This window comes from Halomonas sp. GFAJ-1 (assembly GCF_000236625.2).
GTDB lineage: Bacteria > Pseudomonadota > Gammaproteobacteria > Pseudomonadales > Halomonadaceae > Vreelandella.
Genome location: NZ_AHBC01000056.1, coordinates 1 through 43131 on the forward strand (window position 1 = coordinate 1; position 43131 = coordinate 43131).

The 43131-nt window shown below is 53.1% G+C and carries 40 protein-coding genes and 4 tRNA genes; 16 read left to right on the forward strand and 28 right to left on the reverse strand.

Features of this window, described 5'->3' with window-relative positions:
- Nucleotides 1-171: 171 nt before the first annotated feature.
- The 3 genes from MOY_RS15215 to MOY_RS15225 all read left to right on the forward strand — a co-directional run bounded on the left by MOY_RS15215 (nt 172) and on the right by MOY_RS15225 (nt 2191).
- Complete coding sequence (locus tag MOY_RS15215; RefSeq protein WP_009101479.1) at nt 172-459, forward strand: CC/Se motif family (seleno)protein; 288 nt, start codon at nt 172-174, stop codon at nt 457-459.
- A gap of 100 nt (nt 460-559) precedes the next feature.
- Complete coding sequence (locus tag MOY_RS15220; protein ID WP_009101480.1) at nt 560-1909, forward strand: permease; 1350 nt, start codon at nt 560-562, stop codon at nt 1907-1909.
- A 48-nt stretch (nt 1910-1957) separates the two neighbouring features.
- Entirely contained in the window at nt 1958-2191 is a 234-nt protein-coding gene (locus MOY_RS15225) for a thioredoxin family protein (protein ID WP_009101481.1), read from the forward strand.
- An 18-nt stretch (nt 2192-2209) separates the two neighbouring features.
- Here MOY_RS15225 and MOY_RS15230 read toward each other — a convergent pair whose 3' ends face one another.
- The 9 genes from MOY_RS15230 to MOY_RS15270 all read right to left on the reverse strand — a co-directional run bounded on the left by MOY_RS15230 (nt 2210) and on the right by MOY_RS15270 (nt 13781).
- Complete coding sequence (locus MOY_RS15230; protein WP_009101482.1) at nt 2210-3364, reverse strand: MFS transporter; 1155 nt, start codon at nt 3362-3364, stop codon at nt 2210-2212.
- On the reverse strand, nt 3361-4572 hold the full coding sequence (gene arsJ, locus MOY_RS15235) for an organoarsenical effux MFS transporter ArsJ (protein WP_009101483.1): 1212 nt from the start codon (nt 4570-4572) through the stop codon (nt 3361-3363). Before arsJ ends, MOY_RS15230 begins: the two co-directional genes overlap by 4 nt.
- A gap of 16 nt (nt 4573-4588) precedes the next feature.
- A complete protein-coding gene (locus MOY_RS15240) occupies nt 4589-5620 on the reverse strand; it encodes an ArsJ-associated glyceraldehyde-3-phosphate dehydrogenase (RefSeq protein WP_009101484.1) in 1032 nt (343 codons plus the stop codon).
- 124 nt (nt 5621-5744) lie between these two features.
- A complete protein-coding gene (pstB, locus tag MOY_RS15245) occupies nt 5745-6509 on the reverse strand; it encodes a phosphate ABC transporter ATP-binding protein PstB (RefSeq protein ID WP_235803723.1) in 765 nt (254 codons plus the stop codon).
- A gap of 103 nt (nt 6510-6612) precedes the next feature.
- Entirely contained in the window at nt 6613-8289 is a 1677-nt protein-coding gene (gene pstA / locus MOY_RS15250; RefSeq protein WP_009101487.1) for a phosphate ABC transporter permease PstA, read from the reverse strand.
- 15 nt (nt 8290-8304) lie between these two features.
- On the reverse strand, nt 8305-10593 hold the full coding sequence (locus MOY_RS15255) for an ABC transporter permease subunit (RefSeq protein ID WP_035540891.1): 2289 nt from the start codon (nt 10591-10593) through the stop codon (nt 8305-8307).
- 149 nt (nt 10594-10742) lie between these two features.
- On the reverse strand, nt 10743-11693 hold the full coding sequence (locus tag MOY_RS15260; RefSeq protein WP_009101492.1) for a PstS family phosphate ABC transporter substrate-binding protein: 951 nt from the start codon (nt 11691-11693) through the stop codon (nt 10743-10745).
- Nucleotides 11694-11843: 150 nt separating this feature from the next.
- On the reverse strand, nt 11844-12575 hold the full coding sequence (locus MOY_RS15265) for a sulfite exporter TauE/SafE family protein (protein ID WP_035540898.1): 732 nt from the start codon (nt 12573-12575) through the stop codon (nt 11844-11846).
- Between the two features lie 12 nt (nt 12576-12587).
- Complete coding sequence (locus MOY_RS15270; RefSeq protein WP_009101496.1) at nt 12588-13781, reverse strand: Bcr/CflA family multidrug efflux MFS transporter; 1194 nt, start codon at nt 13779-13781, stop codon at nt 12588-12590.
- 139 nt (nt 13782-13920) lie between these two features.
- Here MOY_RS15270 and tal point away from each other — a divergent pair, with 139 nt between their 5' ends.
- Complete coding sequence (gene tal / locus MOY_RS15275) at nt 13921-14859, forward strand: transaldolase (protein ID WP_009101499.1); 939 nt, start codon at nt 13921-13923, stop codon at nt 14857-14859.
- 167 nt (nt 14860-15026) lie between these two features.
- Here the strand turns inward: tal and MOY_RS15280 are convergent, their stop codons facing one another.
- The 8 genes from MOY_RS15280 to MOY_RS15315 form a co-directional block, all read right to left on the reverse strand.
- On the reverse strand, nt 15027-15542 hold the full coding sequence (locus MOY_RS15280; protein WP_009101501.1) for an STAS domain-containing protein: 516 nt from the start codon (nt 15540-15542) through the stop codon (nt 15027-15029).
- Nucleotides 15532-16725, reverse strand: coding sequence for a PP2C family protein-serine/threonine phosphatase (locus MOY_RS15285; protein ID WP_009101503.1), 1194 nt, complete (start codon nt 16723-16725; stop codon nt 15532-15534). The genes MOY_RS15280 and MOY_RS15285 overlap by 11 nt, the downstream gene beginning before the upstream one ends.
- An 8-nt stretch (nt 16726-16733) precedes the next feature.
- Entirely contained in the window at nt 16734-17519 is a 786-nt protein-coding gene (locus tag MOY_RS15290) for an MlaA family lipoprotein (RefSeq protein WP_009101505.1), read from the reverse strand.
- 99 nt (nt 17520-17618) lie between these two features.
- Nucleotides 17619-18740 (reverse strand): beta-ketoacyl-ACP synthase III, encoded by a 1122-nt coding sequence (locus MOY_RS15295; protein WP_009101507.1) that lies wholly within the window; start codon nt 18738-18740, stop codon nt 17619-17621.
- 107 nt (nt 18741-18847) lie between these two features.
- Nucleotides 18848-22876 (reverse strand): ATP-dependent RNA helicase HrpA, encoded by a 4029-nt coding sequence (hrpA, locus tag MOY_RS15300; RefSeq protein WP_035540899.1) that lies wholly within the window; start codon nt 22874-22876, stop codon nt 18848-18850.
- 110 nt (nt 22877-22986) lie between these two features.
- Nucleotides 22987-24657: an AMP-binding protein gene (locus MOY_RS15305; RefSeq protein WP_009101510.1), complete on the reverse strand. Its 1671-nt coding sequence runs from the start codon at nt 24655-24657 to the stop codon at nt 22987-22989.
- Between the two features lie 203 nt (nt 24658-24860).
- On the reverse strand, nt 24861-25640 hold the full coding sequence (locus MOY_RS15310) for a class II glutamine amidotransferase (protein WP_009101512.1): 780 nt from the start codon (nt 25638-25640) through the stop codon (nt 24861-24863).
- Nucleotides 25641-25670: 30 nt separating this feature from the next.
- Nucleotides 25671-26096, reverse strand: coding sequence for a hypothetical protein (locus tag MOY_RS15315; protein ID WP_009101514.1), 426 nt, complete (start codon nt 26094-26096; stop codon nt 25671-25673).
- Nucleotides 26097-26158: 62 nt separating this feature from the next.
- On the opposite strand from MOY_RS15315, the gene MOY_RS15320 reads away from it, so the two are divergent.
- Both MOY_RS15320 and MOY_RS17620 read left to right on the forward strand, forming a co-directional pair.
- Nucleotides 26159-28252: a S9 family peptidase gene (locus MOY_RS15320; RefSeq protein WP_009101515.1), complete on the forward strand. Its 2094-nt coding sequence runs from the start codon at nt 26159-26161 to the stop codon at nt 28250-28252.
- A gap of 190 nt (nt 28253-28442) precedes the next feature.
- Nucleotides 28443-28601 (forward strand): hypothetical protein, encoded by a 159-nt coding sequence (locus MOY_RS17620; protein ID WP_168183930.1) that lies wholly within the window; start codon nt 28443-28445, stop codon nt 28599-28601.
- Nucleotides 28602-28656: 55 nt separating this feature from the next.
- Here MOY_RS17620 and MOY_RS15325 read toward each other — a convergent pair whose 3' ends face one another.
- The 8 genes from MOY_RS15325 to grxD form a co-directional block, all read right to left on the reverse strand.
- Complete coding sequence (locus tag MOY_RS15325; RefSeq protein WP_009101519.1) at nt 28657-29112, reverse strand: YcgN family cysteine cluster protein; 456 nt, start codon at nt 29110-29112, stop codon at nt 28657-28659.
- Nucleotides 29113-29142: 30 nt separating this feature from the next.
- Nucleotides 29143-29721, reverse strand: coding sequence for an acyl carrier protein phosphodiesterase (locus tag MOY_RS15330; protein WP_009101521.1), 579 nt, complete (start codon nt 29719-29721; stop codon nt 29143-29145).
- Complete coding sequence (locus MOY_RS15335) at nt 29718-30011, reverse strand: YcgL domain-containing protein (RefSeq protein ID WP_009101523.1); 294 nt, start codon at nt 30009-30011, stop codon at nt 29718-29720. Before MOY_RS15335 ends, MOY_RS15330 begins: the two co-directional genes overlap by 4 nt.
- The gene (gene rnd, locus MOY_RS15340) at nt 30008-31141 is read right to left on the reverse strand and encodes a ribonuclease D (protein ID WP_009101525.1); all 1134 of its coding nucleotides are present in this window, start codon (nt 31139-31141) and stop codon (nt 30008-30010) included. Before rnd ends, MOY_RS15335 begins: the two co-directional genes overlap by 4 nt.
- 51 nt (nt 31142-31192) lie before the next feature.
- Nucleotides 31193-31798, reverse strand: coding sequence for a recombination mediator RecR (recR, locus tag MOY_RS15345; protein WP_009101527.1), 606 nt, complete (start codon nt 31796-31798; stop codon nt 31193-31195).
- Nucleotides 31799-31801: 3 nt separating this feature from the next.
- Nucleotides 31802-32128 (reverse strand): YbaB/EbfC family nucleoid-associated protein, encoded by a 327-nt coding sequence (locus MOY_RS15350; RefSeq protein ID WP_009101528.1) that lies wholly within the window; start codon nt 32126-32128, stop codon nt 31802-31804.
- A gap of 54 nt (nt 32129-32182) precedes the next feature.
- Nucleotides 32183-34102 (reverse strand): DNA polymerase III subunit gamma/tau, encoded by a 1920-nt coding sequence (dnaX, locus tag MOY_RS15355; RefSeq protein WP_009101530.1) that lies wholly within the window; start codon nt 34100-34102, stop codon nt 32183-32185.
- A 107-nt stretch (nt 34103-34209) separates the two neighbouring features.
- Nucleotides 34210-34560, reverse strand: a complete 351-nt coding sequence (gene grxD, locus MOY_RS15360; protein WP_009101532.1) for a Grx4 family monothiol glutaredoxin — start codon at nt 34558-34560, stop codon at nt 34210-34212.
- Nucleotides 34561-34778: 218 nt separating this feature from the next.
- On the opposite strand from grxD, the gene argF reads away from it, so the two are divergent.
- Nucleotides 34779-35699, forward strand: coding sequence for an ornithine carbamoyltransferase (argF, locus tag MOY_RS15365; RefSeq protein ID WP_009101534.1), 921 nt, complete (start codon nt 34779-34781; stop codon nt 35697-35699).
- Nucleotides 35700-35858: 159 nt separating this feature from the next.
- Here argF and MOY_RS15370 read toward each other — a convergent pair.
- Nucleotides 35859-35934: transfer RNA gene (locus MOY_RS15370), tRNA-Ala, on the reverse strand.
- Nucleotides 35935-36109: 175 nt separating this feature from the next.
- Here MOY_RS15370 and uvrY point away from each other — a divergent pair.
- The 7 genes from uvrY to nadB all read left to right on the forward strand — a co-directional run bounded on the left by uvrY (nt 36110) and on the right by nadB (nt 41523).
- The gene (gene uvrY / locus MOY_RS15375) at nt 36110-36760 is read left to right on the forward strand and encodes a UvrY/SirA/GacA family response regulator transcription factor (RefSeq protein ID WP_009101536.1); all 651 of its coding nucleotides are present in this window, start codon (nt 36110-36112) and stop codon (nt 36758-36760) included.
- A 46-nt stretch (nt 36761-36806) separates the two neighbouring features.
- Nucleotides 36807-38621, forward strand: coding sequence for an excinuclease ABC subunit UvrC (gene uvrC, locus MOY_RS15380; protein ID WP_035540893.1), 1815 nt, complete (start codon nt 36807-36809; stop codon nt 38619-38621).
- A gap of 100 nt (nt 38622-38721) precedes the next feature.
- Nucleotides 38722-39270 carry a CDP-diacylglycerol--glycerol-3-phosphate 3-phosphatidyltransferase gene (gene pgsA, locus MOY_RS15385; protein ID WP_035540894.1) on the forward strand — a complete coding sequence of 183 codons (549 nt, stop codon included), beginning with the start codon at nt 38722-38724 and terminating at the stop codon, nt 39268-39270.
- Between the two features lie 84 nt (nt 39271-39354).
- A tRNA-Gly gene (locus MOY_RS15390) sits at nt 39355-39429 on the forward strand.
- A gap of 86 nt (nt 39430-39515) precedes the next feature.
- Nucleotides 39516-39589 (forward strand) — tRNA-Cys (locus tag MOY_RS15395).
- Between the two features lie 37 nt (nt 39590-39626).
- Nucleotides 39627-39713 (forward strand) — tRNA-Leu (locus MOY_RS15400).
- A 190-nt stretch (nt 39714-39903) separates the two neighbouring features.
- Nucleotides 39904-41523, forward strand: coding sequence for an L-aspartate oxidase (nadB, locus tag MOY_RS15405; RefSeq protein ID WP_009101542.1), 1620 nt, complete (start codon nt 39904-39906; stop codon nt 41521-41523).
- Here the strand turns inward: nadB and MOY_RS15410 are convergent.
- Both MOY_RS15410 and MOY_RS15415 read right to left on the reverse strand, forming a co-directional pair.
- Nucleotides 41500-41796 carry a hypothetical protein gene (locus tag MOY_RS15410; protein ID WP_235803722.1) on the reverse strand — a complete coding sequence of 99 codons (297 nt, stop codon included), beginning with the start codon at nt 41794-41796 and terminating at the stop codon, nt 41500-41502. The genes nadB and MOY_RS15410 overlap by 24 nt on opposite strands.
- Before the next feature lie 61 nt (nt 41797-41857).
- Complete coding sequence (locus MOY_RS15415; RefSeq protein ID WP_009101546.1) at nt 41858-42151, reverse strand: FAD assembly factor SdhE; 294 nt, start codon at nt 42149-42151, stop codon at nt 41858-41860.
- 222 nt (nt 42152-42373) lie between these two features.
- On the opposite strand from MOY_RS15415, the gene MOY_RS15420 reads away from it, so the two are divergent.
- Both MOY_RS15420 and MOY_RS15425 read left to right on the forward strand, forming a co-directional pair.
- On the forward strand, nt 42374-42670 hold the full coding sequence (locus MOY_RS15420) for an integration host factor subunit beta (protein ID WP_009101549.1): 297 nt from the start codon (nt 42374-42376) through the stop codon (nt 42668-42670).
- A gap of 109 nt (nt 42671-42779) precedes the next feature.
- Nucleotides 42780-43085, forward strand: coding sequence for a lipopolysaccharide assembly protein LapA domain-containing protein (locus tag MOY_RS15425; RefSeq protein ID WP_009101551.1), 306 nt, complete (start codon nt 42780-42782; stop codon nt 43083-43085).
- Nucleotides 43086-43131 lie beyond the last annotated feature (46 nt).

Below are 43131 nucleotides of genomic sequence, written 5' to 3' on the forward strand. Positions count from 1 at the left end.
TGGGTCTGCCCATGGTTTGAGGAGGAGCCACGATATCTTCGATCTGTGCCCAGCCGTCATCAGAAATCTCGTAACGTCCGACCATTGTTTTCCCCTATGCTGCTTTTGCATAGGTAAAGTTAGCAGATAAGGCTTTTCGTACAAAACCTAAAACAACGTGCGGGGTGAGCCATGAAGGATGTCATTGATATCGATAGCAACGCCGCCGACTTCATCAAACAACAAGGCGGCGTCGTCACCGTCCGCCTTTCCCCTCGCCACGGCTGCTGCGGTGGCCTCGCAAACCTGGCGGTGGCTGAAACGCGGCGGCCAGATGATGTCCATGACTATCAGCACCATACTCAAGATGGTATTTCGATCTATATTGCCCCCGAACTGGCTGCTCAGGGACTGCGCATTGGTGTCGAAGGCTGGTGGAAGTTGCGCCACCTGTATGTGGATGGTGTCGCTATTCAATAAGCTTGCAGCATTACGCTATCAGCCAAACTAATTTGGACAACATATGCACATCCACATATTATTATAAGAATATTCTTTTCAGACCTATGCGAGGTACCACATGCCGGAACCTAGCTCTCCATTACCTTCCTTTGCCGGCCGCCTGCTTTACCTCGCCAAGGAGAACCCCCATCAAGTGCGCTGGCTTGCAGCTGTCGTAGGAATTTTCCTGCTGATCTACTTCCTGCCCGCCGGAACAGCTCGCTTCGATAATGCCGTGCTGGAGGGAGTCCGGCTGACACACTGGTATGCGCAAGAGCACGTCATTCTCTGCCTACTGCCGGCTTTTCTGATCGCTGGTGCAATGGCAGCCTACCTAAGCGAAGGCGCCGTGATGCGCTACCTGGGACCAAACGCCTCCAAACCGGTCGCCTTTGGTATGGCCTCGGTTTCTGGCACGCTACTGGCCGTTTGCTCTTGCACCGTACTGCCGCTTTTTGGGGGTATTTATCGCCGAGGCGCAGGCCTGGGGCCTGCCATTGCTTTTCTCTATTCAGGGCCCGCTATCAACATTATGGCGATTGTCGTGACCGCCAAAGTGCTGGGCTTTGAGCTGGGGTTAGCCAGGGCCATCGGCGCGATTATATTCGCCGTGGTCATTGGCGTCATCATGCACCTTATGTACCGTCGTGAAGAGCAGGCTCGTGTAACCAAAAACAGCCGCGGCTTCAGCGGTGAACTTTCCCGCCCCCTAGGCCAAATCGGCGTATTTTTTGGACTCATGGTGGGCATTTTGGTATTCGCCAACTGGGCTGCAGCCGACAGCGCTGCCTGGATGACCATTTATGCCTACAAGTGGCATATCACTGCCTTACTCTCCGGACTTTTCGCTCTGCTACTGATTCGCCGCTGGAACTGGCCGCTACACCAAGTAGCGGTGTTGGCAAGTGCCGTCGCCGCCGCTGCTTTACTAGTGCCAAGCGTGCCTGAGCTGGCGTTCGTGACCGGTATTATTGGCCTTATGCTGATTGCCACCCTGCGTGACGAAGACCGCGAGTGGGCAGAGCAGAGCTGGGAATTCACCAAACTGATTGTGCCACTGCTGCTGGTTGGGGTATTTGTGGCTGGGCTGTTACTAGGCCGCCCAGGAGAAGAAGGCCTGATTCCCTCAGAATGGGTAGTCCTGGCGGTAGGTGATAACGGCTTACGCTCGACCTTTCTCGCCTCGCTGTTGGGCGGCTTTATGTATTTCTCGACCCTTACAGAAGTACCTATCGTCCAGGGGCTGATCGGGAACGGTATGGGCAAAGGGCCTGCGCTGGCACTGCTGTTGGCAGGACCAGCACTGTCGCTACCCAACATGCTAGTCATTCGAACTATTATAGGCACGCAGAAAACCCTTGTTTACTGTGCACTTGTCGTCGTGATGGCAACATTTTCAGGTTATCTATACGGCCAGTTATGGCCTTGAGAAAAACTAAATCTGTCTTTTTTGTTGTAAACCTAAAGGAGTGATTTTATGAAACTCAAGATATACGGCAGCGGCTGCAAGAAGTGCCAGCAACTTACCGACAACGCAAAGCAAGCCGCCAATGCTCTCGGCCTAACGGTGGAAATCGAGAAAATTACTGATGTGAACGCCATTATTGATGAAGGCATCATGCGCACACCTGCGCTGGGAATCGATGACGAGGTAGTGATCGAAGGTAAAGTAGCCAGCGTCGAGGAGATTCAGAAGCTACTCTCAGCATAAGGCGTCGATGACACAGCCCTATTGGCTAGTCACGCGAATACATAGCAACACCAGCGTCGCGCCCAGCATTAACAGGGCTGTAAGCCACAGCGCACTGGCACCACTTTGCTCTATCAGCAGGCCAAACAGCAGGGGTGCGAGTGCTTGAGACGCACGCGCCGGGGCAATAATCAGCCCTTGCCGACGCCCAAATCCTTTGGGGCCAAATAACGCCAGCGGTAATGTACCAGACGCAATGGTCATCATGCCGTTACCTGCGCCGTGCAGTAACGCAAAACCGGCAGCGGGCATACCAACGGCCGTTAACAATGCTGCGCCTAACGGGTGCAGCGTGGTGGCCACGCGTGCGGCTACCAGCGGGTGCAAATGGCGAAGCAGCGCAAACTCACCCACCCTTGCCGCCACCTGGGCAGGACCCACTAAGGCAGCGGCGGCCACTGCCACCGAAAGCGATACGCCGGTTTCCTGCAAAAGTCTAGGCAGATGAGCCGCCATCGCCGTTGAGACAAACCAGCCCGCGGCAAACACATAGGCTAATAACATCATCGCCAAGCGAGGACGCTCCGGCGACGGTGCCGATTTGTCGTCATCTTGCTGGGCCGCACTATCAGTTGCTTTGGGCAGGCGAGTATTCAGTGGCAGGCCTATTAAGATATGCAGCATGGCCCAGACGCCGCAGGCTGTACGCCAACCGAGTTCATTTTCCAGCCAGGCTGTGAGCGGCCAACCTACCGTGCTGGCAAATCCAGCGACCAACGTGACACCGGTAATCGATGCCCTGGCTTGACGCCCTAATAATCGGCCTAAGGTGGCAAAAGCAGCATCGTATAGCCCCATCGCCATCCCAATCCCCATCACCAGCCAAGCAAGGATTAGCGAGGGCAACCCCTGAGACACGGCCATTATGCCAAGGCCCAGTGCCATTACCCCGTTTGAGGCCATCAACACGCCTCGCCCGCCTTGCCTGTCGATCCATCGACCAACGCTAGGCCCGAGCATCGCTGTTAGCAGCAAAGCCGCTGAGAACGCGCCAAATACCCAGCCGGTTGAGATACCTAACTCTTGTGCTATCGGCACTGCAAGAATGGCGGGCAAATAATAGCTTGAGGCCCAGGAAAGGGTTTGTGCACTGCCTAAGGTGAGCGTTAAACCAAACCTGGGCGAACGAATCATGCGACTTGTCTAGGCAGTGCCAGTGCCATCACTGCACTGGCCGCCACTAAGGCCGCTGATACCCAAAGACAAGCGCTCAATCCGTAAGCCATATACAACCAGCCTGACAGCAAGGTTCCTACCAAACGCCCCATGGCATTGGCCATATAGTAAAAACCGACATCCATTGAGACGCCATCAGCACGGGCGTAGTGAACGATGAGATAGCTATGCCAGCTAGAGTTAATCGCAAATAGCACACCAAACGCTAAAAGCCCAACCACCAGCCAGCCCACCTGCGCCAGCGGCAGCATCGCCAGGGCAATCGCCAACACTGCCAAAGCAGCTGCCCAGCCTGCGGTTAGCGCACGGGCATCCCCTTTAATCAACCGAGTCAGCTTAGGTGCCTGGGTTTGTACGCCGCCATAGCCAATAATCCACGCTGCCAGCAATCCGCCTACCGTCCAGTGGGTCCAGCCATGCTGGTCATATAAAAACACCGGCAACGCTACTACGAACCAGACATCCCTTGAAGCAAACAAGCAAAAGCGCGCCGCCGAAAGCACATTAATGGCACGGGATTTCGAAAAAATCTCCGAAAACTTGGGCTTTACCTTCTGGCGCCCTAAATCTGCCTTTAAGCGCCACAGAGAGATTAATAATACCGCGCCAAGCATCACCGCCATGGCAATGACCGCACCACGGAAACCAATCAGCGTTAACAGCACCCCACCAACGAAAAAGCCGAGGCCTTTCAGTGCGTTTTTAGAGCCGGTCAGCATCGCTACCCAGCGGTAAAGCGCGCTATTGGCGTTGGCGCTCTCTTTAGGTACCAGCACTTTGACGGCACTTTTAGCACTCATTTTGTTTAAGTCTTTGGCGATGCCGGACAGCGCCTGCGCCGCCATCACCCACACCACCGTGAGCATCCCAGCAGGCACCATGAGCATTCCGAGCGCCACGATCTGCAGCCCTAGTCCCACGTTCATCGTGCGATTCAAGCCCAACCGCGCGCCGAGCCAGCCGCCAATAAGGTTAGTCACCACGCCGAAGGCTTCGTAAAATAAAAATAGCATGGCGATTTGCAGCGGCGAGTAACCTAGCTGGTGAAAATACATCACTACCAACATGCGCAGCGCGCCATCGGTAATGGTAAATGCCCAGTAGTTGCCGGTGATCAGCATGTATTGGCGCACCTCGAAAGGTAGCGCCTTAATACGGGCCTGCATATTCAGCAAGGGTGAATCAGCCACGGCTCACCTGCTCAGTGCCGACCATCAGCGCCAGCTCAGCCGTGCGGTTGGCGTAACCCCACTCGTTGTCATACCAAGCGTAAAGCTTAAGCTGAGTACCATTGACCACCATGGTGGAGAGCGCATCGATAATGGAGCTGCGTGGATCGGTGCGATAATCAATCGATACCAGTGGGCGATCTTCGTAACCTAAAACCCCCTTCAGGGCGCCTTCTGCCGCATCTTTCAGCGCTTGGTTCACTTCCTCAACAGTCACGTCCTTTTCTAGCTCAAACACCATATCGGTGAGCGATGCGTTAGCCAGCGGTACGCGAATCGCATGACCATTCAGCTTGCCTTCCAGTTCAGGGAAAATTGCAGTGATCGCTTTCGCGGAGCCCGTTGTTGTTGGTATTAAGCTCATGCCACAGGCGCGGGCACGGCGTAGATCTTTATGCGGGGCGTCTAGAATGGTTTGGGTATTGGTAATGTCGTGTACCGTGGTCATTGAGCCATGGCGAATACCAAAGGTTTCTTGAATCACTTTCACCACGGGCGCCAAGCAATTGGTGGTGCAACTGGCAGCGGTCACAATCTTATGCTGTGCAGGGTCGTAAAGATGGTCATTAACGCCTACTACCACGTTCAGCACACTCGCTTCTTTTATAGGTGCGCTGACCACCACCCGGGCAACGCCTTGATCCAGGTAGGCCTGAAGTTTTTCAGTGGTTTTTATCTTGCCCGAGCACTCAATGACCACATCGCAGCCAGACCAATCGCTGTCGGTAATCCTTGTATTAGCGCTAAAGGCGACAGAGTTACCATCCAAGACAATTCCATCGCTGGAAGCGGTAATCCCTTTGCCTGGCGACCAGTGACCGTGTACTGAGTCAAACTCTAATAAGTGGGCAAACGTTGCCGCATCACCGCCTGGATCATTAATGCGAATCAGCTCAACGGCCCCTGCTTCAACCTCAGCCCACAGGCTGCGCAGCGCCAAGCGTCCAATACGACCAAACCCGTTAATACCGATACGTAATACCATGAATAAACTCTCCTAAACAGGTGCGTTCTAGATTACTTTTTATATGCGATAAATCATATGTGTGCAGTTAAAAAAATACCAACAGGCTTGCCATTGGGTAGGCTAGCCTGTTGGTAATGTATCGCTAGCCGTAACGGCCCGTAATGTAGTCTTCGGTTTGCTTTTTGTCGGGTTCGGTAAAGACTTTATTGGTTTCACCAAACTCGACTAAATCACCCATATACATAAACGCGGTGTAGTCAGAAACACGCGCCGCTTGCTGCATATTGTGAGTAACAATCAATATAGTGTATTTCTCTTTGAGCTCGCTCATAAGCTCTTCAATTTTGAGCGTCGAAATAGGATCCAGTGCAGAAGCAGGCTCATCAAGCAGCAGCACTTCTGGCTCAATGGCAATGGCACGCGCAATTACGAGGCGCTGCTGCTGACCACCTGAAAGGCCAAAAGCGTTATCGTTGAGTCGATCCTTCACCTCATCCCATAACGCTGCGCCTTTAAGCGATTGTTCAACGATGTCATCGAGTACAGAACGATTATTAATGCCCTGCAGCCGCAGCCCGTAAGCGACATTTTCATAGATCGATTTAGGGAAAGGGTTGGGCTTTTGAAATACCATGCCTACCTTGCGACGCAGTTCAGCAACGTCAACGCTACGATCATAAATATCATTGCCGTCTAAAAGAATTTTGCCTTCTATCCGGCAAATATCGACAAGATCGTTCATCCGGTTGAAACAACGCAGCAAGGTAGATTTTCCACAGCCGGAAGGCCCAATAAAGGCGGTTACTTTCTTGTGTAAAATATCCATGTTGACGCCTTTTAGCGCCTGATCTTTGCCATAAAATAAATTGAGATCGCGTACTTTAAACGTAATATCTCGGTTGGTCATGGCGTGATCTTTGGTAGTGGCAATTGCTTCAAGCGTCATCTTAAATCCTCTTTACATCCTTTGGGGTCTAACGCCCAGACGAATAGGGTATTTGGGTGATTATTTAATCTGAAGCCGCACGGAATTTTTCGCGCAGACGGTTCCGGATACTAATAGCGGCCAAGTTCAGCACGATAATAAGTATCACCAGTACCAACGCCGTTGCGTATACCAATGGGCGGGCTGCTTCCACATTGGGGCTTTGGAAACCAACATCATAAATATGGAAACCCAAATGCATAATCTGACGGTCTAAATGTAGGAATGGGAAGCTACCATCAACCGGCAATGTAGGTGCCAACTTCACCACCCCCACCAGCATCAACGGAGCTACTTCGCCAGCTGCGCGGGCAATCGCCAAAATCATGCCCGTCATCATGGCAGGTGTTGCAATAGGGACCACTACCCGCCACAGCGTTTCTGACTTAGTTGCCCCAAGCGCTAACGATCCTTGACGAATATTGACAGGAATTCGCGAAAGCCCCTCTTCAGTCGAGACGATCACGACAGGCAAGGTTAACAGTGCCAAGGTGAGGGACACCCAGATAAGCGCTGGCGAACCAAAGGTTGGACTTGGTAAACGGTCTGAGTAAAACAGCTGATCAATAGACCCGCCAAGTGTGTAGATGAAGAAACCAAGACCAAATACACCGTAAACAATGGACGGAACGCCCGCTAGGTTATATACAGAAATCCGAATTAACCGCAGCAACGGTCCCTGATGAGCGTACTCACGCAAATATATAGCCGCTAGAACACCAAAGGGGCTAACGATCAGCGACATCAATAACACCATCGTCACGGTGCCGAAAATGGCCGGGAAGATCCCTCCAGCGGTGTTAGCTTCACGAGGTTCACCGCTTATAAATTTCCAAAATTCTTGAGCATATTCGACCACTTTTTGCGGGAAAGACAGGCTATTAGGCTGCACTGCATGCACAATATCGCCCAAGCGGATTTGCACTTCCTGCCCGCCTACGACGCTCGCGACCAGCGTATCTCTGTTTAACGCATTGCGCAGCGCGCTTATCTCAACCTGTAAATCCTGAAATGCAGATTGAAGTTCTGCTTGGCGAGCAGAAATATTTTCCAATTCAATCGCTAATGCATCGGCAGCGATATCGGGGTTACGCTGAAGAGCACGCTGTCTAATACGCAGTTGCTCCATTTCCGCACTTATAATACCGACGTCATTTCGCTCAATCTGGCGCAATTCCCGGTAGAGGTTATTGCTCCGGGCAATACGCTCTTGCAGCGCATCCCACAGCCCTTCGCCTTCGGCAATCACTTCGCCATTTTCTAAAACTCTTAGCGGGAAGCCAATGAAATCGCCCCATTCACGGCGCTCAATGCGCATAGCGTCAACCGGTGCTTGCCACTCACTCATTTGCAGCTCGGCGTACCAGGCGAAATCTTGCCCCGTCACATCCCGGTTACCCTGCTTAATCAAATGACGTACTACAATGTCGTCATTTTCCAGCTCAGGAGGAACCGCAATACCTGCATCACGGGCGACCGGAACCGGAATCGATTCAGAGCGAACATGCTCGCCCAGTATCATTTGGCCAATACCAAGCTCCGGGTCGCCTACTTGAAATTCGACTATTTCTGTTGGGTAAAAGTGGCTGAGACCTCGCACTGCAATCAAGCCAATTAACCCCAGCACCATAATCACTGATATAGCGACTGCGCCACCGTTCAACCAAATCCAGGGGGCACCGCTTTTCCACCATGATTTCATCACTGTCTCCTGGAATTAAAGGTTGCCGTAACGCTTACGAAGGCGCTGACGCACCAGTTCAGCTAACGTATTCAAGATAAAAGTCATCGCTAGTAGCGTTAGTGCGGCTAAGAACAGCACCCGGAAGTGGCTTGACCCTACTGCAGATTCCGTCAACTCAACCGCGATGTTGGCAGATAACGTGCGCATGCCTTCAAATATGTTGAAGTTCATTACCGGGCTGTTACCGGTTGCCATTAACACGATCATGGTTTCACCTACCGCGCGCCCAAAGCCCATCATCACAGCGGAGAACATACCGATACTGGCCGTTGGCAACACCACGCCCACCACCGTTTGCCAGCGCGTCGCACCTAGCGCCAACGACCCTTGGGTCAGGTGTTTCGGCACATTGAAGACGGCGTCCTCAGCGATAGAGAAAATCGTTGGTATTACCGCAAAGCCCATCGCGATACCTACTACCAGTGCGTTGCGTTGGTCATAGTTAAAGCCGTTGTCCGTTAACCACTGGCGAAGGCTACCGTCGAAGAAGGCGATTTCCACATAGGGGCTAATAGATACACAGAACCAACCCACTAAAATAATAACGGGCGCTAGCAATACGGCTTCCCAACCATCAGGGATGCGGTTTCTAACATTAGATGGCAGTCGGCTCCATGCGAATGCAAACGCGAGCATGGCAATCGGCATCAGTATAAGAATGCCAAAAACAGCGGGGAGTCTATTTTCGATAAAGGGTGCCAACCAAAGACCTGCCAAAAAGCCCAAAATTACCGTTGGTAATGCTTCCATTACCTCGATGGTTGGTTTTACCTTGCCGCGCAATTTAGGCGACATGAAGTAAGCCGTATAAATAGCCCCCATTAGGCCCAACGGTGTGGCAAACAGCATGGCGTAAAAGGCAGCCTTCAAAGTACCGACGGTTAACGGCATAAGGCTCATCTTTGGCTCAAACTCATCACCACCCGCGGTGGACTGCCATACATAGCGCGGCTCACTACTGCCTTCGTACCACACCTTGCGCCAGAGTGAGGTGAAGGAGATACCTGGGTGACGGTTGCTTACGCTTGCCATCTCTAGCAGATTATTCTCATCGACCAAGAGCGCCGTTGAGTTCACAGGGGATATGGCAATGCGGGTCAGCGGCCCATCCATCTTCGTGCTTTTATACACATCTGCCGACGCGGTGGCGTGATGAATACCTAAGTTACCTGCCTCATCGCCTACCAGAAATCCGCGGCGAGCATATTCAGCCTCGATATAAGTAATAGGTGCGTCGTAGCGAGCGAAGTCGCGTATATGCATTAAATCGTGCTGATTTTGACTATTGCGAACGGGAAAGTATTGGCGCACTTGACCATCGCTGGTACCTGCAATAATGGACACCGTGCCATTCAGATACGCCATTTCCGATACGTAGCCGTCATCTGTGACCTTAACCGCTCCGCGATACTCGGGATTATTGAGATTGCCAATATCGTAGTGGTGTATATAGCCGCTGTTATCTGACACGTAGAGGTGTCGGTAACGGTTGTCGATGAGGATTTGACGCGCCTCACCTTCAATTCCAGGTAGCTCTGCTGATGTCTGCTCAATGGTCACAGCGCCCGTCATTACATTTTCGCGCACATCAAAAGAGGTAACTTGTAATGTTCCGTCCTCTAAAGCTGCTGCGGCATAAATGCCGCGGCTACTCATTTGTAACCCGAGCACGCGAATGCTGCGCTCCTCCTCATCAATGGTGATGGGGTCTTCACCTAGCGGAAATTCAAGCACCGGCTCTATTAAACGCTGATTCTCAGGGTATGAAATATTGTAATCCACCACACCCAAGGTTATCTGGCCGTTATCGTAGCCGTAAGCAAAGCTGCGAGTAGTGGCGAACCCTTTCGCAAAGGTGGTTTGCTCAGCGTTTTCAGGACGGGCCATATCAAAGCTTGTGCGGACTGCGCCATCTTCAAGCTCAAAAAATGTGATTCGGCCCGTATTTGAGAAGCTAGCGCCAAGCTCGTCGTAGCGGTCTACCACTAAGTGCTCTAAGGATTCACCCTCTTCAATACCAGGCGCTTGATAGGTTTGCTGCGTCTCTACTTTTGCAGAGGCAAATAGCGGAAAAACTTCCGAAAAAAGGTAAACAAAAATCATCCCTAAAGCGATAACCACCCCGATACCGGCGGCACCTATGCCGTATCGAGAAAAGCTATCTTTGAACATGCGTCTTCGCCTACGTTTTTCGCGCTCTTCAGGGGTGGGCAAAAGCGAGCCACGTCGTTTCAGCGTCGATAATTGGGAAATGTCATTCATAATGGATTGGCAATTCCGGGCAAGTGGAAAGGTACGCTGAGAGTATCCAGCTAACGTGACAAATTGATGACAAGCACTTCATACGGCGCAGATCCCATAAAAAAACCGGGGGTGCAAAGCACCCCCGGCTATTAGATGGTAATCACTTGTTAATCTAGGCCAAGTTCTGCACGAACACGGCTAGCAATTGTTTCTGGAAGCGGGATATAGCCATCGCGCGCTGTCACTTCCTGTCCTTGCTGTGAAAGCACCATGCGCAGGAACTCAGCTTGCTGCGGCGCTAAATCTTCGTTGGGGTGCTTATTTACATAAACGAACAGCTGACGCGCTAATGGGTACTGTTCTTGATCAACTTCAAAGGCTTCTTCACCTTCGTCGCGAGCAACCGGTATAGCACGCACCTGAGAAGTGATGTAGCCGATACCAGAATAACCAATACCATTGATTGACTCACTCACACCTTGAACAACGGAAGCTGATCCAGGCTGCTCATTGATGGAGTCTTTGAAGTCACCGCCGCACAGTGCGTTTTCAGCAAAGAAACCGTAGGTACCAGAGACAGCGTTACGGCTGTAAAGGGTAAAGTCGCGATTCTCCCAGCTACCATCTAGACCCAGCTGACCCCAGCGAGTGATATCATCTGAGTAGCCACAGCGGCGGGTACTAGAGAAAATGGCATCAATTTGCGGGAGTGTGATGCTTTCAATCGGGTTGTCTTGGTTGACATACATTGCCAAGGCATCGATAGCAACCGGCACCATGGTGGGCGGGTAACCATGACGCTCTTCAAACGCCTGAATTTCATTAGTACGCATTGCACGGCTCATTGGGCCAAACTGCGCAGTTCCTTCGGTCAGTGCAGTCGGCGCTGTACCAGAGCCCGCACCTTGAATCTGGATATTAACGTTGGGATAGAAGTTAGCAAATTCTTCTGCCCACAGGGTCATCAGGTTGTTAAGCGTGTCTGAACCGATACTGCTCATGTTGCCTGTGATACCGCTCACTGCTTCATATTCTGGCAGGTTAGGATCAACTGCTAAAGCATGAGTTGAGATCAGTGACGTACCAATAACAGCAGCGGCTAGAGCTTTAAGTTTCATACGAGTCTCCTGGGGGTCAGTAACAGCTTGTGTACTCGATCTTTGTTTGCCGACCGATGGTTGTCACTATAAAAGCGGCTTATGACACTTCGGTGACATACCCCCAGGTTGTTCATGAAACTTTTATGACTATAAACAGGGCATGAGTCGTCAGATCAGCAGACCCAGGGCGGCTAAGGTACATAGCGCAAGCGAGGCGCCCTGAAGCATACGCTTATCTAAACGATGAGCAATGGCATCCGCTAGAGTATTACCCACTAACACCGCCGGTAGGAAAGTGAGCGCCAACTTAAAATGCCAGACGCTCACCAAACCGGCGAGGGCTAACGTGGTAAGAGTTAAGAACGACGTTAAAATAAAGAAAGCGGCGAGATTTCCGCGCATGCGGTCCGGCGAAAAACCGTGCATCAGCAGTACAATAGGTGGGCCGCCTATGGCGGCAACAGTGCCAAATATGCCGGAGAGCACGCCTGCGATAAACAGTGAAATACGATTAACCGGTAGTTTAAAGCGAAAAAGTGTGACCAGTACGGCAAAGAGTACAATCGCGGCAATCAGCTTTTCCAGCACGACCATTGGCGCAGCTAACAGCAACCAGATCCCTAATGCATTGCCCGGTAAACGGCCAATTAAGGCCACACCTATCGCGTCTAAGCTCACCTCGTGCCAGTAGTGGCGCACCATCATTAAAGAAACGGTCAACCCAAACAGCACCAGTATTACCGGCACTAACCGGGGCTCTAACATCAAAAGTAACGGCGCGCCAACAACCGCTAGGCCAAAACCGGTAGCGCGCTGTACAAATGCGCCAAGCAGCAGCACGGCTGAACAGGCTAGCCATACGCCTAATGGCATTTCGATCCACGGCAGTAAGCTACTCATTTGCACCATGCATCACTGACCACTTTCCATTGCGGGTGTTTTGGTTAATTGTCTAACGCCAATATTACCTAGCAACGCAGCCCCTAGCATGGTGAGTACCATTGGCCACAAGTGCTCTACTTGAAATAGCCCTACCAGCACCCCAGCAAGCGCCCCGCAGCTAAACTGAATACCCCCCAATAGCGCCGTCGCCGTTGCGCTGATATGGCCAAAGTGGTCTAGCAGCGAGGCAATTGCGTTGGGGGTAATTAAGCCGATCATCCCAGTGAACAGCATCACCAGCGGCACAACCACATAAATCGAGGCCACATTCAACGCCGTTGCCGCAACAAGCCCCGCCGCTGCAATAAACTGAATAACGAGACCCAAGCGTAAATTTTGTTGGGGAGTACGTTTGCGCAAAAGATGAATATTTACGCGATTAGATAGCGCGATCATGACGACATTCACACCAAACACTAACGGGTACACCCCCGGCGATAAGCCGAAATACTCTAAATAGAGAAACGGAGACGCGGTGATAAACGCAAATAGCCCGGCAAAGGATGCCGCTACGGCACAGATGTAGCCCATGGCTTCACGATGGCGCAACACGCTCGCATAGTTGCGCACTACTTGGTGGGGCGAAGCTGCGGGTAGGCTGGTGTCGCGGGTCTCGGGTAGCCGGGTGCCTAACAGCCAGAGCAAAAAACCTGCGTACACTGCCAAAAACACGAAGATCAGCCACCAACCAGCAATATAGAGCAGCACGCTGCCCACCGCCGGGGCTATCAACGGCGCCAGCATCATAATCATCGCCATGGTAGACATCACCTTAGCGGCTTCACGCCCGCTAAAGCAGTCCCGCACGATGGCGGCAGAGTTCACCACACAGGCCCCACCCCCCAATGCTTGAATAAACCGCCAAAGCAGCAGCGAACTTAAGCTATCCACCGTGGTGATCATCAAACTGGCGAGCATAAAGACCACTAGTCCGCTAAGCAGTACCGGCTTTCGCCCGTAGCGATCCGACACTGGCCCAAAACAGAGCTGTCCAATCGCAAAACCGAATAAAAACATGCTAATTGAAAGTTCAGTATGGTGAATACTGGCATTAATATTTTCGGCCAGAATGCCCATCGCGGGCAGATACGCATCAATAGCAAAGGGTGCAAGCGCGGTATTGGCTGCAACCAATAGCGCTACCCTGCGTGGATTCAGCTCCATGGTGGTCCTTGGTATAAAACTGCTGCTAGAGAATAAAGATAGGCCGCTAATTATAATCGATTTGAATTGGTTTGTCGGTCTCTGTTCGCCGTGCTCGCCCCTTGCTAAAGTACCTTAACGACAACGCAAGGAGCTACGCATGGCCACTAGCCTACTGACCCAGTTAAAAGAGATGACCACCGTGGTCGCTGATACCGGCGATCTTGAGGCTATTCGCCGTTTTCAGCCGCAGGATGCCACCACTAACCCATCGCTCATTCTCCAAGCAGCGCAACAAGAGGAGCGCCGTGCACGCTTAGCCGAAATAGCCAAAGAGAGTACTGACCTTGATGACGCCGCTGAACGCGTGGCGGTCGATATCGGCAGCGAAATTAGCAAGCTGGTGCCCGGCTATGTCTCCACGGAGGTGAGTGCACGCCTCTCGTTTGACCGGGAAGCCACCATTGCTAAAGCCCACTCGCTGATTGAACGCTATGCCAAGCACGGCGTCGGCGCAGAGCGCATTTTAATTAAGATGGCCTCAACCTGGGAGGGCATTCAGGCAGCGCGTCAGCTTGAGCGCGACGGTATTCGCACTAATCTAACGTTGCTGTTCGGCTTTGCCCAAGCCCAGGCGTGTGCTGATGCCGGCGCCACGCTGATTTCGCCATTCGTAGGTCGCATTCTGGATTGGCACAAAGCGAAAGACCCCAACGCTGATTTCAGCGGGGCCAATGACCCCGGCGTACAGTCGGTTAAGCGTATTTACGAATATTACAAGGGCCACGGCTACCCCACCATTGTGATGGGAGCAAGCTTTCGTAATATAGGTGAAATAGAGGCACTGGCTGGCTGTGACCGGCTGACAATCTCCCCTGCTCTGCTTAATGAACTCGACAAAGCCCAAGGTGAACTGCCCCGTCAATTGACACCTTTGGGCGCCAGCAGCTCATCTAATGAAGCGTTGACGCAGGCAGATTTTCGCTGGGCAATGAATGAAGATGAGATGGCCAGTGACAAACTTGCCGAAGGTATCCGCAAATTTATGGCCGACCAGCGCAAGCTTGAAGAGCTGTTAAGCACCCTGCGCAGCAGCTAATAAACGCGCGCCCAAACGCACCTGTTTACCCCTCGCCTTTATACGAACATCCCCCCTATGAATAGTGATCCATAGGGGGAATGTGTTCGCTTAAGGGAAAAGCGCTTATCAAAATGGCGGTGAGTGGCGTGCCAGAAAACAAACCAACCAACCGTGATTAAGAGACGTTAAAACGCAGCCGTGTCTTGTGCTTCAAGCATTTCCACCAACGGTTGAAATTGCTCACGGTTATGCTCATTCATATGCATAAGAATTCGATGCGCCTCCAAGATTCTATCGCGAAGGCCCTTTTCATCAGCTGGCACTTCGGGTAATTCCTCTAGCACATTGTTTAACGGCGCCTCCGGCTGCAAGGGCGCTTCCATTAATGAAAAAAAACGTGCAAACCCCATCACATCCAGCATTTGGCGAACATCAGGATTGTCGGCAATAATGGTTGGCGGCTGTTCTAAACGCCCTTTCACCGCCATCGCCACTTTGGCAAGAAAGCCCAACGCCGTTGAGTCCACATTAGTGGCTTCACGCAAGTCAATCATTACCGCCTGCAACCCTGGGGTTTCGGCAAGACGCTGTGCTTGAGTATCAAGCGTTGCGCATAGCGTTAGACGCACATCGCCACACAGTTTTAAAACAAAAACACCGGAGTCGAACGCCGCCTTAATACGGCCTTCTTCAATCAGCATGACCAAATCCGCTCACCATCATGATTGTTAGATCATCGGGCAAAGCATCGCGGTCTTGGTTCGCCTCATTGTCTGCATCTCCTTCTAACAGGAGCACATTCATTTGGGCTAGCCGGTCGCGCAACTGCTCAAGCGTGACACTTTCGCTTACTAATTGCTCAAGCTCCTTGAGCCGCGTGTCGAGCGTTTTACCCGGCAAGCATTCCAATATCCCATCTGAACATAGCCATAGCTGAAACTCAGAGGGTAGTGCACAGCTGAGTGAAGGATACTCCACATCAGGGAAAAGACCTACTGGCATCCCCTCCCCGGCTAAGCGCACAAGAGAACCGTTCGTTACCAATAATGGCATAGGCAGCTGCGCCCCGAGCGAATAGTGCAGAGTCTTGTCCTCATGGTCAATAACCCCCACGAATAAGGTCGCGTGCTTGCCGATGTCAGTATCCTGCAATTCCCGGTTCAAGGCCGCCAGCCAGTTAGGGGCCAGCTGCTCAGGCTGCTGCCCATCCCACTCGCTAAGCCACCGATTACACAGGTATTTTAACAACACCGTAACAAACGCAGAGGACGCGCCGTGCCCCGACACATCAGCAAAATAGAAGGTGCTATAGCGTTCGTTGTAGCGCTGGTAATCAAGAAAATCGCCTGACAAATAGAGCGAAGGAGCAAACCAGTAATCGTAATAGACCCCGTTAATTACTTTAGGATGAGTAGGCAAAAGGCGCCGCTGAATATGCCCGCCGCTCTGCTGATCCATGCGGAGTAAGGCCAAATGCGTCTCAAGGCTATCATTGAGCTCTGCTAAACGCTCCCGATCACGGTCGCGCTCTAACGCAAGCTCGTGCAGCTCTATTGCTTTCCGAATCATGCGCCGCAGGAGTTCTGCATGACGCAGTGGATGGACAATATAATCCACTAACCCTACATCAATCGCTTTAATTAGATCGGCATCTTGTCGGGTATCGCTGACCACTAGCGTAGGCAACCGGAGGATTAGTTTCGACCACTGCTGACGCGGCACCGCACGTGCATGCGCCACAATCAGTGAGGTTCCTGCAGGCAAGTACTCGATATTGTCTGCTGCAAACACCGACATACCGTCACAGGTAACCGCTTGTGCCAGCGCGTCGCGTTCTGGCCCTGGCTCATCAATTACCGCGATCAACTGTTTGGAATGATCCATGTTAAGCCTCAATCGGCGAAATCGTCGTCACCAAACTCAAAATCGTCCATGGCGAAAGGGTCATCACCTAATTCGCCATCGTTAATCAAGAATTGACGGCGCTGCAAATAAGCATCGCGAATAAATCGGTAGCGATCTCCACGAATAAGCTCTTCTTGGTCTAATAGACCTGCGCGGATATCCACAATATTAAGCGCCAATAAGCTAACCTCTACAACATCATCCTCTATATACAACAACGGATTAGTCGCTATATCAGCGGGTAGACCTGCAGTGTCCCTTAACGTACTGGGGCCTAACAGCGGCAGCATTAAGTAACGCGAATCTTCCCACCCCCACACCGCCAGCGTTTGGCCGAAGTCTTCTTGATCAGCGGTAATTTGCATGTGAGTTGCGTAATCCAACAAACCACCTACACCAAACGTTGAATTAATCAAAAACCGTGAGGTAGCTAAACCAGCATTAGCGGGCTTGCCCTGTAAGAGACTGTTAATCGCGGTACGCACTTCCCCCAGGTTGGAGAAAAAATTACCTACCCCTGTTTGCACCGGTTCAGGCGTGACATTGCGATAACCTGTCGCCACCGGCTTGAGCGCATAGCGATCCAGCACGTCGTTAAAGGCAAATACACGACGATTAAAGCCTTCCCATGGGTCTTCTGGATGGGCTTCCTCTGCCATAGTTGCGCTGGTACTGGCGCAACCCCCCATGCCTAGCGTGGCTAGCAGCAATATAGGCAGCAATCCCTGTCGCACGCGGCTACCAGGCGCTTGCTTGGCTAACAACCTCAGCATGATAATTCCTCTCTCAACGTTTTAACGCCCCTTTTGTCACCGCTCTTTCTCGAGCCTTTTTACTAACACCTCTACGACGAAGCGTGAGCCTATAGGCGATTACTGGCGGCGAATAACCACGCTACCGGCGCTGTAGCCTGCACCAAACGAACAAATAACGCCAATATCACCGGATGCAAAGTTGTCGCGATGAAGGTGAAAGGCAATGATCGAACCTGCCGAACTGGTATTTGCGTAACGATCCAGAATGATTGGCGCTTGCTCTTCGCTGGGATCCCGACCCAGCACTTTTCGCGCAATGAGGTCGTTCATATGGCGATTAGCCTGATGTAACCACATTCGCGTTAAGTCGCTGCCAGCAAGTTCTAACGAAGCCAGATGATCAGTGATTAACTGCGCCACCATCGGGCAGACCTCTCTGAATACCCGTCGGCCCTCTTGTACAAACAGCTTATCTAGAGCCAATGGGTCACTATCGGTAATGCGGTTCAAAAAGCCAGCGTTGTTACGGATGGCGTTCGAGAACTTGGTTACTAGCCGAGTACCGAGAATTTCATAGCGCAGCTCAGCTACTGCACTTGCACTATGTTCCAGCACCATTGCAGTACACGCATCGCCAAAAATAAAGTGGCTATCACGGTCTGTGAAATTTAGATGCGCTGAGCAAATTTCAGGATTAACCACCAGGGCTCGTTTGACGCTGCCAGAGGCAATTGCATTGGCTGCCATTTCAAGCGCAAACGTAGCTGAGCTGCAGGCGACATTCATATCAAAGCCATAGCCACTCGTGCCTAATGCTTGCTGAACCTCTACCGCCACCGCCGGGTAGGCACGCTCTAGATTAGAGCACGCAACAATGACCAGTTCGATATCACTTGGCGTCACTTGGGCTGCCGCCAATGCTTGGCGCGCTGCATTAGTCGCCATCTCGCACTGAATTGATGACTCGTCATTATTACGTTGAGGCAGTTTAGGCCGCATACGCTCAGGGTCAAGAATACCGGAGGCGTCTAACACATAGCGGCTTTTAATGCCGGATGCTTTTTCAATAAACTCGCTACTGGAGTGGGCTAGCGGCGGCTGCTCCCCACGCGCAATGGCATCAGCATTATGAGTATTCTGGTTATCTACCCAGGCATTAAATGCGGCGACCAGCGCCTCATTATCAATGGCGTGTTCCGGCGTATAAAGCCCTGTACCGGTTATCACCACATTTGTCATGCAACTCTCCTTAAAGCAGCCTGCGATCTCTGGCTGTCGGCGACCGTAAGCGCAAGCTTACTAGTATATTACTGTGTGCGTAAAAAGCGCGCTGTACCAGCCGGGTTCTAAACGCTAGTTATCTCTTCCCAGCGTTTTTCAAGACGCTTTACTGATACCGGTAGTTTAGTGCCCAACTGCTGAGCAAATAACGAGACCCTAAGCTCTTGAATCCACCAGCCAAACGCCACTAGCGCTGGGTCTTCTACGTCGCCCCGGCGCTCGCTTTTGCGACGCGCGTCAAAACGCGCTTCTAGTGCTTGGACATCGTGCATCATCATTTGGTCGCGTCCGCGTTCACGGGCTGCTTTTTCGAGTCGAATTAGCGCAGCTTCCGTATAACGCGGGTACTCTACAAGCCACTCGCCCGAATCACGAATGAAGCCAGGATAAACCAACCGTTGCATCTGAGTGCTAACATCACTGTAGACCAGCGCTAACGCGAAGTTTAGCTTGCCTTTGAGCACTTTACTCACCGCCAGATGGCCCTTTAGAGCAGCCTCCACTGTTTTAAGAAGCGCGCCTGCATGGTCGAGAAGCACTGCGTCAGTCGCGTTTAAACGCTCTTCAAGGGCACTGGCTGAACGGGGCAAGGGGTGCTGCGCCACCACCTGAGTAAAAACCGCCAGCAGTAGATCATCGATTAAGGCTTGCTTGCTACCCACTTTGGCAAATAGCAGTGCGCATTTCTCCACATCCGGCAAGCGCTTAATAGCCTTTACCTGCTCCGGCCGGTTCGCGATTGCCAGCCGGGCAACACCTTCTTGGTGGGCCGCTGCCGCTTTCGCAGGGTGGTCGAAAAGCGCTACCCTGAAGTCCTCATCGGCTGCCACTAATGCTGGATAGGCTTCAACACGAATACCTGCCTGGGTAGTCACTCGTGATTCGGGCAGTGGCTCGTCAGGCAAGCCGTCCAGCGCTGGCGCTTGGCTGGCTTGTTCTGAGAGCGCTTGAGCACCCGCGCTAGCCGCAGCTTCAAAGCGTTTTTCAAGCGCTCGCAGGTCGCGCCCCTGGCCCAACAACTCGCCTGAGTGATCTACCACACGTACATTCATTATTAGGTGTGGCTCAAGTAAGTCTAACCGCCAATCATCGGCATGCACCCGGGTACCGGAGCGCCGTCGAATAAACTCAGCCAGTGCTTCGGTTAGCGGGCGCTGGTCAGGCACCAGCATCTCCAGCGCGGCATCTACCCAATCGGGTATCGGTACGACTTGCCGTCGAATGCTTTTAGGTAGCGACTTAAGCAGTGCAATACACTTTTCACGCAGTAACCCAGGCACCAGCCACTCTAAGGCGTGCACGGGTAACTGGGGCAGCATGGCAGCGGGTACAGTAATGGTGACTCCATCGTCATCAGCTTCAGGGTCGAAGTGGTAACTCACCGGGTAAGCCACCCCTGCCAGGATGAGATGATCCGGGTAGTGAGACTGCGTAATATCTTCCGCTTGCCGCGCCTTAAGCGCCTCAATATCGAATTTCAGCAGCCCAGGGTCTTGGCGCTCGGCTTGCTTGCGCCAGTGTTCAAACCCTTTGCCGTTAACAACATCCTCTGGCAAGCGCTCATCATAAAACGCAAATAGCGTCTCTTCGTCCACTAGGATATCGCGACGACGGGCACGATCCTCCAGCGCCTCGACCTCCTCAATCAGTGCGCGGTTGTGGATGAAAAATTCGCCCTTGGTTTGAAACTCACCCTCTACCAGCGCCCGGCGTATAAACAACTCACGCGACTCCTGGGGGGCAATGGGGCCGTAATGCACTCGGCGGCGGGCCACAATGGGCAGCCCAAATAGGGCCACCTGCTCAAAGGCAACCACCTGTGCCCGCTTCATTTCCCAATGGGGCTCGCTGTAGCTTCGCTTCACAAGGTGCTCGGCCTGGGGTTCAATCCAAAGCGGATCAATTTTAGCGACCGTGCGTGCAAATAGCTTGGTGGTTTCCACTAGCTCAAACGCCATCAACCACTTGGGCGTTTTCTTGGCAAGCCCGGAACCTGGGTGAATCATCAACTTGCGATTACGCGCCCCAAGGTATTCGCGGTTTTCTAACAAGGTAGCAACGTTAGATAACAGACCCGAAAGCAGTGTCTGGTGCAGCTTGCCAGACGTTTTACGGCGCATTTGCCGCGCCTGCTCTTCGCTTTCGTTCTCGTCATTGGGCAGCGGGGCAGGCACCTCGATATCCATATCACGCAGCAGTTGGCGCAGTTGCCGGAAGGTGTCATGCCATTCGCGCACACGCAGGTAATTGATGTAGTGATCACGGCACCAACGGCGTAACTGGTTGCCGGAAAGCGCCTCTCGGGCACTCTCAATGCCGTGCCATAAGTTTAACAGCGCGACAAAATCAGAATCAGGGTCGTGCCAGCGCTGATGGGCTTGATCAGCGGCTTGGCGCTTATCCGCCGGGCGGTCGCGGGGGTCTTGGATAGCCAGCGCAGAGACAACAATCAGTACATCGCGCAGGCTGCCTCGCTCAGCACCCGCCAACACCATTCTCGCTAGCCGGGGGTCAATGGGCAGTTTGGCGAGTTTGCGCCCCAACGGGCTAAGGCGCTGCTGCTCGTCTACCGCGCCCAACTCAAACAACAGGCGAAAGCCATCCTTGATAAAACGACTATCTGGTGGGTCAACAAACGGAAAATCTTCAATATGGCCAAGCTTCAGCGCCAGCATTGATAGAATCACAGAGGCTAAGTTAGTGCGCTGAATTTCAGGGTCGGTAAACGCAGGCCGTGAGAGAAAATCCTCTTCATCGTAAAGCCGTATACAGGCCCCTTCAGCCACCCGCCCACAGCGCCCTTTACGTTGGTTGGCGCTGGCTTGGCTGATGGGTTCTACAGGCAACCGCTGAATTTTTGACCGATAGCTATAGCGGCTGATACGGACTAAGCCAGGGTCGATCACATAGCGGATACCAGGCACCGTTAGCGAGGTTTCGGCCACGTTGGTCGCCAACACAATACGCCGCCCGCGATGAGGCGCGAACACTCGGTTCTGCTCTTCATTTGAGAGCCGCGCGTAGAGCGGCAATATTTCGGTGCCTTTTAAGTCGGCACGCCGCAAAGTATCGGCGGTCTCACGGATCTCCCGCTCGCCGGGTAGAAATACCAGCACATCGCGGGGGCCATGCAGCCAGCCTTTTTCACGCTCAATAACATCAATTTCTTGTACCGCGTGAAGTATGCCTTCTTGCAGCGTACGGTCCTCTTCATCCTCCTCATCCCGCACCAGCGGACGGTAAAACACGTCGACAGGGAACGTTCGCCCGGAAACCTCCACCACAGGCGCCGGCGTAGCAGCACGACCTTCAGAGCTTGCAACCACGCTGCCAAAGTGAGCCGCAAAACGCGTTACATCAATGGTTGCAGAGGTGATGATGACTTTAAGATCAGGGCGCTGAGGCAGTAACCGTTTAAGATAACCGAGCAGAAAATCGATGTTTAAGCTGCGCTCATGAGCCTCATCAATAATCAGCGTGTCGTAGCGCAGCAACAGTGGATCGTGCTGGGTTTCGGCTAACAAAATACCGTCGGTCATCAGCTTAACCAGCGTATTGGGCGTGCTTTGGTCAGTAAAGCGCACCTGATAGCCCACCTGCTCACCCAGCGGTACGTTAAGTTCCTCTGCCAAACGAGTAGCAACACTGCGAGCAGCCAACCGACGTGGCTGCGTATGGCCAATTAACCCACGGCGACCACGCCCTAGTTCTAAACATATTTTAGGTAACTGGGTGGTTTTACCCGACCCCGTCTCCCCCGCCACTACCACCACTTGGTGGTCGCGAATGGCGTTGAGGATATCTTCCCGCCGCTCTACAACGGGCAGCTCGGCGGGGTAATTCAATACCACTGGCTGGGCTTCGCGCTGTTGAAATAGGAGTCTCGCCTTATCTAAATCCCGCTGTACATCATATAAACCACGGTCAATGGGCTTATTTTCCCGTAGCCGGCGCTTTAAACCAGCGACACGACGCTCGAGACGCTGGGCATCACGCAACATCAAATGGCTCAACGCCTCGTTTAGCGCGGTGAGTTGCTGGGCATCTGTGCGGGGGGAGTGCGTGTCGGTGGTCACGTTTGGCTTGGCTTCCATCACATTAAAAAAATCGGCCCACTCTTTGAGTAGGCCGACTATTGTAACGCCTTCAGCAACGTGACGCCTAACAGCGGCTGCGCACGCGCTCATTACAAGCTTAACAGCGGTTAGCTTGCATTGGTTTCCTCATCCCGCAACTGACGACGCAGTACTTTACCCACGTTGGTTTTGGGTAACTCATCACGGAACTCAACGTACTTTGGTACTTTGTAGCCGGTCAGCTCTTTCTTACACCAGCTACGCAGGGTTTCCGCATCGAGTTGACTATTTTTCGAAACGACGAATAACTTGATTGCTTCGCCGGCGTTCTCATCGGGCACCCCTACCGCGGCGGTTTCTAGCACATCGGGATGAGCAGCAACGACGTCTTCGATTTCATTAGGGTAGACATTGAAACCTGAGACGAGAATCATATCTTTTTTGCGGTCGACAATGCGGATGTAACCATCCTCTTGAAGGACGGCGATGTCACCCGTGTGGAACCAGCCATCTTCATCAATTGAATTGCGCGTCTCTTCCTCGCGTTGCCAATAGCCTTTCATTACCTGAGGGCCTTGAACGCAAAGCTCGCCTGGCTCACCTAGTGCGACCTCATTGCCATCGGCATCCACCGCTTTCACCGATGTGCCAGCCACAGGCTTACCGATACTCCCCAACTGAATAGCATTCGTTGGGTTAAAGCTCACGATGGGTGATGTTTCTGTTAATCCATAGCCTTCTGCAATTGGGCAACCGGTGGTTTCTTCCCACCGCTGGGCAGCCGCCTTTGTCAGCGCCATACCGCCTGAAATAGTCAGCTTGAGCTTGGAAAAGTCTAACTGCTTAAAGTCATCCCGATTACACAGCGCATTGAACAACGTGTTCAAACCGATAAACCCGGTAAAGGGCAACCCTTTCAACTCTTTAACAAAACTAGGCAGGTCGCGGGGGTTAGTAATCAGCAGCGAATGATTACCGGTTTCCATTAGGAACAAGCAGTTAACAGTAAAGGTGTAGATGTGATAGACCGGCAGCGGTGCCACGACAAGCTCTTCACCGTCCGTAAGATGCTCACCAATGGCCGTGCGTGCCTGGAGCATATTCGCGATAAGATTGCAGTGAGTCAGCATCGCGCCTTTGGGCATGCCCGTCGTACCACCGGTGTACTGAAGTGCGGCCAAATCATTCTGAGTGCGGCTTACGTCAATGTGGCTGAGAGAGGCGCCTTTTTTCAGAGCATCGCGGAAGCCAATAGCGCTGGGTATCGAGTAGGCAGGCACCATTTTCTTAACGTGCTTAACCACGGCGTTGATTAGCCAGCGCTTGGGCACATCATGGAGATCTGCAAGCTGAGTTACCAACACGTGCTTGATATCGGTCTTATCGAGCACCTTCTCCAGTTTATCAGCCATATTGGCCAAAATAACAATGGCCTTGGCGTTGGAGTCTTTAAATTGGTGCGCCATTTCCCGCTCAGTGTAAAGCGGGTTGGTATTAACAACGACTAAACCTGCTCTCAGTGCACCAAATACAGCCACAGGGAACTGGAGAACGTTAGGCAGTTGAATGGCAATCCGGTCGCCAGGCTCAAGGTCCGTTTCATGCTGCAACCATGCAGCAAAGTCCGCCGAAAGGCGATCAAGGTCGGCAAAAGTGAGCGTTTTTCCCATGCAGGTAAACGCCGGCTTGTCTTTAAAGCGCTTTACCGCCGTATGAAAAACGTCAGTGACTGAATCATATTGATCCAACCCTTCAAGCGCTGGGCCACGTAAAATGGGGGCGTTGGCGTATTCGCTCATGGGGCAATCTCCGCTATCCGTGTCGATGGTATAACCGACCTTGTTATTGTCGCGAGGTCAAAGGGCCAACGATATACGACGAGCACCCCGCTGTAAAACGATCGATTGAAACTTACGTTTCAACTTTAGCTTATAGCCCTGTGCGTTAATCAGCAGCGCGGCCACTGATTTATCTGCTATTACTACTGTAGCGATTGTTACAGTTATGGACAGTAACGAGCTTGAATTTCTCCTTCTCGCCAAACCAAAAGCTCGCCTGGCAACATCCGCTCCCACGCTTCATTTTGGGTCAGCGGCTCAGTCGCCATCACTGATACAACATCATTTGGGGTGGTGTGCTCAATAAAGTTTACGGTGATTTCCGCATCAGAAAGCTCCGCTTCTCCAAAGGGCGCACGGCGAGTGATGTGAGCAAGTTTTGTTGAGCAGTAACAGTAAAGATAGGCGCCGTCAGAAAGCAGCAAATTAAATACACCTAACCCGCGAAGCTGCTCGCAGAGCATATGTAAACGCTCCCAAACACGCTCAGCGGCTGCCGGTGGCGTAGGAAAAGCGCGTCGCAACTCCCCCATTAGCCAGCAAAAAGCATGTTCGCTGTCGGTCGTACCGACAGGGGTATAAACGCCCAAAGGTAGCTGCTGCCAATCGTTTAACTGCCCATTATGGGCGTAGCACCAGGGGCGCCCCCACATTTCCCGGGTAAAGGGGTGGGTGTTAGCAAGGCGTACGCCACCCACGTTAGCCTGGCGAATATGGCTGATCACCACATTAGATTTGATGGGGTAATCACAAATTAATCGGGCAATGGGTGAATCCACAGAAGGGTGTGGGTCTCGAAATTCGCGATACCCTCCCTCCTCGTAGAACGCTATACCCCAACCGTCACGGTGGGGGCCGGTGCCCCCACCACGGTGTAAAAAACCTGAAAAGCTAAAGCAGATATCCGTGGGAACGTTGGCGCTCATGCCCAGCAACTCACACATTAAGAGGCTCCTTGAGGGCCGGGCCGGCCATTAGTTAATCACCGGTTCGCGGCGGCGGTTAGGCATAGGGTCCTCTTCCACCTCACGCGACTGTGGGGCTTCATCAATATTGTGTGGGCGACGCCACCACCAAAGCGCTATGCCCACACAAGCGCCCAGCGCCATACCTAAAATCAACCATAAAAGCCCACCACGCAGCCCTGCGGCGCTACCTTCTAAAACGCCCACCGCCGAGACCATTGCCGCTGGGGCCAAGCCCGTGTAGAACTCGCCCTCTTCAACCAACGGCAAACGAAAGCTGGCAGGCATCCACATTGCACCCGCCACTATCCATGTCAACACTAACCGCGGCAGGCGCGGCAACCACGCTAATGCAAAGTACACGGCTACAAGTACCAGCAGTGAAAGGCCGTAATAACTTAGCCACATCAGTGACATTGAGTTCGCAAACAGCATAATACCCCTCATGTGGGTGGACTCACCCGACGTTGATTTCCCGTTATGGTACCTATCAATTTATGAAAGCACAGCCCGGCGTTAACCAAGGCTCACCCATTGCGCGCTATTATCGCGCCAATGATCCACAATGGCACTGGTTAGAAGCGCGCGAAGCGCCAGAAGTGGCCGAGTTTTTATATGCCGCCAATCAGCAGCATGGCGAATGGTTTGCGCCGCTAGCGCCGCTGGCAGATACACTTTATGAAAGCCATTTAGCCCGCCGCGAACTTGCCATCACCAGCCTTGAGACAGCGCTAGACCACTTTACGTTCTGGAGTGAAACCGGCGCAGAGGATGACTACCCGTGCTGGTGGCGCCACCCAAACGGCCAACCACAAAAGCGCGAACTGTTTTTAGATGTCAGGGAACGCGCGGCCGGCCATCCTTTTTATGACATGGGCGACATGGCACTTTCGCCCGATGAGCAGTGGCTCGCATGGACTGAAGACACTCAGGGAGGTGAGCGCTTTACGCTATGGCTAAAAGCGCTGCCTAACGGCGAGCCGAAACAGCTATTGAGCGACATTGGCCCTAGCCTCTGCTGGGCAGAAGACCAAACAGTGCTCGGCGCCACGCTGCTTTTTACCCGTTTTGACGACACCCAGCGCCCGGATAGTCTTTGGCGGCTATGGGTTCCCTTCACCGCGCTAGATCAATTGCCAGAACCCACACTGGTTATCCGCGAAGAAGATCCTGAGTTTTGGCTAGGAGTTGGCAAAACTCGTTCTAGAGAGTGGCTGCTGATTGATAGTGGCTCCAAGGACACCACGGAAATTGCCATTCTCCCCGCCGCTAACCCTGCAGCTACACTAGCATATCTACATACCCGCCAACCCGGCATTGAAGTCAGTGTTGATCACCGCCCCGGCGTCTTCTACCGGTTGCAAAATCAAACCGGCCCCCACTTTCAACTCGACTACCTGGCGGAAGAGCAGCTCGGTAAAGACACCGCTTCGTGGCAGGCGTTAATTCACCATCGAGATGACGCTACGTTAGAAGGGGTCGATGCATTTGCATGGGGCCTTATAGTGGCTGAGCGTAGTCATCGCGACGCACAGGTAGTGCTGCGACGCCTGGTACTAGATGAACATCAAGAAGCGCGCGTGGATGACTATATTGCGCTACCTGAAACACCTTGTTCACAGCTGCTGGAGGACTCGCCGCACTTTGATACACAGGAGGTAAGGTTAAGGGAAGAGTCGTTCACCCAGCCGCCCAGCTGGTTTTCGCTAGATCTAAAAAGCGGCACGCGCACGCTGCTCAAACGTGTTGCGGTGTTTGGCAACCTCTCACCGGAACAGCTGGTTTGCCGTCGCTTATGGGCCACTAGCAATGATGGCGAGGAGGTTCCTGTATCGGTGGTTATGCGTGCAGATTTAGCTGACCAAGCGCTGCCAACACTGCTTTATGGCTATGGCGCTTACGGTGAGGCGTTAGACCCTTGGTTCTCCATCGCCCGGCTAGAGCTTCTGGAACGCGGCGTGGCTTTTGCCGTTGCTCATGTGCGTGGTGGTGGAGAACGCGGCGAACCCTGGTACCTACAGGGCAAAATGGCGCATAAAGAGAATAGCTTTAATGATTTTCTAGCTGCGCGGGAGCTGCTGGTATCGAAAGGAGTGAGTGCCCCCCAGCGCATAGCCGCCTGTGGTGCTAGCGCGGGTGGGCTGCTAGTGGGCACTTGCCTCAATCGTTCCCCCCATGCGTTCTGCGCGGCAGTGCTCGACGTACCGTTCCTAGATGTACTGCGCACCATGCAAAACCCGGCGCTACCGCTCACCACCGCTGAATACAGCGAATGGGGCAATCCCGAGGAGCCAGAAGTAGAGCAGCGCATTTCTAGCTATTCGCCTATCGACAATATCACTCAGCAACGCTATCCGGCGCTATGGATCGAAGGCAGCTGGTTTGACACGCGGGTGAGCTACTGGGAGCCGGCCAAATTCTACGCCCGTGTTTCTCAGGCTCAACAAGGTGAAGCTCCCATTTTATTACATACCGACATGAGTAGCGGCCACGGGGGTGCCTCCGGTCGATTCAAAGCCTGGCGAGACACTGCCCGCCAAGATGCTTTTATTCTTTGGGCGCTAGGACTTGCTCCGAACGTGACCGATTAAATAAGCAATAAGCCCCGCCCTGCCAGCGAATAGCAGGCTCAGGGGCTTTTTTACAGCATGCACATCAACACTCGATTTTATGGAAATGCTTTCCATAAAGTGATTTTTGCGCCATACTGCCACTTAGCGACATATACCAACGTCTAATTGCTAGACCGGTTATCCACTAAGTGAACATCAGGAGAGCAGTATGAAAAACCAGGAACAGTTTCTTACTATATGGGATGCGCCTTTAAAAGCCTCTACCCGCCCACAACCGAAGGCTAGCAGCGCACAAAAGTCCGCTACTCCTGTTAAAGAAGCCTTTTTGACAATTTGGGATAGCGCTACGCGTAAACCGGCTGTTTAAAACCGTTCGCGAGGCGCATTGGTTAGAACACGGGTGGTCAAGATGAATGTAAGGATCACATGGGAAGAACAGCGATTATGTGCTCCTCTAAACGCCGCTCAGGCACTTCATCTTGAGAAACGGCAAAACCGCGCACGCTAATGCCTTTTCTGTGCACCCGCTCAGCATCGTTGCTGAGTAACGGGTGCCAGCCAGCCAGCTTGCGTCCTTCGGCAACTCGTCGATAGCCACAGGTCTGCGGTAGCCAGGTAAACTCTTTAACCAGCGCAGGGGTTAACTGAGTACAGTCAGGCACGCTGTCAAAACGGTTCGCATAGTCGCTACACTGGCAGCTCTGGATATCCAACAAGCGGCAAGCAACGTTTAAAATAGCCAGCTCTTGCGTTTCGTCATCATGTAGCTTTAACAGACAACACTGCCCACAGCCATCACACAGCGCTTCCCACTCTTGGGGCGTGAGTTCATCAAGGGCGTATTTTTCCCAAAAGCGTTCGCGCATTGTGGGCTGCATTGGTAGTACCTTTCTAAGTAATCGTTTATATCACTTACCTGACGTGCCAGGGTGGCCCAGCGTGTCTGTGCACTCTGCCCATAGCGTATCAAAATCGTCTTTCAACCAGCGGTAATTTTCATTAAGCCAGGGGACTAATTCAGCCAAGCGATTGGGCCCTGATAAGCGTTTACCAACGCCTGCTATCGCTCGGCAGGTAAAGTCGAAATCCGCATAGCCCCTCAGCCAATCATGCTCCACTAATAGCGGCATCATTGTCGCGAGACGGTTAGGAGCAGGTCTGGCCGAAAGTAGCTGATAACAGCGCTCCACCAGAACCTCGTAATCGTCATCACCGAGCTGCCGCCGAGCTAAAAAGTGATCCCAGACAATATCCAGGGCGATGCCCACATAACGCCGCTGAAGATGCGGCGCCTGCTGCTTGGCGTTTAATACGCTAGGGTGAGCATCTACCCAGGCATCGACCCGACGATGATGACGAATCCCACTCGCTACTGCTTCAGGCCAAGCGCGCAGATCGCCCCCCTTCACACCATCAGCAATTAAATTGCCATACAGAAATGCGTCATTGCCGCGATGGGCAAGCCAAGCGTGGGCGAGAAAATTCATTGCTGGCGATTAACGTGGGCGCGATGAACATCCAATAAGTAAGCTTCTTTGGCCGGGGGTGTTTGCAGATAAAACCCCTTCTCATTAATCGATGCCATGATGTCTACTGCGCTGGCACGCGCTAGCGCCTTATCAGCGGTTAAGATCATCGTAAACACCGCAATGGGCTTGCCAAAGGTTTCCATCAGTAGCTCAGGAACCGGTTCTAGTCCTTTTCGCTTATCAACATAAAGATACATCTCTTCTTTACGCGAGCTTTTAAACACTTCACAGAGAATCTTTTCGCTCACTGGGAGGCCTCCTTCAAGGCGTGGAGTAAGCCTTCAGTTAAACAGTCATCGCGCCAACCACGTAAGGGTGCTGGCGACTCACCGGCGAGCTGCTGCATAACCATCGCTTCAATATCACGACGACGCAGCAGCAGCTCAGGTGCAATGCCTAGCGCTACCGCTTTATCGGTGACTACCTTTTTAACGGCTTTAAAACGCCGCTTAAACTCAGGCTGCATGGGGTCTGGCCACGGCGCTGGAAGGTCACCTTCATCACAATGGTGGGCCTGTTTTAATAAAGCGAGCAGTGCATCACCCTCTTTTTTAACCAACATGGGTTTCACACCCTCAACATCCGCCAGCTCATAGCGATTTTTAGGCATCGCTTCCGCTATTGCGAACAAGAGCTTATCGCTGATTAGCCAGTTACGCGGCAAATCCCGACGGCGGGTTTCACCTTCACGCCATATTGTCATCACACGGTAGGCTTCTAGCTGACGCGGTGAGAGGCGCCAAAGCTGGCGGTGGCGGGTGAACCACTGCCCATCGCTTTCTACGCTCCTACCCGCTTGCTCAATCAGCGTCGCGCACTCTTCTTTCAGCCAGGAGAGCCGCCCCAGCTCCTCAAGCTTTTCTGCCTGTAGCGACCACACTTTAAGCAGATAGATCACGTCAAGCGCCGCGTACTCACACTGAGAGGGCGTCAATGGGCGCACTAACCAGTTGGAGCGCGTTTCCTCTTTGGGCAGCGTCTCCCCCATCCACAGCTCTACCAGCTTCTGATACCCCATGCCGGGGGTTTCACCCAAAAACGCCTGCGCCACCTGGGTATCCGCCAGCGGCGATGGGAGCACGCCTGCCCAGTGCTGAAAAACCTCCAGATCTTCACTGCACGCATGCAGCAGTTTCACTGCATCGTTTTGCAATAACTGGCGAAATGCCGCGGTGCAGGGAGTCGTCAGCGGATCCACCAAGTAGGCCTGCTCTCCAGCGGTAAACTGAAGCAGTGCAGGTACCGGAAAAAAGGTATTTTCTCGGAAAAATTCGGTATCTAAGGCGATGACTGGTGCAGCCGCCACTTGTGCGCAGGCCGCATCAAGCGCTTCGGCGTTATCAATCCATTGATATAAAGGGGCAGTTAAAGAGGACAAGAGACACTTCCAGGTTGGTACAACCGCCGTAGCGCTTGCATTTTATTGTGGTCAATCGCTGGCGAAGGGTTGCCGACCATTGAATGCGCGGCTCAGAGTACCGCCATCCACGTACTCAAGCTCACCACCCATAGGTACACCGTAAGCCAATCGGGAGAATTTAACGCCGTAGTGTGCTAGCTGTGACGCGATATAGTGTGCAGTAGCTTCACCCTCAACCGTGGGATTCGTTGCTAGCACGACTTCGCTTATAGCACCTTCCGCTACTCGCGCTTCCAACAAGTCTAAGCCAATGGCATCAGGCCCAATTCCATCAAGAGGAGACAGGTGGCCATGTAGCACAAAATAGCGCCCCTGAAACCCTCCGGCTTCTTCGATGGCAAGCTGGTCAGCGGGTGACTCAACCACACACAACAACGCATCATCACGCCGAGCACTTTGGCACAGAGCACAGATATCCGCTTCTGTCAGGGTACGGCAGCGCTGACAATACCCCACCTCTTCGATGGCCTGCTGAATGATGGAAGCCAGCCGCTGTCCACCTGGACGCTCTCGCTCTAGCAGGTGCATAGCCATACGTTGGGCCGTTTTCGGCCCAACACCTGGCAGCACACGAAACGCGTCCATGAGCTGCTCCACCAGCGGAGAAAATCGCATAGCTTAAAACGGCATCTTAAAACCGGGCGGCAAGTTCAGGCCGGCGGTTGCTTCTTCCATTTTAGCCTTTGAACTAATTTCGACTTTACGCACAGCGTCGTTTACTGCAGCGGCCAGCAAATCTTCCAAAAGCTCTTTGTCTTCTTCCAGTACGCTAGGATCAATGGTCACGTTGCTAACGTCGTGGCGGCCATTCATGGTGACCTTCACCATACCGGCACCCGCCTCCCCCTGAACTTCAGCTTTAGCAACTTCCTCTTGAACCTGCTGCATTTTTTCCTGCATCTCTTGGGCTTGCTTCATTATGTTGCCCATTCCACCTTTAAACATGTGGCTATCTCCTGAAAGGTCTAAAAAATATGCATAGCAAGTCAAACAGCCGGACTAGGAACGCACGTCAGACGCTGGCTTAACGGTTGACTCTACAAGCGTTGCCCCAAATGCTTGCTGAAGCTTCTGTATATTGGGGTCGCGGTGCAGTAGATCAACAGCCAAAGCATGGCGCTCTTTGTGTAACCGCTCTTCTTGCTGACGCGGCGTTTCCACGTCAGCCGCCAGTTCAGCTACCGTAAATTCAATACGACGGGGTACGCCCTGCGCTTTAAGCGCTTTCTCGATGCGAGTCTGATGTACCTCCGCCTTCATCGCGGCCTGCCCTGGATCTAGCCGAAGCACGAGGGTGTGACCATCATCGCTTTCGACTTGGCAGTGCGCCGCTAAATTACGCGTAAGGCCTCCCAAGCCTAGCGCATTAAATCGAGCCAGCCACTGATGGTGGTCAAGCACGCTATCAGCCTGAGGGACAGGTGACTCTGGTGCTGGCGAAGCCTGCGCCACCGGCATCGGCATCGGCTCTGGCTCTGGCTCTGGCTCTGGCTCTGGCTCTGGCTCTGGCTCTGGCTCTGGCTCTGGCTCTGGCTCTGGCTCTGGCTCTGGCTCTGGAGAGAGCATAGCGGCGCTTTCTACTTCATCAAGCGACCAGGGCGGGGCTTGCTCACTTTTATCAACGGGAGGTTCAGGCGTTGGCGCCTCCTGCACAACGGCCTGAGCAGGCGGACTAGCCTGCACTACTGCCGGTGCAGGTTCAGGCTTTTTTGACGATGCTGGTTCACCCATTGACGCTGGTTGCAATGCTGACCCATTAGTGCCTTCCGCTGGTTCTGGGCGTAACGGCAACGGCGTACGGGGAGGCTTAGGCACCCCTTGGGGGCGAAACGCCAGCATACGCAGCAGTGTCATTTCTAAGGCACTGCGTAGGTCAGGGGCATGCACCATATCGCCCCGTCCTTGAATACCAATTTGGTAATAGAGCTGAATATCTTCAGCGGTAAAGCGGCCTGCCAACTGCTGAATAAGCGCGCGGTCACCGTGGCTGTTATCTACCGCATCGGGCACCATTTGCGCCACCGCCAAGCGGTGCAAAATGGCGCTTAGTTCATCAAGCACTGCCGCGAAATCAGGCCCTTGCTCTGAAAGCTGCGCGACTTCTGCCAGTAACCGCTGCACATCTACATCCGCCAGCGCCTCTACCAATGCTAGGACATGCCGGTGGTCCAACGTACCCAGCATGGCGGCTACATCAGCATGACGCACCGCGCCTTGGCCAAAGGCAATGGCTTGATCCGTCAGGCTCATAGCATCACGCATTGAGCCCTCGGCCGCTTTACCTAACAGCCACAACGCACTCTCATCAAACGCCACGCCCTCTTCACCCAGCACATAGGTTAGATGCTCAACCACGCGCTCGGGGGGCATATGCTTTAAGGTAAACTGCAAACAGCGCGACAGCACAGTGGCAGGTAACTTTTGCGGGTCGGTAGTCGCCAACAAAAACTTGACGTGGGGCGGTGGCTCTTCAAGCGTTTTCAGCAGTGCGTTAAAGCTGCTGGTAGAGAGCATGTGTACTTCGTCAATTAAGTACACTTTGTAGCGCCCTTGAGTGGGCGCGTACTGAACGTTATCCAGCAGTTCGCGAGTGTCTTCGACTTTCGTGCGTGACGCTGCATCGACTTCGATTAGGTCAACAAAGCGGCCTTCGTCAATCGCTTTGCAGCTGTCGCACTGGCCACAAGGGGTTGACGTGATGCCTTCATCACCTCGCCCATTGGCAGTGCAATTAAGGCACTTAGCCAAGATACGCGCCAATGTGGTTTTACCCACACCGCGAGTACCTGTAAATAGGTAGGCATGATGTAAGCGGCCTTGATCAAGGGCATTGACCAAGGCACGTTGAACATGGGCCTGACCCACAAGCTCGTGGAATGTACGCGGCCGCCATTTGCGGGCCAGAACCTGATAGCTCATTGAGCAAAACTTCCTTTGGCGGGCTGACTGTCTATGCGTGACGAAACACCATTCTAGCGGCTGGGCTTACGCCCGCCAACCGCACAGCCCTTAGGCACGGCGTTACATTATGCGTTATCGCCACTCTCGGCAGCACCCGCACGCTGAGCAGCCTCTTTCACTAACTTCTCAAGCTCGCCATTTTGATGCATCTCTATGACGATATCGCAGCCGCCCACTAACTCACCTTCCACCCACAGCTGCGGAAACGTCGGCCAGTTAGCAATTTTTGGCAGCTCAGCGCGAATATCTGGGTTATCCAAGATATTTACAAACGCAAAACGCTCGCCACAGCTCATCAGTGCCTGAACAGTTTGTGCGGAAAAACCGCACTGGGGTAGCTGCGGAGAACCTTTCATGTAGATAAGAATCGGGTTTTCGCTAATTTGGCGCTGAATATTTTCGGCTGTCGTGCTCATCGTATGCTCCTAAAACAATAATGTGATCCAAGCCAGTTTACGCAATTCGCTCACCGGCTTTAACCCTACGGCCAAGTGTTGCTCCCCTTGCTGTGCTAGCCAATACTTGAGCAAACTACTCAGCCATATCTTGTAGAGGCCATTCTACGCATGCTGCTCGCGTTGCGCATCCCCTGCCGCATCGCTAGGATAGGGTTTTTGCGCGGAGAGAAGCCACCATGGCGACACGCCATTTCCTTACCTTGCTGGATTTATCACCCGATGAGTTGGCGTATTTAATTCAGCGTGCCATCAAAATCAAAACCGATTTGAAAGCCAACGGCCCTGTCTATACGCCGCTGCCTAACCGCACGCTGGCGATGATTTTCGAAAAATCGTCCACCCGTACCCGCGTCTCATTTGAAACGGGCATGGCGCAGTTTGGTGGTCACGCGCTGTTTCTCTCTCCCCGCGACACCCAGTTGGGCCGTGGCGAACCAATCGAAGACACCGCTCGCGTGCTTTCAGAGATGGTCGATGCAGTCATGATCCGTACGTTTTCTCACGCAGGCTTGGAAACCTACGCCAGCGCCAGCAGCGTGCCGGTGATCAACGCCTTGAGCGACGACTATCACCCCTGCCAGCTGTTAGCAGACGTTATGACCTGGACCGAGCTGCGTGGAAGCGTGCAAGACCGCACAGCGGTATGGATAGGCGACGGCAACAACATGTGCCATTCGTGGATTAACGCGGCACGCCAATTTGGCTTTCAACTGCGCATTTGCTGCCCCAAAGGGTATGAACCCCGCGCCGATATTATGGCCGCTGCCGGTGACTGCATCACACTACTCCATGACCCACAAGCCGCCGCCAAGGATGCCGATCTAATCACCACCGATGTGTGGGCTTCCATGGGGCAAGAGGAAGAACAGGCCAAACGCGAAGCAGATTTTGCTGGTTTCCAGGTCACCGAGGCAATGCTCGACACCGCCAAATCAGATGCCCTGTTTTTACACTGCCTACCTGCTCACCGGGGTGAAGAGATTAGCCATACGCTGCTTGACGATCCACGCGCCGTGGTTTGGCAAGAAGCGGGTAATCGACTGCATGCCCAAAAAGCACTGATAGAGTTCTTGCTACTTGGCAAAGTTAACGATTAGCAAAAAACTACCGTAAACCTGCAGTGACGGTTTGACCAAGCAAAGTGCCTCAAACCATTGATACATAGGCACTGCAGGTATAAAAACTGACAGATATAAAAATATGACAGACATAAAAAAACGCCTCGCTAGTGTCAGCGAGGCGTTTTTTATGAATCTTGGTGGAGCCTAGCGGGATCGAACCGCTGACCTCAACACTGCCAGTGTTGCGCTCTCCCAGCTGAGCTAAGGCCCCACATACTGCCGTTGCAGCAGCGGAGCAGATACTAGGCTAGAAGCTGCCCACCGTCAAGACAAAGCTTAGACAATCATGTTCTAATTCTCCTTTGCCAGGAGCTGTGGCACTCTATGCTTCAACATACAGGGCGAGCGCCCGTGTCCAAGAAGATTTCCATGCAGGAGACTGCCTTTTGATCAACGTTTTAATCGCCGATGATCACCACCTGGTGAGAACCAGTATTGCGCACCTGCTGAACGAAGAAGCCGACATTAAGGTCGTCGGCGAAGTTGTCGATGGCGAAAACGCCGTTACTCAGTGTCGCGCAATGAAACCTGATATTGTACTTATGGACATACGCATGCCTGGCATTGGCGGGCTGGAAGCCACGCGGCGTATCCATCGCACCTTAGTAGATATCAAAGTTATTATTCTGACCGCCCACATGGAAGATAGCGTGCTGCGGCGAATGCTAGAGGCAGGCGCTTCGGGCTTTTTGAGCAAAGGTGCTGATGCGGCAGAAATGACCGATGCCATTCGCCAGGTTTTTCATGGGCGCCGCTATGTGAGCCAAGAGATTGCCCAACGCCTAGCACTCTCTCACTTTACGGACGAAGATAATCCGTTTAGCCAGCTATCGCACCGCGAGTTGCAAATCGCCCTGATGATCGTTAATTGCCAGCGCGTTCAGGATATCTCCGATAGGCTACATTTAAGTCCGAAAACCGTTAATACCTACCGATATCGGCTATTTGATAAGCTACAGGTTGCCACTGACGTTGAGCTAACCCATCTCGCCCTGCGCCACGGGCTAGTTGAGGGCTTTGACCCAAGCCTGGGATAGCCCTACCATCGCAGACTCTGCCGTCTTGAAGCGCCGACACCCAGTTATGACTTTTGATGCCAAGCAGTTTCTGAGTTCTGTAAGTACCTCTCCGGGTGTTTACAGAATGCTAGATGAGGAGCAAAACACCCTCTATGTCGGCAAAGCCAAGCGTTTAAAAGCGCGTCTTGCCAGCTATTTCCGTGGTCAGCTGAACACCAAAACTCAGGCAATGGTCGGACGAATTGCCGATATTCAAATTACCGTTACCCGCAGCGAAACCGAAGCACTACTGCTGGAACAAACGCTGATCAAAGAGCTGCGGCCGCCCTATAACATCCTATTGAGGGATGATAAGTCCTACCCCTTTGTATTTGTGACCGACCGCCACTCTTATCCTGCGCTTGAGTATAAGCGAGCACGTCAGCGGCGTGACGACGGCCGCTACTTAGGACCCTACCCTAGCAGCGGCGCGGTGCGAGAAAGCCTAGCCCTCATGCAGAAAATTTTTCGCATACGCAACTGTGAGGATAGCGTTTTTGCCCACCGGTCGCGCCCCTGCCTCCAGTTCCAAATCCAGCGCTGCAGCGCCCCCTGTGTAGGCTACATCTCTCAGGAAGAGTACCGCCGCGACGTCGAGCACGCGGTTATGTGCCTGGAAGGCAAAAGCGAGCACGTCACACAAGCGCTCACTGCCGAAATGGAAACTGCCAGCCACGCACTAAATTTTGAAGAAGCTGCCCGCTTACGTGATCAAATACAGCAGCTTAGGCAACTGCAGCAGCGTCAGTTTGTCGATAATGAAAGCGGCGATGCCGATATCTTTGCACTGGCCCAGCGGCCGGGCGCACTGGGAGTATCCGTGCTTAGCGTGCGGGATGGGCGCCTGCTTGGCGCACGACACCACATGCCTAAAAATGACCTGGACCTGCCACCGGAAATGCTACTCACCGAGGTCGTTAGCCAATACTATTTTGGCCAACCCCATAATGTGCCCAGCGAAGTGATCACCAGCCACCCGCTTGAAGACAGCAGCCTGATCGCAAGCGCATTATCCCAGCAAGCAGGTAAGCGCATACGCGTTGCCAGCCAGGTACGCGGCCATCGCGCCCAGTGGCAACATTTGGCCATGACTAATGCGGAGCAGCAGCTTGCTTCTCAGTTGGCTAACAGAACTCAGCTCACCCAACGCTTTGAAGCGCTGCAAAAAGCGCTAGCGCTCGATAACATTCCCGAGCGCCTTGAGTGCTTCGATATTAGCCACAGCCACGGCGAAGCGACAGTCGCCTCCTGCGTGGTATTTGACCATCAAGGGCCGCGTAAAAGCGATTATCGTCATTTCCGCATCGAAGGGGTGGCAGCAGGGGATGACTACGCCGCCATGCAGCAGGCGCTAACCCGGCGCCTTAAACGTGTAAAAAGCGGCGAAGCCATCGCCCCAGATATTTTGATTGTTGATGGCGGCAAAGGGCAGCTAAATATGGCACGCAGTGTACTAACTGACCTGGAAGTAACGGATATTATTTTACTCGGCGTTGCCAAAGGCACTACGCGTAAAGCGGGACTTGAAACTCTGTTTTTAGAAACCACCGACAACCCTTTACCGCTGGACCCCGCCTCGCCCGCCCTGCATTTGATCCAGCACATTCGGGACGAGTCGCACCGCTTTGCCATCGCCGGACACCGCGCTCAGCGGGATAAAGCGCGACGCACATCGACGCTACAAGACATTCCTGGCATTGGCCCTAAACGCAGGCGTGAGCTACTGCGGTTTTTTGGTGGTCTACAGGGCGTACAGAAGGCTAGCCGCGATGAACTATCCCGAGTGCCCGGCATTAACGCTGCTCTTGCAGAAACAATTTACAATGCGCTTAATGGATAAACCGACGCTTAACATGGATGCTGTTAGCCAAGGGGGATAGAATACTTCCTCAGCAAGCACTCCATCTTTCATGACTCTCCGGCAAGGATCGCGCCCTGCGATGAATATACCCAACATACTGACACTGGCAAGAATCGTCTTCATCCCGCTAATGGTAGTGCTTTTTTATCTACCGTTCAGCTGGAGCATGCCGCTTGCAGCAGGACTGTTTGCCTTGGCAGCAGTAACCGACTGGCTAGATGGCTACCTAGCTCGTCGCTGGAACCAGTCAACGCCGTTTGGCGCTTTCCTGGACCCCGTGGCCGACAAACTCATGGTGGCAGTGGCGCTTGCGCTGCTTATCGAACGCTTCGACACCCTGATATTAACCCTACCTGCGCTGGTCATCATTGGCCGCGAGATCGTCATTTCAGCACTACGTGAATGGATGGCGGAAATGGGCAAACGCGGCATGGTGGCAGTCTCTTGGATCGGAAAACTCAAAACCACGCTGCAAATGGTGGCCATCCTTATTTTATTAGCCTTTCCGCCAGGGCACGAGATCGCCTTATTCGGCGTCGTGGTGCTTTATGCAGCGGCTATTTTGACCCTTTGGTCGATGATTCAGTACCTAAAGTCTGCATGGCCACACCTCAGCCGCTCAATGTAAAAAAGAGAGTATCTGTTTGTGCTTGCTGATAAATTCATTGATTGACAAGCTCGCCCTGGTGCGTATAATTCGCCCTCGAGTCGAGCGGGAATAGCTCAGTGGTAGAGCATCGCCTTGCCAAGGCGAGGGTCGGGAGTTCGAATCTCCTTTCCCGCTCCAACTTGGATAGCGTGGTAAAGCAAGAGAGGGTCGTGAGCTGGAACGCCAGTCCGATCGATCTCCTTTCCCGCTCCAACGACTTGTTAGGCTGGATGGCAGAGTGGTTATGCAGCGGACTGCAACTCCGTGTACGCCGGTTCGATTCCGACTCCAGCCTCCATTTTCAGTGTAGCGGCAGACCTTGTCTTCGATACACTGCCCGGATGGCGAAATTGGTAGACGCAAGAGACTTAAAATCTCTCGGAGGTAACTCCGTGCCGGTTCAAGTCCGGCTCCGGGCACCATTTATTAGTTAAACGAACTAAGCTGCGAGATCAATTGATCTACGCGGCTTTTTTGTTTGCGCAATACTTATCCATCCCGAGACTAGCGTGCGATTTTTTATTCGCACACATCGCCAAGCGATTATGGTCACGCTATGATGCCTGCCTTATTACCGCACAGCGCTTGATCGTGAGAAAAAGGAGCGGGCCCATGAGCACGCCAACATCCGACGTACTAATCATCGGCGGCGGCGTCGCCGGTTTAACCCTGGCGCTTGAGGTTGCAGACCACCTCTCAGTGACGCTAGTGCGTCCAGCGGTTGATGACCAAGGTGCCAGCCGGTGGGCACAGGGGGGCATTGCTGCCGTACTGTCCCCCGACGACGATCTTGAAGCCCATGTGCGTGATACGTTAGTTGCTGGCGACGGGCTATGCAATGAAGAGGCGGTAAGGCACACGGTTACCCACGGCCCAGACGCTATTCAATGGCTAATTGATAACGGCGTACCGTTTACTCCCGATCCCGACCCCGCCGCTCGCTACCCTTACCATCTTACTAGAGAGGGTGGCCACAATGCCCGGCGCATTATCCATGCAGATGACGCCACGGGACGCGCTGTTGTCGATACGCTGCTGAACAAAGTCAGCGCCCACCCGAACATCACCCAGCGCAGTGACCTAACGGTTTTAAACCTGCTCAGCGATGAAACTGGCCAGTGCATTGGCGCCACGGGGACAGACACACAGCAGCGCTACAAAACACTCCTAGCCCGGCACACAGTGTTAGCTACTGGCGGCTCCAGCGGGCTTTACCGCCACACAACCACGCCCTCTCCCAGCAGCGGTGAAGGCATGATAATGGCAGCCGAGCTCGGTGCCGTGCTGATGAACCTTGAGTTCCAGCAGTTTCACCCTACCTGTTTATTCGACCCAGAAGGCCCCGCTTTTTTAATCAGCGAAGCTGTGCGCGGTGAAGGTGGCCATTTATTAAATGAAGCGGGTCATCGGTTCATGCCCGACATTGACCCACGCGCAGAACTTGCCCCTCGCGATGTAGTGGCTCGGGCGATCGACGCAGAAATCCAGCAAAGCGGCCAAGGGCATGTATGGCTCGATATTCGTCATCTTGGTGAGACGGCTATTGCCCATCACTTCCCAACGATTTTAGCCCATTGCGCCACCCGCGGACTGGACATTACCCGCCAACCGATCCCCGTTGTGCCAGCTGCGCACTATAGCTGTGGCGGCGTCGCAACCGATCACAAAGGCGCCACCCACGTAGCGAACCTGTATGCCATTGGCGAAACCGCCTGTACCGGCCTACACGGCGCAAACCGCATGGCAAGCAATTCACTCTTAGAGTGCTTAGTATACGCGCGAAGCTGTGCGCAGCATTTACTTGCCCAGCCCAACACCCCCCTGCCGAGTGATAAAGGGAACGCTGCAAAAACCAGCCACAAGGCTGGCATTATTGATGTTGAAAAACTTCTTATACTGCGCAGCGCCATGCGCGAAGTGATGAGCCACTACGTATCGATTGTGCGTAGCAATCAAAGCCTTGCTACAGCGCGAGAAAAGCTCGTCGAAATTGAGCTAGAACTAGAAGAGTTTCTTGCCAGTACGCTAAGCAATGAGGACGAGAGGCGTGCGCACCCTGAGAGCATACGCTTCAAGCAGTCCTTGAAGCTTGCCCAGCTAACCGTATTAGCGGCTCTGCAGCGTCAGGAGTCTCGAGGGCTACACTACTCAACCGACTGGCCTGGACAGCAGAGTAATTCCACTGCATCTAGGCTCACCTTGCAGCAGTTAACGACCTGCCCGGTGACATAATCGGCGCAGCTCCCGGTGGCTATGGGCTGGCAAGCTATCAGGCCATAGCCACACCCTCTGCGGCCCTAAGTGAAGTCCAAGCAGCCACGGGCCAATATAATCGCAGCGCACCGGCCGCTCTTCACCCAGTTCTCCATTTCCCAGCAGCCAACGCCCAGAAAGCTGAGCACCACTCTTTACCAACTGCAAATCACCGCTGGGCTGCGCCTGATACTGGCGCCAAACCAAATACGCTACGCATAGCACCAATACAGCCACCCATCCTATGGGCACTACCCAGCTCAATACCATACAAAGCCCTAACGCCAACGTTGCATGGCATGCGCTTTGACACTTAGAGCGTGCGATAGGCAGAGTTATCGGTGGTTTCAGCATGTTCAACAATCATTTGTACCAATCGACGCAGTGCAGGATCCTCAGGCCATTCACGGTGCATCAACCACACAAACAGGTCTTGATCCTCTTCTTCGATTAACCGCTCATACGCTAATTGATCATCCTCACTGAGCGTATCAAAGCGTTTTTCAAGGAAAGGAATAAGTAGCAGATCCAGCTCCCACATACCGCGGCGAGAGTGCCAGTAAAGTCGCTTGCGAAGTATTGCTGCTGGTGAAGTATCGTCGCTCAACGTCAGCCTCTCGGGATAGATGAAATGAAATGCCAGTATACCTAAGCCACAGGGTCGCGCCAGCGGCAACCTTCGCCTATGCTGTAATTCAGTTACACACTAATTAACCTAGTACCTTGTTTTATCTGAATTGTTTTATATCGGCATGCGCAGTATGCTGGATTCGATGTTATCGAGGTCGCAAGCATCAACGCGCCATATAAGTTCGCAGGGAGCCAACCGATGACCAAATCTGAATTAATCGAACAAATCGCAATGCGGCAACCGGAGCTATCCGCTAAAGAAGTAGAAACGGCGGTGCGTATTATCTTGGATGATATGACGGACGCTTTAGCTAGCGGCGGACGTGTGGAGATCCGCGGCTTTGGCAGCTTTTCGCTGCACTACCGGGAACCACGCGTAGGGCGTAACCCTAAAACCGGCGACCCTGTCGATTTAGAGGGTAAATATGTCCCTCACTTTAAGCCGGGTAAGGAGCTACGCGAGCAGGTAGATGCAAGCCGTGCACTGGGCTACTAGCCGAGCGGCGCGTGCTCTTACATGCATATCAGACCTTCTGCGGGATGACGTCGCTTCCAGACTCAGACACAATAGCATCACCTTGAACGTCACAGACTAGGAAACTCTCATGCGTTGGATAAAAGGGCTGATTCTGGCCGTCATTTTGCTGGTTGTGCTGCTGGTTGGCATTCTGTTTGCCGTCAACAACCAGCAAACCGTCGCCTTAAATCTCATTTGGTTAGAACTGCCGCCAGTCTCTCTTTCTGTATGGCTGCTGGCAACGTTAGCCTGTGGTGTCATCCTAGGCATGCTCGCTATGCTAGGTGTTTATGTACGGCTGAAGGCACGGCTGGCACGCAGCGAAAGGCACAGCAAGCAGCAGCGCAAAGAGCTGGACCGTTTACGTACCCAGGAGCTAAAGGAAGTGGCGTAAATGTTTGATCTCGCGCTGCTGGGTGTACTATTGGCAGCCATCGCCA

Coding starts and splice junctions, on each gene's coding strand:
- dnaX (WP_009101530.1), bottom strand. CDS start 34,102: ATGAGCTATCAGGTTCTGGCCCGCAAATGGCGGCCGCGTACATTCCAC.
- MOY_RS15310 (WP_009101512.1), bottom strand. CDS start 25,640: ATGTGTGAGTTGCTGGGCATGAGCGCCAACGTTCCCACGGATATCTGC.
- pgsA (WP_035540894.1), top strand. CDS start 38,722: ATGAATATACCCAACATACTGACACTGGCAAGAATCGTCTTCATCCCG.
- argF (WP_009101534.1), top strand. CDS start 34,779: ATGGCGACACGCCATTTCCTTACCTTGCTGGATTTATCACCCGATGAG.
- MOY_RS15285 (WP_009101503.1), bottom strand. CDS start 16,725: ATGGATCATTCCAAACAGTTGATCGCGGTAATTGATGAGCCAGGGCCA.
- pstB (WP_235803723.1), bottom strand. CDS start 6,509: ATGACCAACCGAGATATTACGTTTAAAGTACGCGATCTCAATTTATTT.
- MOY_RS15280 (WP_009101501.1), bottom strand. CDS start 15,542: ATGCTGATTGAAGAAGGCCGTATTAAGGCGGCGTTCGACTCCGGTGTT.
- arsJ (WP_009101483.1), bottom strand. CDS start 4,572: ATGCAGGCCCGTATTAAGGCGCTACCTTTCGAGGTGCGCCAATACATG.
- MOY_RS15220 (WP_009101480.1), top strand. CDS start 560: ATGCCGGAACCTAGCTCTCCATTACCTTCCTTTGCCGGCCGCCTGCTT.
- uvrC (WP_035540893.1), top strand. CDS start 36,807: ATGACTTTTGATGCCAAGCAGTTTCTGAGTTCTGTAAGTACCTCTCCG.
- MOY_RS15295 (WP_009101507.1), bottom strand. CDS start 18,740: ATGACAAATGTGGTGATAACCGGTACAGGGCTTTATACGCCGGAACAC.
- MOY_RS15315 (WP_009101514.1), bottom strand. CDS start 26,096: ATGCTGTTTGCGAACTCAATGTCACTGATGTGGCTAAGTTATTACGGC.
- MOY_RS15325 (WP_009101519.1), bottom strand. CDS start 29,112: ATGCAGCCCACAATGCGCGAACGCTTTTGGGAAAAATACGCCCTTGAT.
- MOY_RS15290 (WP_009101505.1), bottom strand. CDS start 17,519: ATGCTGAGGTTGTTAGCCAAGCAAGCGCCTGGTAGCCGCGTGCGACAG.
- nadB (WP_009101542.1), top strand. CDS start 39,904: ATGAGCACGCCAACATCCGACGTACTAATCATCGGCGGCGGCGTCGCC.
- pstA (WP_009101487.1), bottom strand. CDS start 8,289: ATGAAATCATGGTGGAAAAGCGGTGCCCCCTGGATTTGGTTGAACGGT.
- MOY_RS15425 (WP_009101551.1), top strand. CDS start 42,780: ATGCGTTGGATAAAAGGGCTGATTCTGGCCGTCATTTTGCTGGTTGTG.
- MOY_RS15255 (WP_035540891.1), bottom strand. CDS start 10,593: ATGAATGACATTTCCCAATTATCGACGCTGAAACGACGTGGCTCGCTT.
- MOY_RS15320 (WP_009101515.1), top strand. CDS start 26,159: ATGAAAGCACAGCCCGGCGTTAACCAAGGCTCACCCATTGCGCGCTAT.
- MOY_RS15420 (WP_009101549.1), top strand. CDS start 42,374: ATGACCAAATCTGAATTAATCGAACAAATCGCAATGCGGCAACCGGAG.
- MOY_RS15270 (WP_009101496.1), bottom strand. CDS start 13,781: ATGGAGCTGAATCCACGCAGGGTAGCGCTATTGGTTGCAGCCAATACC.
- recR (WP_009101527.1), bottom strand. CDS start 31,798: ATGCGATTTTCTCCGCTGGTGGAGCAGCTCATGGACGCGTTTCGTGTG.
- tal (WP_009101499.1), top strand. CDS start 13,921: ATGGCCACTAGCCTACTGACCCAGTTAAAAGAGATGACCACCGTGGTC.
- MOY_RS15240 (WP_009101484.1), bottom strand. CDS start 5,620: ATGGTATTACGTATCGGTATTAACGGGTTTGGTCGTATTGGACGCTTG.
- hrpA (WP_035540899.1), bottom strand. CDS start 22,876: ATGGAAGCCAAGCCAAACGTGACCACCGACACGCACTCCCCCCGCACA.
- MOY_RS15230 (WP_009101482.1), bottom strand. CDS start 3,364: ATGATTCGTTCGCCCAGGTTTGGTTTAACGCTCACCTTAGGCAGTGCA.
- MOY_RS15350 (WP_009101528.1), bottom strand. CDS start 32,128: ATGTTTAAAGGTGGAATGGGCAACATAATGAAGCAAGCCCAAGAGATG.
- MOY_RS15260 (WP_009101492.1), bottom strand. CDS start 11,693: ATGAAACTTAAAGCTCTAGCCGCTGCTGTTATTGGTACGTCACTGATC.
- MOY_RS15305 (WP_009101510.1), bottom strand. CDS start 24,657: ATGAGCGAATACGCCAACGCCCCCATTTTACGTGGCCCAGCGCTTGAA.
- MOY_RS15330 (WP_009101521.1), bottom strand. CDS start 29,721: ATGAATTTTCTCGCCCACGCTTGGCTTGCCCATCGCGGCAATGACGCA.
- MOY_RS17620 (WP_168183930.1), top strand. CDS start 28,443: ATGAAAAACCAGGAACAGTTTCTTACTATATGGGATGCGCCTTTAAAA.
- grxD (WP_009101532.1), bottom strand. CDS start 34,560: ATGAGCACGACAGCCGAAAATATTCAGCGCCAAATTAGCGAAAACCCG.
- MOY_RS15225 (WP_009101481.1), top strand. CDS start 1,958: ATGAAACTCAAGATATACGGCAGCGGCTGCAAGAAGTGCCAGCAACTT.
- MOY_RS15215 (WP_009101479.1), top strand. CDS start 172: ATGAAGGATGTCATTGATATCGATAGCAACGCCGCCGACTTCATCAAA.
- MOY_RS15265 (WP_035540898.1), bottom strand. CDS start 12,575: ATGAGTAGCTTACTGCCGTGGATCGAAATGCCATTAGGCGTATGGCTA.